Origin of the sequence: Aeromonas simiae, from assembly GCF_000820125.1 — a bacterium.
GTDB lineage: Bacteria > Pseudomonadota > Gammaproteobacteria > Enterobacterales > Aeromonadaceae > Aeromonas > Aeromonas simiae.
Genome location: NZ_CDBY01000033.1, coordinates 1 through 57671 on the forward strand (window position 1 = coordinate 1; position 57671 = coordinate 57671).

Here is a 57671-nt window from a genome sequence, read left to right on the forward strand (position 1 = left end):
GGTTGGGGGGCCTCGCGGCACTGGGTCCAGGGGCCCAGATGTTTGGGCATCAAGCCTCGCAGGCGACCGGCCACATTGGTTGCGGCGTGATAGAGGCGCGGGTGGGTGGCCGCGAAAGCAAAGCCTTGCATGGCCAGCGTCTCGAGCCGGCTCTTGGCCGCCCCCTGCCCCGCCAGCGGCTCGTGGCCGGGCTGTGCGTCGTGTTTGGCCTCCCGGCGCAGGCGCTGCAACATATCGGGAATGGGGATGCGCACCGGGCACACCTCGCCGCAGGCGCCGCACAGGCTCGATGCGGTCACCAAGTCCTGGGTGCTTTCGAGCCCCAATAGATGGGGGGAGATGATTTTGCCGATGGGGCCCGGGTAGATGGTGCCGTAGGCGTGGCCACCGATGCGGGTGTAGACCGGACAGTGGTTCATGCAGGCGCCGCAGCGGATGCACTGCAAGGTCTTTCGCAGCTCCTCGTCCCGGTAAGCCTGGCTGCGGCCGTTGTCGAGCAGCACCAGGTGCACCTCGTCCGGGCCATCCAGCTCCCCTGCCCGGCGCGGGCCGCTGATGACGTTGAAGTAGGTGGTGATGGCCTGGCCGGTGGCCGAGCGGGTCAAGGCGCTGTAAAGGGGCGGCACGTCGGATAAAAACTCCACCACCTTCTCGATGCCGGTGATGGCCACGTGTACTTTCGGCACCGTCGTACACATGCGCCCGTTGCCCTCGTTCTCGACCAGACACAGGCTGCCGGTCTCGGCCACCGCAAAGTTGACGCCAGAGAGCCCCATGCCGGCGCGGCGAAACTCTTCACGCAGGGCCCGCCGCCCGGTCTGGATCAGGGCGTCCACGTCCGTGGTGGGGGTGAAACCTTCTAGGTGATGGGCGAAAGTGTCGCTCACCTCCTGCTTGTTCTTGTGGATGGCGGGCATGATGATGTGGGACGGGGTATCGCCATCGAGCTGGACGATGAACTCCCCCATGTCGCTCTCAAGGCAGCGGATGCCGTGGCGCGCCATCTCGTGGTTGAACCCCACCTCCTCACTCACCATGGACTTGCCCTTGACGATGCTGCTCACCCCGTGTTGCTGGGCGATGCCAAGGATGATGGCGTTGGCCTCGGCCGGCGTCTGGGCCCAGTGCACCTTGATGCCGTTGCGCTCACAGTTGGCTTCGAGCTGCGCCAAAAGATCCGGCAGGCGCGAGAGGCAGCGCTGGCGGATCTGCTCCGCCGCATCGCGCACCAATTCTTCTTCGGCGGGATCGGCGAAGGCATCGCGGCGCTTGGCGCGCAGGTAATCCATGGCGCCACGAAAATTCTGGCGCAGCACGGGGTCGGCCAGGGCCGCCTCGGCCTGGGGATGGAAGCGGCGCGGCGAATACTTGGCGTGCTCACTCATGATGGGCCCCCTGTTTTTGCGCTGGTAAGCCCTGCGCCACCGGCTCGCTGTGGGCGAGCAGGAAGCTCGCCAGGTGCATGGCGGGCAGTGTCTTGCCCTGATAGGCCAGGGAGCCCTTGATGTTCAAGAGGCACCCCCAGTCGGCGCTCACCAGGGTGTCGGCGCCGGTCGCCAGCAGGTGGCGGGTCTTGTCTTCGACCATGGCCTGGCTGATGTGGGGGTGGCGCACCGAGAAGGTACCGCCAAAGCCGCAGCACTCGCTCTCGTAGGCCTGCTCGTGCAAGGTGACGCCACCCAGCTGCCCTAACAGGGCGCGGGCCGTGGTGTGTACCTGCATCTCGCGCCGGGCCGAGCAGGAGGTGTGCATGACGATGCTCGCCTCCCCCACTGCGCGCCAGCGTACCCGGCAGATCTGGGCCAGAAATTCGGTTAGCTCGAACACCCGCTCGCAAAATGCCGCCACCTCGGGGCTACCCGGAAAGAGGCGGCCATAGTGATGGTGCATCATGCCGCCGCAAGAGCCCGACAGCACCACCACCGGCCAGGGCTCGGGGAAGAGCGCCATCTGGCTTTTGGCCACCTGGCGCGCCTCCTCTTCATGGCCCGAGGTGTAGGCCGGCTGCCCGCAGCAGGTCTGTTTCTCGACAAAGTGCACCCTTATCCCTTCCCGCTCGATCAGGGCGATGGCATCGAGCCCCGCCACCGGGTCGAACAAGTCCACCAGACAGGTGGCGTAGAGATAGACATCGGCCGGCTTGGCCGGATAGACCCGCATTACCTTCATCACTTGCTCTCCTTACTTCAATTGCAGCAGGGCGTCCGAGATGTGGAAGCTGTAGATGATCGCCAACCCGATCAGGCCGGTAGCCAGCAGGTAGTAGAGGGTCGGCAGCGCGGTCTTGCGCAGGGTCGCCCCCTCGCGGCCCAAGAGCCCCACGGTGGCCGAGGCCGCCACCACGTTGTGAATGGCGATCATGTTGCCAGCGGCCGCGCCCACGGCTTGCAAGGCCAGCATGGCGGCGGTGGAGACCCCCAGGGTCTGGGCCACCTCGAACTGGAACTGGCTGAACATCATGTTCGACACCGTGTTGGAGCCGGCGATAAAGGCCCCCAGGGCGCCGATAGTGGCGCTCAGCGCCGGGAAGAACTCCCCGACCAGCCCGGCGGCGAAATTGGCGGTGGTCACCGGCATGCTGGCAAGCTCCGCCCCGTTGACGCCGGAGTTGATGAAGATGCGCACCATGGGCACGGTGAAAATCAGCACGAAACCGGCACCGATCAAGGTGCGGCCTGACTCTCCCATGGCCTTGCCAAAGGGGGCGAGCGAGCGGGACTGGATCAGGGTCGCCAGCAGGGCGCACAGCACCAAGAGGCCCCCCGGCAAATAGAGCGGCTCAATCGACGCGCTCACCCCCTTCTCACCCATAAGGTCGGTGAAGGCGAGGCTCACCGACAGGAGGCTCGCCTTGAACTCCGGGCTCACCCGGCTCGCCACCAGCAAGAGGGCCAACGCCACATAAGGGAGCCAGGCCAGCATGAGCGACATGGGGCGGGCGGCAGAGTCTTTGAGATCGAGCTTGATGGAGCCGAGCCACTCGGCCGGCCACTCTTTTTCGGGGGCAAAGTCCCACTGCGTCTTGGGCACCAAAAAGCCGTGGCGCGCCGCCGTCACCACCAGAGCCAGCCCCACCAGACCGCCGATGAGGGACGGGAACTCGGGGCCGAGCAGCATGCCGGTCAGGGCATAGGGCACGGTGAACGCGAGCCCGGCGAATATCGCGAACGGCAAGATGGCCAGCCCCTCGGTCCAGCTGCGGTTACGGCCGAAAAAGCGGGTCAGCATCATCACCATCAATACCGGCATCAGGGTGCCGACGGTGGCGTGAATGAGGGCCACGTTGGTGGTCACCTGCTGCAAATAGATATCCCAACTGCTGCCACCTGCGCTCAACGTCTGGCCGATGGCCTGGCTATCGAGCCCCTTGTTGATGCCAACGAGGATGGGGGTGCCCACCGCACCGAACGACACCGGGGTGGACTGGATCATCATGCCGAGCAGCACGGCGGCGAGCGCCGGAAAGCCGATGGCCACCAGCAAGGGGGCGGCGATGGCGGCCGGGGTGCCAAAGCCCGAGGCCCCTTCGATAAAGGCGCCGAAGCACCAGGCGATGATGATGGCCTGGATGCGCCGATCCGGCGAGATGTTGGTAAAGCCGCTGCGAATCGCCGTGATGGCGCCGGTGTGCTTGAGGGTGTTGAGCATCAGGATGGCCCCGAACACGATCCAGAGCACGGTGACCGTGATGATGAGCCCTTGCAGGGTGGAGGCAAAGACTCGAGTTGGGCTCATCTGCCAGCCCCACAGGGCGATGAACACGGTGAGCAGGAAGGCGATGGGCATGGCGCGCTTAGCGGGCCAGTTGAGGCCAACCAGTAGCACGGCGGCCACCAGGATCGGCGAGAAGGCCACCAGGGCCAGCAGGGTGTCGGTCATCATTGCGTCCTTGTCCAGAGGGGGTGCAGGAGGCACCTTGTTGTTGTTTTGTTAAGCGGACGTGACCTTACCCTGTTCCTTTTTCGCGATATATGGAAATAATGAACAACATTCATTCCAAAAGTTGATCAATATGGCCCGCACCGACGACCTCATCCTCTTCGCTCAGGTGGTAGAGGCCGGCTCCTTTAGCAAGGTGGCTGAACAAAATTCCCTGACAAATTCAGTGGTTAGCAAGCGGATAGGACGTCTTGAGGAAGAACTCGGGGTGCAGCTACTCTATCGCACCACCCGTCGGCTCACCTTGAGCGAGGCAGGAAAGGAGCTTTATCAAGGTGCCAAAAATGTGAAGGCTGCCGCATTGGATGCCTTCGATGCGGTGGCGGGATTTGGCGAAAAAGTGAGCGGGCATGTGCGCATGTCGGTGCCCACCATCTCCGGGGAGCTGCTGCTGGCCGATGCGGTCGCCGATTTTTGCCAGCAGCACCCTGGGCTCACGGTGGAGATGTCGCTCGACAATCGCTTCGTCAATCTGGTGGAAGAGGGGTTTGATCTGGTCATTCGCACCGGGTATCTGGATGACTCGAGCCTGATTGCCCGCCACATCCTCGACTCCCAGTGGGTGATCTGCGCCGCCCCCGCCTATGTGCGCCACTTCGGGGCGCCGCGCGAGCCATCAGACCTGCTCACCCACAACTGCCTGCGCTACGCCTACCAGAGCACGGGGGCCTCGGAGTGGGCCTTCAAGGGGGAAGAGGGCAACTATCTGGTGTCGGTATCGGGGAGCTTTTCAACCGACAACGCCGGGGCCCTGCGCAAGGCGGCGCTCGGCGGGCGCGGCATCGTCTATGTGCCGCGCTGTCTCGTTTATCACGATCTGATGCAGGGGGATCTGGTCGACCTCTTCCCCGATAGGGTCGGTAAAAAGCTCGGCATCTACGCCGTCTATCCCTTCACCCGCCAGCCGCCGCGCAAGATAAGGCTGCTCATCGAGCACATTCGCCAGCGCTATCTCGACATCGCCCACTACTTTGTCTGAGTCGCCCCGTCGCGTTGGATCGAGAGAAAGGCCAACGACTGGCGGTTGAAGAGCTCGGGGTGTTCGACGTTGCAGACGTGACCGCAACCGTCGATGACCGCCAGAGTGCTGTGCGGATCACGCGCCACCTGCTCGCGCACCGGCGAGAGGAACAGGTAGTCCTCCTCCCCCATGATGTAGAGAGTGGGGATCCCGACCGGGCGCTCGCGAAAATAGCGCATCAGGGGATTGACCTCGGTGGCGAGGCGAAACCAGCGTTTGAACTCTTTTTGGCACAATTTGCGCGCCTCACGCACAAACAGGAGACGCGACTCCTGGTGGCGCTTGCGCGGCATGATGATGAAGGCAAACAGGCGATAGAGCCACATATAGGGCAGGAAGTGCTGGCCGAGGCGCCCGAGCTGCACCAGCACCCGCGAGCGGATATCGAGCCGCAAAATGGCACCGCCAAGCACCATGCTGCACACCCGCTCGGGGCAGAGCTCGGCCAGGTGGCGGATGAGGATGGTGCCAAGGGACATGCCGACAAAATGGGCACGGCGGATCCCCAGATGATCGAGCAGCCGGACTATATCCTCGGTCACATCACGAAAGCTGTACTTCCCCTGCACCACCTGCTGCAACCGGTGCGACTGGCCGTGTCCGCGCAAGTCGAGCAGCAGCACGTTGAAGTGCTCACGGTAGGCCTTGAGCTGACGAAACCAGAGGCTGGAGCTGCCCCCTGCTCCGTGGACAAACACCACCCACGGCCACTCGGGGCCCAGTTCATAGGTCTTGTGATAAAGCATGGTGCTCCTTTTCATCATCCCATCGCCCAGGGGTATACTGGGCGGCACATTCTAGCAGAACCCGAAAAGGGAACCTTGATGAAGCTCACCCCCTTGCGCGAACGCTTGCTGAGCCTGCCCGGCGCCAGCGAAGACACGCCGTTTGGCCCGGAAATCCTGGTCTATCGTATCGCCGACAAGATGTTTGCCCTGCTGAGCTGGCAGGAAGAGCCGATGCGCCTCAACCTCAAGTGCGAGCCCGAGCTGGCCCTGCTGCTGCGTGAACTGCACCCCGAGGTCACCCCGGGCTGGCACATGAACAAACAGCATTGGAACACCATCACCCTGACCGACACGCTGGACGAGCATCTCTGGTATGGCTGGGTACGCCACTCTTACGAGCGGGTCTGTGCCGGCCTGCCCAAACGCCTGCGCCCCGAGGCCCCATGCTGACCCCCACCATGCTGCGCCCCATGGAGCCGGCCGACTACGCAGAGCTGGCCACGCTGTTCGCCGGTACGATTCGCCATCACGGCCCCGAGCACTACACGCCGGCCCAGGTCGAAGCATGGGCCGCCGGCGCCCACCACAGCCACTTCGTGCAGGAGCTCGCCTTCAGCCATGGCTGGGTCGCCTGGCATGGCGAGCAACGCGTCGGTTTCGTGACACTCGATGACAGCGGCCACCTGGGCCTGCTCTACGTAGCGGCCACAAAGGTGCGTGGCGGGATCGGTCAGGCACTGCTGGAGCGGGCCATGCTCCAGGCCCGTGAACTCGGCATGTCGCGCCTCGAGGTGGAGGCCAGCGCCTTCAGTCTCGGCCTCTTTCTCAAGCTTGGATTTACCCTGATCGGCGTTGAGCGAGTCGAGCGCGGTGGTGTGGCCTTTGAGCGCCATCGCCTTGAGCGCCTCTTGTGATCCCGCTATCTCCCACTAAAATAGGCGCGGTCTCCACATTCACGGGCAGCACTCTATGGTGGTCAACAGCGAAGGGTATCAGGCGCTTATCGAGTATCTGGTGGAAAGCCTCGGGCTGTTCGAGCAAAAGGATGGCCCCACCTGCGATGAGACCATCGAGGATCTGGTCAGCGACCGGGTCGCCACCAGTCTGATGGCCATCTGCGAGCAAAATCCCCATATCGACGCCGAGCTGCGCTTCGTCATCATGCAGGAGGCCGACGCCGTGGTGGCCGATCTGCAAGAGGTGCTCTCCGCCGTCTGGCAGCGCCCGGCCACCACAGCCCAGCGCGATTTTCTCATCGAGTTCGTGGATCTCATCAAAAACCTGTTCGACAGCCTGCTGCGCTGAGCCGCACAGACCTAAGCCCGCACCAAAAGAAACAGGCCGCCTCGCATCAATGCGGGAGCGGCCTGGCTTGCTGTCATCTATCACTAGTGGCAAGAAGTGTCTGGTCTAGGTCTCGTCCTTGAGTACCTATCTGGTTGGGCTACCCCATACACAGAAAGTTCCCTGTTTTGTCATATTTTTGATCCTGCGTCACTTTTTGCGCCCATGTCACTCAGCGTGGTGGCGGCAGGCAGACCCCGATCCCCCCCAAGCCGCAATACCCTTGCGGATTCTTGGCCAGGTATTGCTGGTGATACTCCTCGGCATAATAGAAAGGGGCCAGCGGCTCGATGACGGTCGTGATGCGGCGCTGGTCTCCGCTCTCGTTCATCGCCCTTTGGTAAGCCGTCAGGCTCTCCTCGGCCTCAGCCTGCTGCTGCGCGTCGGCATAGAAGATCACCGAGCGGTATTGAGTGCCGATATCTCCTCCCTGGCGCATGCCTTGCGCCGGATCGTGCTGCTCCCAGAACAGGCGCAGCAGATCGCCATAAGAGATAATGGCGGGATCAAATACCACCTGCACCGTCTCCGCGTGACCGGTGCGGCCAGAGCACACCTCCTGATAGGTGGGATTGGGCGTCAGCCCCCCCTGATAACCGGCTGCCGTGCTCCACACACCCTTCTGTTGCCAGAACAAGCGCTCAACGCCCCAGAAACAGCCCATGCCAAACCAGGCCACCGCCATCCCGGCCGGCCAGGGGGCCACGGTGGCGTGACCATTGACAAAATGCACCGGGTTGACGGGCATCGGCTCGCTGCGGCCCGGCAGCGCATCGGCGGCGGTCACCAGCTGGGTTTTCTCCATGACATACTCCTGACATTCCACGGATCATCGACAATAAGGGAGTCATCACTGCCAATCAACCATGCGCCTTGCATGGCCATGTCATCGCGCCGTCACCGCCCGCTCTCATCCTCGGCAACGCAGGAGAAAGGCCACGCCGGGAGGTGATTAATCCACAAATGGATTTTTAGTCTTGATTTATGAATTTATTCTCATATATTGACCCTTATATTGACTTTATATTTTGTAAGGACCTGCTGTGCGTGAACGGGATCCAGCGCTGGTCGACGCGTTTCGTCAATCCACCCCCTATGTGAATTTCCACCGGGGCGGCACCTTCGTGCTGATGCTCGGGGGTGAGGCGGTCAGTCACCCCAATTTTACCAATATCATCAACGACATCGCCCTGTTACAGACGCTGGGGATCCGCCTCGTGCTGGTATTCGGCGCCCGTCCGCAGATCGATGACGCCCTGGCGCGTCACGGCATCACCCCTGTCTATCACAAGAAGACCCGGGTCACCGATGAAGAGAGCCTCGGCATCATCAAGCAGGTGTGCGGTGGTATGCAATTTGAAATCACCTCGCGCCTGTCGATGGGGCTCACCAATACCCCCATGGCAGGGGCCCGCATCAGCGTGGTGAGCGGCAACTTCGTCACCGCCCAGCCGCTGGGGGTCGACGAGGGGGTCGACTACTGCCTGAGCGGTCGCATTCGCCGCATCGATGTGGAGGGGGTTCGCCGTCAGCTGGATCAGAACCATCTGGTGCTGATCTCCCCCATCGGCTGCTCGGTCACCGGCGAGAGCTTCAACCTCAACTCCGAAGACGTGGCCCAGCGCATCGCCGTCGATATCAAGGCCGACAAGCTGATCTGCTTCAGTGCCCATCAAGGGGTGCTCGATCGCGCAGGCGAAGCCATCTCAGAGCTCTTCCCGGAAGAGGCGCAAGAGATCTTAAGCCAGCTCGAGCAGGAGGGGGATCACCTCTCCAGCACGGCGCGCTATCTGCGGGCGGCCATCGCCTCCTGCCGTGGCGGCGTGCCGCGCTCTCATCTGGTGAGCTTCATGAACGACGGCGCCATGTTGCAAGAGCTGTTCACCCGTGAGGGGCTCGGCACCCAGATCGTGCGTGAAAGCGCCGAGCGGGCGCGCGCCGCCACCATCGAAGATATCGGCGGCATTCTCGAGCTGATCCGTCCGATGGAGGAAGAGGGGATCTTGGTGCGCCGCTCGCGCGAGCAACTGGAGATGGAGATCGATCACTTCACCGTGATCGCCCGTGACGGCCTCATCATCGGCTGCGCCGCGCTCTATCGCTTCCCCGATGAGGCGATGGCCGAGATGGCCTGCGTTGCCATTCATCCGGATTACCGCAGTGGTAACCGGGGCGACATGCTGGTCAACCGGGTGACCGATCAGGCGCGTCGGCTCGGCATCGAACATCTGTTCGTGCTGACCACCCGCTCCGTTCACTGGTTCCAAGAGCGCGGCTTCTCACCGGTTGAGGTGGAAGCCCTGCCGGTGGCCAAACAGCGCCTCTACAACTGGCAGCGCCGCTCCAAGATCCTGATGAAACGGATTTCATAACTATCTGATTTTAAAAAAACATCCGCATGAAGTTGTCTTTTTAATCATATTGATTGACAGGCTCATGTCGTGCGGGGTATTTGTTAAGTCAAGCCACCATCCCAAGGTGGTACCAGAAGAGGAGCGCTGCCCAGGCAGCCCGAGCGAGGAGACCGGTCTCCGTAGAACTCGGGCGAGGGGGAGCAGCGCCGAGATGTGCCAGACCACCCGGTGGTCGGCATGTCGGCTGCGGGGGCTGAATCCCCCGGGCTGTCATCGGTGGGGGACATCTCTCCCTAGGTGGAGCGCTTCTGGCCGGGATGTTCACCTATTCCTGCCATTTTCCCGCTTCCCCTGTCTTATGCCCGATGGACCGGCTTTGTATTAATAGACAGGAGTTTTTGCATGACCGCTCTCAACGTTGCCAAGTTCGGCGGCACCAGCGTGGCCGACGCCACCGCGATGAACAACTGTGCCGACATTGTGCTCGGCAATCCCGCCACCCGCCTGGTGGTGCTCAGCGCCAGTGCCGGCGTCACCAACCTGCTGGTCGCCCTCGCTCAGGGAGAACTGAATGACGAGGAGCGGGCCGAACAGCTGGCCCGCCTGCAGCAGATCCAGTTTGCCATCCTCGACGCCCTCGGCAATCCGCCGGCAGTGCAGGAAGCAATCCTGGCCCAGCTGGCCGAGATCGAGGCCATGTCCCGCCAGGCCTGCCTGCACACCGATGCCGAGCTGGCCGATCGCCTGATCGCCTGCGGCGAGATGATGTCGACCCGCCTCTTCACCGAGCTGCTGACCCAGCGCGGTGCCCGCGCCACCTGGATTGACGTGCGCCAACTGATGCGTACCGACAGCCGCTTTGGCAAGGCGAGCGTGGAGCTTGATGCCACCCGAGCCCAGTGCCAGCAACAGGTTGGCCCGCTGCTCGGCGACAGCATCGTCGTAACCCAAGGCTTCATCGGTGCCGATGCGCAAGGACGCACCACCACCCTGGGTCGCGGCGGCTCTGACTACAGCGCAGCCCTGATAGGTGAAGCGCTCGGTGCCACCAGCATCGAGATCTGGACCGATGTCCCCGGCATCTACACCACCGATCCCCGTCTGGTGGTGCATGCCCGCCCCATCCCGGAGATCAGCTTCGCCGAGGCCGCTGAGATGGCGACGTTTGGCGCCAAGGTACTGCACCCCTCCACCTTGCAACCGGCGGTGCGCAGCGATATTCCGGTGTTCGTCGGCTCGAGCAAGGACCCGGCTGCCGGCGGCACCTGGATCCGCGCCAAGACCGACGCCACCCCGCTGTTTCGCGCCGTGGCACTGCGCCGCAATCAGGTGCTGGTCACCCTGCACAGCCCCAACATGTTCCACGCTTACGGCTTCCTGGCCGAGGTGTTCGGCATTCTGGCGCGTCACCGCATCTCGGTCGATCTCATCACCACCTCCGAAGTCAGCGTCTCGCTGACCCTGGATCACACCGGTAGCCAGAGCAATGGCGAGGCCACCCTGAGTGACAAGGTGCTGGCCGAGCTCGGCGAGCTGTGCAAGGTGAAGGTGGAAAGCGGCCTGACCCTGGTCGCCCTCATCGGCAACCGCATGAGCGAGATGAGCGGAGTCGGCAGCCAGGTGTTTGCCACCCTGGAAGATCACAACATCCGCATGATCTGCTATGGCGCCAGTGCCCATAACCTCTGCTTCTTAGTCGGCGAGAGCGAAGCCACCGCCGTACTCAACAAGTTGCACCAGGCCCTCATCGGCTAACACCCTCAGGCCCGCCTCAGGCGGGCCTTTTTATTCTTTCGCACAAACTGTTAAGCATCTCTTCATTTAACGGTCATTAAATTGACAACATCAGCGGGTTGACCGCACCATCGGCGCTCTTGCTCAAGGATTGGGCCGTCATGAGACTTGCCGGATTTGCACTCCCTGCGTCGCCAGCCTGGCGCCGCCTCTTGCTCCACTGTCTGTGGGGTCTGCTCTTCTTTACCCTATTGCTGCCTTGGCTGCGCCTCGATCAGTGGCTGAGCCGTTTCGAGCCCATCACCTTCCACAGTGGCGCGCTGCAAGTGGCCCGCCTCGAGCAGGTCTCCCCCCTCTACAAGAGCGATGCCCGCGGCATGTACGTGGTGTTGCAACACAGCTGGCGCCTGGCCGAGCCGCTTACCGCCGACGATCGCCTGCTCTTCATCCTGCGCCGCGACGATGGCGGCGAGGCCGGGCGCCTCTCCCTCGACGGCAGCAAGCGCCAGCGCTGTGGCCAGCAGGGGTGCCGCGTCAGCTTCAACAGCGCCATGCGGGTGCCGGACGAGGCGGCCGGCAACGAGTACTCCCTGTGGGTCAAACCCGAGCTCAAGGGGGCGCCGGTGGGCCTGCAATTTCTGCGGATGCTACCAAGCCGCGACATCGGCCTGCCCCACCTGCTGCTGGTGCTGGGGCTCATCGTGGCGCTCAACGCCCTGCTGCTGCGGGCCCTGCTGCCCCTGTTCCGTCGCCGGCTGCGCTCGCGGGTGGCCGCCAGCCTGCTACTGGGTAATCTCACCTTCCTGCTGCTCTACGGGGTCGCCTTCTTTCGCGTTGGCGAGTTCAGTCTCTGGTCCGGTTTTCGCGCCGAGCTCTACTACCTCTCCTGGGGCGCCATGGTGCTCGGCTGGGGGGCGTGTGCACTGGCCGGCTTTCACCTCTACATGGGGCTCGCCTTCACCTTGCTGATGGGGGTTGGGCTGCTGGCCAACTTCACCAAGATCGCCATCTACGGCGTGCCCCTTGGCGGCAATGATCTGGGCAACCTGCTCGGTCTGTTGCAGATCCTGCGCGAGGAGCACCCCTGGGCCCCCTGGGCACTGGCCGCCCTGCTGGCCGTCGGCTGCTGGCGCTTTGCCCTGTCGCGTTGGCTGCTGCGCAGCGCCGCCGCCACCCTCGCCTTCTTCGCCCTGTGCGTCTTTGCCACCCAGGCCGGCAACCGGCTGCTGGGGCCCAACGTGCGCTACTTTCAAGACAGCGTCACCTACCACCGGGATCTCATCCGCTCCGGCCCCGGCCTCTACCTGTTCAATCTGGTCGATGACATGGTGAGCCGCGGCTCCATCTTCCGTTACCCGCTCAACAAGAGCGCCCTTTCACCCAGCCGCGAGCCGACCCTGGCACCCGTCGCGCCGCTGTGGGATCAGGTGATCGTGCTGCAATACGAGTCGCTCTGGCTCGACTGGCGGGGAAAGATCTGCGCCAAGGCGCCCACCCTCACCCTGCCAGCCGGGGTGCGCGAGTGGCGCAAGACCATCCACTCCCCCACCACGGGCGGGATGACGGTGCTGGCGGAGTTCGAGATGAACACGGGGCTGCCGGTCGGGCTGCTCAAACAGGGCATAGTGCCCTACTACTATTTGCAGCAGGCGGTGCCTGGGCTGGCCCACACGGCCCGCGCCAACGGCTACCAGACCCTGTTCGTGCACCCCTACTCGGAGAAGTTCTGGGGCCGCGATCAGGCCGTTCCGGCCCTTGGCTATCAGACCCGCTGGTTCGATACCCACTTCAACGCCATGGCGCACAAGGGGCTCTATGTCTCAGACGACGCGCTGATAAGCCAACTAGTCAGCACGGTTCAAGCGGAGCAGCCGCGCTTTGCCTACGCGGTCTCGATGCAGGGGCACGGGCCGTTCGACGCGCCGCGCTATCAGGGCGCCGAGCGCGAGGGGGCCTGCCCCGGCCTGCCAGAGAGGGAGCGGCAAACCCTCAACACCTACTACACCGGGGTGGTCGATGCCATGGCCTCCTTGCAGCGACTGCTCGAGCGCCTCGATGCCAGCGGCTCACGCTATCTGGTGCTGGCGTTTGGCGATCACCAGCCGTTTTTGATGTCGGCAGGCGACGGCATTCTCGGCGACAAACCGAGCCGGGCGGCGCGCTACGAGATCCCCATGATGGTCTTTACCCGCCAGGATGACTCGCTCGATGCGCAGCAGCAGTTTGGTGACGTGCGCCAGCTCTATCAGATGGGGCAGGCGCTGCGCCGGCTGCTGGCTGGCAACCTCGCCCAACCGGTCGCACAACCCTTGCTGCACCCCGTGCTGGGGGAAGAGGCCGGCTTTGACCCCACCCCCTTGCTGCCGCAGCTGCGCGCGACCTTCCGCCCCGATGTGCTGCCCTAAGGCTGCGCGCGTGCTGCTGAGCCAATAAAAAAAGAGGGCCGAGGCCCTCTTTTTTACTGTATCGCGTTTACGGCAACGAGGCTCAGGCGCGCTCGAGCAGGATATTGAGCATGCGGCGCAGCGGCTCGGCGGCGCCCCACAGCAGTTGGTCGCCCACGGTGAAGGCCGAGAGGTACTCAGGCCCCATGTTGAGCTTGCGCAGACGGCCGACCGGGATGGTCAGGGTGCCGGTGACGGCAGCCGGGGTCAGCTCGCGGGCGCTGATGTCGCGCTCGTTCGGGATCACCTTGACCCAGTCGTTGTGGGCCGCCAGCAGCGCCTCGATCTCGGCAAGGGGCAGATCCTTTTTCAGCTTGATGGTGAACGCCTGGCTGTGGCAGCGCAGGGCGCCGATACGCACGCACAGGCCATCGACCGGCACCGGTGCGTTCTCGATGCCGAGGATCTTGTTGGTCTCGGCCTGCCCCTTCCACTCCTCGCGGCTCTGGCCATTGGGCAGGGCGGTATCGATCCAGGGGATCAGGCTGCCCGCCAGCGGCACGCCGAAGTTGTCGACCGGCAGGGTGCCGGAGCGGGTCTTCTCAGTGATCTTGCGCTCGATGTCGAGAATGGCAGAGGCCGGATCGGCCAGCTCCACCGCCACTTCGTCACGCAGCAAGCCCATCTGGGTCACCAGCTCGCGCATGTGGCGCGCGCCGCCGCCGGACGCAGCCTGATAAGTCGCCACGCTCACCCACTCGACCAGGTCGGCGTCGAACAGACCGCCCAGAGCCAGCAGCATCAGGCTGACGGTGCAGTTACCGCCAACAAACGTCTTCACCCCGTTGTCGAGCGCCTGCTCAATCACCCCACCGTTGACCGGATCGAGGATGATGACGGCGTCTTTCTCCATACGCAGGGTGGAGGCAGCATCAATCCAGTAGCCCTGCCAGCCGCTGGCCAGCAGACGCGGATAGACATCCTTGGTGTAGTCGCCACCCTGACAGGTGATGATGATCTCCTGGCTGGCCAGCGCCTCGATATCAAAGGCATCTTTCAGGGTACCGGCATCCACGCCGAAGTTGGGGGCCGCCTCGCCGGCTTGCGAGGTGGTGAAGAAGGTGGGCTGGATGCGGGCAAAATCCTTCTCTTCCTGCATACGGCTCATCAAGACCGAGCCCACCATACCGCGCCAACCGACTAAACCGACTTTTTTCATGATTACTCCTACCCTGGATAGCTGATAAATCTGAATGCACCCGCAGCAGTGCCTCGGCGGCAACATGCCGATAACATGCGGGGTGCGGCAAAAAATGTGTTACTCCACATTACGGATTGTGCGCCGTCGTGCAAGTCGATTTCTGCAATATTTCCCTGCATCTGCTGCAACGGGGCGCGATCTGGCCACCCACTCCCCCTGCCGCTATGATGGTCACTCGTGGCAATCACTGCCCCGCCAGGGACGACCCCGGCGGCCCTTCTGTTCGCCGGGACGACCCGGCCCCATGGCGTTATGTATCATGTCCTGGACGCTACTGCTGCTGGCTGGCCTGTTCGAGGTCGCTTGGGCCATTGGCCTCAAATATACCCAGGGGTTTACCCGCCCCCTCCCCACCCTGTTGACGCTGGCCGCCATGGCGGTGAGCGTGCTGTTGCTTGCCCAGGCGGTGCGCCACCTCCCCCTTGGCACCGCCTATGCGGTGTGGACCGGCATCGGCGCCGTCGGCACCGTGCTACTGGGGATAGTGCTGTTCAACGAGCCGGCCAGTGCCACGCGGCTGCTCTGCGTTGGGCTCATCATCGCCGGCATCATGGGGCTCAAGCTCATGACATAAGGGGAAAGCCCCCATTTTCGCCAATTTTCCTGCCAAGGTTCTGTCAAAGGGGCAGTCGCCTGCTATCATCTGCGCCCGAAACATGAGCCAACACCATCAGGAACCATAGAGATGACCGACCACACCTTTATTCCCGGCAAGGACGCGGCGCTGGAAGACTCCATCGAGCGTTTCCAAAGCAAGCTCCAGGCCCTGGGCTATGACATCGAGGAGGCCTCCTGGCTCAACCCGGTGCCCAACGTCTGGTCCGTGCACATCCGCGACAAGGAGTGCCCGCTCTGCTTTACCAATGGTAAGGGTGCCAGCAAGAAGGCCGCGCTGGCCTCGGCTCTCGGCGAATACTTCGAGCGTCTCTCCACTAACTACTTCTTCGCTGACTTCTATCTGGGCGAGGAGATCGCCAACGGCGATTTCGTCCACTATCCGAACGAGAAGTGGTTCCCCATCACGGGAGACAAGCTGCCGGCCGATCTGCTCGATGAGTTCACCCGCAAGTTCTATAACCCGGAAGGGGAAGTGACCGCCGACATGCTGGTGGACTTGCAATCGAACAACGAGGAGCGCGGCATCGTAGCCCTCCCCTTCGAGCGCCAGTCGGATCATCGGACCGTGTATATCCCGATGAACATCATCGGCAACCTTTATGTCTCCAACGGCATGAGCGCCGGCAACACCAAGACCGAAGCCCGCACCCAGGGGCTCTCCGAGGTGTTCGAGCGCCACGTCAAAAACAAGATCATCGCCGAGGCCATCAGCCTGCCGGAGATCCCAGCCGAGGTGATTGCCCGCTACCCCGGCATCAAGGCGGCCATCGATGCCCTCGAGGCCGAAGGCTTCCCCATTCTGAGCTATGACGCCTCGCTGGGTGGCCGCTACCCGGTCATCTGCGTGGTGCTGCTCAACCCGAGCAACGGCACCTGCTTTGCCTCCTTCGGCGCCCATCCGCGCTTCGAAGTGGCCTTCGAGCGTACCGTGACCGAGCTGCTGCAAGGGCGCGGCCTCAAGGATCTCGACGTCTTCATGCCCCCCTCGTTCGACAACGAGGAGGTGGCGGATCACCACAACCTCGAGACCCACTTCATCGACTCGTCGGGTCTCATCAGCTGGGATCTGTTCAAGCAAGAGGCTGACTTCGAGTTCGCCGACTGGAACTTCGCCGGCACCACTCAGGAGGAGTTCGATCACCTCATCGGCATCTTCCACGAGCTGGAGCAGCCGGTCTACATCGCCGACTACGAGCACCTCGGCGTCTATGCCTGCCGCATCCTGGTGCCCGGTATGTCCGACATCTACCCGGCCGAAGATCTGCTGCTGGCCAACAACAACATGGGCGCCCACCTGCGCGAGGTGATCCTGGCCCTGCCCTCGCTGGAGTGGGACGCCGAGCAGTACATGGCCCTTTACGACCAGCTCGAAGAAGAGGGGCACGACGAGCGCACCCGGGTGCGCGAGCTGCTCGGCATCGCCGCCAGCAAGGGCACCGCCCTGCACACCCTGCGGGTGGGCGAGCTCAAGGCCATGCTGGCCCTGGCCGCCGGCGAGCTGGAGACCGCGCTGGAGTGGATCGACTGGACCATGGAGTTCAACCAGTCGGTCTTCACCCAGGCGCGCGCCAACTATTATCGCGCCCTCAAAAGCGCGGTGGAGCTGCTGCTCGATGAAGAGCGCGACCCGGCGCAATACGTCGCCGTGTTCGCCCGCATGTACGGTGAAGCCGCCTTCCAGGAGGCGTGGCAACACGCCACCGGAGAGGCCAGCTTCCACGGCCTTGAGAGCGGTACGCTGTCGCTGGCCCAGTTCCCGCTGCACCAACAGCTGCTGGCCGCCTACGAGAAGCTGCAACGGGCCAAGCGGGCCTTTAACTGGGCATGATCGAGCCACATTGACAAAGGGGAGCGTGAGCTCCCCTTCTGCTTGTTGAGGGCCCCCATATGCGGAGTAGTCAGGCTGGGATGAGTGTGGCAGTCATCACAGATTGAAGATTAAAAACAAAAACCACTTATAAAGGGATAGATAAAACAACCTTGTTAACTCATTGATGTAACAAGCAAAACATACTCCACTTTATCATCACTTAATAAAATAATCGTTTTATATCAAAATATTGCGTTGACCTTCTTATTGATTTCATATGTAACTCTAGCTAAAAATAGAGACCCATTAAGGTCTCAATGTTGTAGTAAAATTACATTAAGGATTGGTCAAGGTTGATCATGGTCAAATTTGGGGTTGCCCCCCTTTGCTATTATCCTTCCAGGCTAAATTCTCAGGTGAAACCGAATTGAAAGCAGAATCCCCTTTTGATTGTCTGAAGCCGGAAGCCATCGCCGCACTGGCCGAAGACATTACGCATGGAAAGGCCACTAAACCCGCCTATAAGGCCTTCCCCTTGGCCATCACGGCCGGCGCTTTTATCGCCATTGCCTTCATCTTCTACATCACCGTCACCACAGGTGCCGGCTCCATGGCGTGGGGCATGACCAAGCTGGTCGGCGGTCTCTGTTTCTCCCTCGGCCTTATCCTCTGCGTCCTGCTCGGCGGTGAGCTGTTCACCTCCACCACCCTGACTCTGGTCGCCAAGGCCGCAAATCGCATCACCTGGGGCCAACTGCTGCGCAACTGGGGGGTGGTCTACTTCGGTAACCTGATTGGTGGCCTCATCATGGTGGCCCTGATCATTCTGTCGTCCCAATACATGGCCGCCGATGGCCAGTGGGGACTCAACGCCATGAAGGTGGCGCAACACAAGATCCACCATACTTTCGTCGAGGCTGTGGCTCTGGGCACCCTGTGCAACCTGATGGTGTGCCTGGCCGCCTGGATGGCCTTCGGCGCCCGCAGCGCGACCGATAAAGTCGTGGTTATGCTGCTCCCGGTTGCCATGTTCGTCGCCTCGGGCTTCGAGCACAGCATCGCCAACATGTTCATGATCCCGGTCGGTATCGCTATCCACAGCGTCGCCGGTCCGGAATTCTGGCAGGCTATCGGCCAGGATCCGGCTCAGTTCGCCGACCTGACCGTATCCCATTTTGTCCTGAACAACCTGATCCCTGTCACCATCGGTAATATTATTGGTGGCGGAGTCATGGTAGGACTGACTTACTGGTTTATCTTCCGTCGTCATCATTAAGGATGAAGGCGGACTACATCAATACCGTGAGAGGTAATGAAAATGGCAGAACTTAACGAACAGTTCCAAAAAGCATGGGAAGGCTTCGCGGCCGGTGAATGGCAGTCCTCTGTCAACACCCGTGACTTCATCCAGAAGAACTACACCCCGTATGAAGGTGACGAGTCCTTCCTGGCTGGCGCGACCGAAGCCACTACCAAGCTGTGGGACAAGGTCATGGAAGGCATCAAGATCGAGAACCGCACTCACGCGCCGGTCGATTTTGATACCGACCTGCCCTCCACCATTACCGCTCACGATGCCGGCTATATCGACCAGGGTCTGGAAAAGATCGTGGGTCTGCAAACTGACAAGCCGCTCAAGCGTGCCATCATCGCCAACGGCGGTATCAAGATGGTCAAGACCTCTTGCGAAGTGTACGGTCGCAAGCTGGATCCGATGGTAGAGAAGATCTTCACCGAATACCGCAAGACCCACAACCAGGGCGTGTTCGACGTCTACACCAAGGACATCCTGGCTTGCCGTAAGTCCGGCGTCATCACCGGTCTGCCGGATGCCTACGGCCGTGGCCGTATCATCGGTGACTACCGTCGTGTTGCCCTGTACGGTATCGACTTCCTGATGGCTGACAAGCTGGCCCAGTTCAAGTCTTTGCAAGACGATCTGGAAAACGGTGTCAACCTGGAAGCCACCATTCGCCTGCGCGAAGAGATCGCTGACCAGCACCGTGCCCTGGGTCAAATCAAGGAAATGGCTGCCAAATATGGCTGCGACATCTCCGCTCCGGCCAGCAACGCCCGTGAAGCCGTCCAGTGGACCTACTTCGCCTACCTGGCAGCTGTGAAGTCCCAGAACGGTGCCGCCATGTCCTTCGGCCGTACCTCCAGCTTCCTCGACATCTACATCGAGCGTGACCTGAAGAAGGGCCTCATCACCGAGCAAGAAGCCCAGGAGCTGATGGACCACATGGTCATGAAGCTGCGTATGGTTCGCTTCCTGCGTACCCCGGAATACGATTCACTGTTCTCCGGCGACCCGATGTGGGCCACCGAGACCCTGGCCGGTATGGGCGTTGATGGCCGTACTCTGGTCACCAAGAACAGCTTCCGTATGCTGAACACCCTGTACACCATGGGCCCGTCCCCGGAGCCGAACCTGACCATCCTGTGGTCCGAGAAGCTGCCGACCGCGTTCAAGAAGTACTGTGCCAAGGTTTCCATCGAGACCTCTTCCGTGCAGTACGAGAACGACGACCTGATGCGTCCGGACTTCAACAACGACGACTACGCGATCGCCTGCTGCGTATCCCCGATGGTGGTAGGTAAGCAGATGCAGTTCTTCGGCGCCCGTGCCAACCTGGCCAAGACCATGCTGTACGCCATCAACGGCGGTGTGGACGAGAAGTTGAAGATGCAGGTCGGTCCGAAGACCGCGCCGATCACCTCCGAGTACCTCGAGTACAACGAAGTGATGGACAAGCTGGACCACTTCATGGACTGGCTGGCCAAGCAGTACGTTGCTGCCCTGAACATCATCCACTACATGCACGACAAGTACAGCTACGAAGCCTCCCTGATGGCGCTGCACGATCGTGACGTGTACCGTACCATGGCTTGTGGTATCGCCGGTCTCTCCGTGGCCGCCGACTCCCTGTCCGCCATCAAGTACGCCAAGGTTAAGCCGGTACGTGACGAAGACGGCATCTCTGTCGACTTCGAAATCGAAGGCGAATACCCGCAGTTCGGTAACAACGACGAGCGCGTCGATGCCATCGCCTGCGACCTGGTTGAGCGCTTCATGAAGAAGATCCAGAAGCTCAAGACCTACCGTGGTGCCGTTCCGACCCAGTCTGTGCTGACCATCACCTCCAACGTGGTGTACGGCAAGAAGACCGGTAACACCCCGGATGGCCGTCGCGCTGGTGCACCGTTCGGCCCGGGTGCCAACCCGATGCACGGTCGTGACCAGAAGGGTGCGGTTGCCTCGCTGACTTCCGTTGCCAAGCTGCCGTTCGCCTACGCGAAGGATGGTATCTCCTACACCTTCTCCATCGTGCCGAACGCACTGGGTAAGGACATGGACTCCCAGAAGGCTAACCTGGCTGGTCTGATGGACGGTTACTTCCATCACGAAGAGAACCTGGAAGGTGGTCAACACCTGAACGTCAACGTGATGAACCGCGAGATGCTGCTCGACGCCATGGAAAACCCCGAGAAGTACCCGCAGCTGACCATCCGCGTATCCGGTTATGCCGTTCGCTTCAACTCCTTGACCAAGGAGCAGCAGCAGGACGTGATCACCCGTACCTTCACCGCTTCCATGTAAGCTGTTGAACGGATGCAAAAACCGGCGCCATGTGCGCCGGTTTTTTTGTCTTTACCACAGAGGAAAGCCAGGAAGATAAAGGAAATGTGCCCTATTCGAAGCTGGTATCGGCACCAGGGCGCAGCAGCGTCATCAGCAAACTGCCATCACGCAGCGCCTTGTGCACCTGTACCGAGGTCGGCTTGGTGGGATCTTCGTAGAAACGGGTCGATTCGATTTGCAACCGCACCAGATACTCCCCCGGCAACTGGCTCGCCAGGGATTGGTGCAACATGGGAAACAGCAGACTGTCGGCGCGGGTCAACTCACCACCGAGCAGTAACTTGCCCGGATTGAGCAGACAGATGAGGTTCGCCAGCACCTTGGCCAGCCGGCCGGCGGCCTGATGCAAGATCTGCTGACACAGGGGGTTGCCCTCGAGCGCCAGCTCGCACAGCTCGCGGATGGTGACCTGCTCAGGCAATTCACTCAGCCCCATGCGTTCACGCAGGTCTCGATACTGGGCCTCCAGCGCCTGATTGGTCACCAAGGTGCAGGCGCAGCCAAAGCCACCGCAGTAGCAGCGCTGACCATAGGGCTCGAGCTGCAAATGGCTGAGATCACCGAGCAGGGCGTGCTCGCTCTCGATCAACTGGCCATTGACCACCATCCCCACCCCGATGTCGTTATGCACGAACACCAATACCGCGTCAGAGCAATCCTTGGCCGCCCCCCACTCACGCTCGGCCTGGATCCAGGTGCGCACGTCGCCGCTGACCAGCACAGGTACACCGAAGGTGGTTTCCAGGGTCGGACCAAGCGGCCAATCGCGCAGATCGTAATAGGGGAAGTGGCGCACCATGCCACTGTGGCGCTCCACCTGACCCGGCAGACACAGCGCCACACAGGCCAGCCGCACGCCCCGCTCGGGCAAAAAGCGGCGGATCGCCTCGATCAGGCTATCGAGCAGCGTGGTGCGCTCCTCCTGGCTGAACTGGTGGCGGTGGCGGGAAAGCGAGCGCCCCGCCAGATCGAACAGCGCCATATCGACATAACCGCGGCCAAGACGCATGGAGAGAAACTGGTAGCGACGCTCGTTGATGCGCAGCAGGGTCTGGCGGCGGCCACGCCCCACGCTGCTCTCACCACAGGGAACCACCAGCTCGTTGTCGAGCAGCTCGCGGGTGATCTTGGTGATGCTGGCCGGTGACAGGCCGGTGAGACGGGACAGATCAGTCCGAGACAGCTCCTGATGCTCCTCCAGGCTGGCGTAGACCAGACCATAGTTGAGCTGCCGGATGAGATCGATGCTGCCTTTGACCAACTCGTTCATGAAGTAGTGATGCTAAGAAAGGGAGGATAATGGAGCAGATTGTCCCACACTCTGCCCCATTACCCAACTCATTCGCCTTAGTAACGGAACTGGCCTACCAGCGTCTTGAGCTCTTCACCGCTGCGCGCCAGATCCTGCGACGTGCCGTGGGTATCCTGCGACACTTCGCTCAGCTCACCCACTATGTGCTGGATGGCCACCAGGTTACGGTTGATCTCCTCGGAGACCGCATTTTGCTCCTCGGCGGCGGTGGCAATTTGCAAGTTCATGTCGTTGATGGTGGCCACCGCGCTCACCATGGTATCGAGGGAGCTGGCGATGCGTCCTGCCTCGCTGATGGTCTCCTGGCTGCACACCTCGCTCGCCGCCATCGCCTCCACCGCCTGACGCACCCCGCCTTGCAGGCGCTGGAGCATCTCGTTGATCTCCTTGGTGCTCTGCTGGGTGCGTCCGGCCAGTGAGCGAACCTCGTCGGCCACCACGGCAAAACCACGCCCCTGCTCACCGGCCCGGGCCGCCTCGATGGCCGCGTTGAGGGCCAGCAAGTTGGTCTGCTCGGCGATACCGCGGATGACCTCGACCACCGATTCTATCTTGCCGGTCTCGTGGGCCAGCTGCTCGATGACACCAGAGGCCGCGTGCACCTCGTTCACCAGCCGGTTGATACTGGCGATGGCATCGTTGACCACGACGCGGGCGGCATCCGATTCACGGGCCGCCTCCGAGGTCGCGCTGGCCGCATTGGAGGCACTCGATGCCACCTCCTGTGCGGTCGAGCTCATCTCGGTCACGGCGGTCACCACCTGATCGGTCTCACGGCTGTGCCCCTGCATCTGGTGGGCACTGCGCTCGCTCAGTTGCTGCAACTTGCCGACCGCGACAAACAGCTCGCCACTGGTCTGCCCCACCTGCCCGACCACACGTTGGATCCGTTCGACAAAGCGGTTGAAGGCGCGGGCCAACTGGCCGACCTCATCATTGCCATGCACCTTGAGGCGCTGGGTGAGATCCCCCTCCCCGGCGGCGATATCGTTGAGGGCGCTCACCGCATCGACCAGCGGTCTGGCCACCCGGTTGCCCACCACCAGCGTGACCACCAGGGTCACGGCGAGGATGAGCAGGGTGATGAGGCCATTGCTGACGATTTCCGAATAGAGGGCATCCTCACGTTCGGCGCGCAGGGCGCTGAGTTCATTTTCGATGTCGTCGATATAAAAGCCGGTACCGAGCACCCATTGGTACTTGTCGAGCACCACGTTAAACGACAGCTTGGGCGCATCCCGCCCGATGGACGGTTTGTTGGTCCAGTATTCCGAGTAGCCATCCCCCTCGCGGGCCGCCTTGATGATCTCCTGGATGAGGTACTTGCCCTTGGCATCCTGATCCTGCCAGCGATTTTTCCCCTCCACCTCGGGACGGGTCGGCAGCAATACGGTGTTACCCGCGAAATCGTAGATAAAGAAGTAGCCGTCGCTGCTGTAGCGCAGCGCCCGCACCGTCTCACGCACCGCCTCGCGCGCCTGCGGCGAGTCGGGATCGGCATATGCCTTGGCGAGCGCCGTCTGCGCCAGCATCAGGTAGCTGCCGAGCTGGGCCTTACGCGCCCCGATCGCCTGCTCCCGGTTCTGGATCAGCTCATGGTCAAGATCACTTCTGGCCAGCAGATAACTGCTCACGTTCATCGCCAGCGTGACCAGCAATACAGGTACGGCTCCGAGCAACAATACCTTGTGTTTCAATATCATGTTCCTGACTCCTTATTATCGTTATCCGCACACCGAGCTAACCCCTGCCTGCGGTTTCTCGCATCGTCTCGCTGGCGTCCGGCTGGCCGTATCATTAAAATCCGGCGCTACTCCTTTATATCGACCGAGCCTTAGCAACAATGAGTCACGATTCACCCTGCCCCTGCGGGTCAGACCTCTTATATAGCGTCTGCTGCGCCCCGCTGCACCACGGCGCGAGCGCCACCACCCCAGCAGCACTGATGCGTTCGCGCTACAGTGCCTTCGTGCTGGGCCTGGGTGAATATCTGGTTGCGACCTGGCACCCCGATTTTCTTGGTGAACTGGATGCCATGACCCTCTCGAAACAAGAGACACAGTGGGATCATTTGGATATTCTGGGCAGCGGCGAGCAGGGTGACCAAGGCTGGGTTGAGTTTCGCGCCTGGTATCGTGAGGCGGGGCGGCTCGCCTGCCTGCACGAGCGCTCGCGCTTCGTGCGCGACGCGGGGCGCTGGCGCTACACGGAAGGGGACATCATCCCCCTGCGGGCCGGTCGCAACGATCCCTGCCCCTGCGGCAGTGGCAAGAAATACAAGAAGTGCTGCGGTTAACCATAGGAAGCCGGCGAGCACAGGGATTACCAACAACCGTTTAAAGGTGTCATCTTGAGCGTTTCCACTCAGGCATCTTCCATCCGACAACGCATCATGGCGAGCCCGGTGCAAGAGACGCTGGTGCAAGGATTGCCTGTTCTCGACTATCTGCTGCACGGCAGCGAGGCGATGATCGAACTCACCACCCCGATCGGCCAGAATCATGCGGTGACCACCACCCTGATAGGCTCGGATCGGCAGCGCTATCTCTATTTCGTGCTGCCGGAGCTGCCCGCCTATCAGCGCGATCGCTTCTTCGTCGAGGGCTACCGCCTCTCGGTCAGTCTCATCTCTGAGCGCGGCAACGGCGCCATGGTCGCCTTTCCAAGCCAGATAGAGCACCTGATGGTGCGCCCGCTGCCGCTGTTTACCGTCAAGCTACCCAACCAGATCACCCTCTACCCCCTGCGCGGCGAGACCCGCTACCCGGTCTGCCTGACCGGCAGCGTCATGGTGACGAAGCGCCAGATAGAGGTGCAGCTGCGCGATCTGTCGATCCACGGTTGCAGCTTCAGCACCTCGGCGCTGGCGCCGGCGTTTACCAACGAGCAACCCATCATGCTGCGCCTCGAGTCCGCCGGGCTCGGCCAGAAGTTTCTGTTAAGCGGCACGATTTGCAATCAGCGCCGCATCAGCAGCAACACCGTCTACGGAGTGCGCTTCGATCGCGAAGGGATGCGCCACAGCCAGGAGATCTTCAAGTGGCTGCGCTTTGACGGCAGCCAGATGGTGTTTCGCGAGCCGGTTCGCCAGGGCGCCTGACGCTTCGCCCCGGCCTACACAGCGGGGCCCCACCCAGCCTCTTGCGATCATCATCACAGTTCGCCCATTTGCACGCCCCACCGTGAGCGTTTGCGCTCATAATTTTGGCCCATATCAAACATTTCGCTCTCGTTTGTCGCCACACTAGGGCCAAACGAGAAGCAGTGAGATGGGCAACATGAAACGGATCACCACCCAGGTCGTCATCATTGGCGGCGGCGCCACGGGGGCAGGCATCATGCGTGACTGCGCCCTGCGCGGTATCGACTGCATCCTGCTCGAGCGCGACGACATCGCCTCAGGCACCACAGGCCGCAACCACGGCCTGCTCCACTCCGGCGCCCGCTATGCCGTCACCGATCAGGAGTCGGCCCGCGAATGCATCCAGGAAAACCGCATCCTCAAGCGCATCGCCAGCCACTGTGTCGAGGCGACCGGAGGGCTGTTTCTGACCCTGCCCGAGGATGACATCGGTTTTCAAAAGACCTTTATGGAGGCCTGCGCCCGCGCCGGCATCGAGACCCGTCAGCTCGATCCGCGCGAGGCGCTGCGCCGTGAGCCAAACGCCAACCCGGCCCTCATCGGCGCCATCGAGGTGCCGGACGGCACGGTCGATCCCTTCCGCCTGACCGCCGCCAATGTGCTCGATGCCAAGGAGCACGGGGCGCGCATCTTCACCCACAGCAAGGTGCTCGGGCTCTTGCGCAGCCAGACCCGGGTCTATGGGGTCAAGGCCATCAATACCCGCACCGGCCAGGCGTTCGAGATCGAGGCGCAGGAGGTGATCAACGCCGCCGGGATCTGGGGCCAGCAGATCTGCGAGTACGCCGATCTCGGCATCCGCATGTTTCCGGCCAAGGGCTCCCTGCTCATCATGGACTACCGCATCAACCAGCTGGTGCTCAACCGCTGCCGCAAGCCGGCCGACGCCGACATTCTGGTGCCGGGCGACACCATCTCCCTCATCGGCACCACCTCGAGCAAGGTCGACTACCACAGCATCGACAACCTCAAGGTCACCCCGGAAGAGGTGGAGGTGCTGCTGCGCGAGGGGATAAAGCTCGCCCCCATCATGGCGCGTACCCGCTTGCTGCGCGCCTACGCCGGGGTACGCCCGCTGGTGGCGGTGGACGGCGACGAGTCGGGGCGCAACATCAGCCGCGGCATCGTGCTGCTCGATCACAGCGAGCGCGACGGCTTGCAGGGGTTCAACACCATCACCGGCGGCAAGCTGATGACCTACCGCCTGATGGCCGAGTGGGCCACCGATCTGGTGGCCAAGAAGATAGGTAACAGCGCCCCATGCCGCACCGCCGAGTTGCCGCTGCCCGGCTCACGCGAGCCGGAGAAGGTTTCGGCCCCCGGCCTCAGCGCCCCGGCCGAAGGATCGGCCCAGTATCGCCACGGCGAGCGAGTGATCGCCTTCTTTCGCGACAACCCCAGGGCCAACGCCCTCATCTGCGAGTGTGAGATGGTGACCGCCGGCGAGATTGAATATGCCCTGCGCGAGCTGGACGTGGACAACCTCATCGACTTGCGCCGCCGCACCCGAGTCGGCATGGGCCCCTGCCAGGGGGAGCTGTGCGCCTACCGCGCCGCCGGCCTGATGCACGAGTACGGCAAGGCCGACGGCCGTCAGGCCTGCGTCATGTTGCGCCAGTTCATCGAGGAGCGTTTCAAGGGCACCCGCCCCGTGCTATGGGGCGACGCCCTGCGCGAGGCTGAATTTACCTACTGGATCTATGAAGGGCTGTTTGGGCTTGGCAGCTGGACCGGCGAGCCAGACTCGCAGCAAGGAGCCGCATCATGACCTTCGATTGCATCATCATTGGCGGCGGCGTGGCTGGGCTCTCTGCCGGCCTGCGCCTGGCCGAGGCCGGCCGCAAGACCCTCATCATGGCCTCGGGCCAGAGTGCGCTGCACTTCTCCTCGGGCTCGGTCGATCTGCTCGACGTGCCGGGCGATCCGCGCGCGGCACTGCCGGCCTTCATCGACGCCCACCCGGATCACCCCTACGCCAGGGTCGGCGCAGACCACATCATTGCCAGCCTGCAAGCGCTACAAGCCCACTGCGCCGCCGAGGGGCTGATCCTGCAACACGGCGAGCGCAACCACCAGCGCATCACCCCCATCGGCACCCTCAAGGCGACCTGGCTCTCCCCCGACAACTGCGCCATCGCCGGCGAGGCCGTGCAGCCGGATACCCTGCTGCTGGCCACCCCGGAGGGGTTTCGCGACTTCCACCCGGCGCTGGCCGCCGCCAACCTGGCGCGCCAGCCCGGTTTTGCGCACTGCCGCATCCTCACCGGTGAGCTACGCCTGCCCCAGCTGGCCGAGTTCAGCCGCAACCCCCACGAGTTTCGCTCCGCCGACATCGCCCGCCTGTGCGATCGCCACGATCTGCTGGCGGATCTGGCGGCCGAGATCTCGCGCCTGACCCACCAGGCGCAGGGGCCGTGCCGCCATGTGATCCTGCCAGCCTGCCTCACCCTGGGGCGGGTCGACGAGCGCCTGCACGAGCTGGAGAAACGCACCGGTTGCACCATCCGCGAGGTGGCCACCATGCCGCCGTCGCTACTCGGCATGCGCATGCAAGAGGCGCTGCGCCGCCGCTTCGTTGCCCTCGGCGGCACCTTCCTCACCAGCGAGCGGGTGCTGGGCGCCCGCTGCATCGGTGACCGGGTGCAGGGGCTCTACAGCCAAAATGGCGAGGATCTCTTGTTCGAGGCCGAGCACTTCATCCTGGCCAGTGGCAGCTTCTTCAGCCGCGGGCTGGAGTCGCGCCTGCGCGGTATTCGCGAGCCCATCTTCGGCGCCGACGTGCACGGATCGTCAGAGCGCGACCGCTGGGCCGATCAGCGCCTGTTTGGCCGCCACCCCTTCCTCGGCTTCGGGGTCAAGACCGACGAGCGGCTGCGGGTGCTGCGCGAGGGGCAACCGCTCGCCAACCTCTACGGCGCCGGCAGCGTGCTGGCCCACTATGACCCGGTGCAAGAGGGCTCCGGCTCCGGCGTGGCCATCGCCACCGGCTGGCAGGCCGCCGGCCACATTCTGAGCGAGGCCCTATGACCCCGCTCCCCCATATCCTGCGCCTTCATCTCTGCCAGGAGGAGAACTGACATGCTGCTCGATCATGCCAACCAGACGTTCGATCAGTGCATCAAGTGCACCGTCTGCACCGCCTACTGCCCGGTGGCCAAGGCCAACCCGGCCTACCCCGGCCCCAAGCAGGCCGGCCCGGACGGGGAGCGGCTGCGCATCAAGAGCCCCACTCTCTACGACGAGGCCCTCAAGTTCTGCACCAACTGCAAGCGCTGCGAGGTGGCCTGTCCGAGCGGGGTGCGCATCGGCGACATCATCGCCAAGGCCAAGCACAACTACGGCGACATCAAACCGGGCGTGCGCGAGTTTGTCCTCTCCCATACCGATCTGATGGGCAGCATGTCGACCCTGATGGCGCCGGTGGTCAACTTCTCGACCGGCCTCAAACCGGTCAAGGCGGTGCTCGACAAGGCGCTCGGGGTCTCCTCCCACCGCGACTTGCCCAAGTACTCCCAGGGCACCTTTCGCGGCTGGTACAAAAAACAACAGGCGGTGCAGGCGAGTTATGCCCGTCAGGTGGCCTACTTCCACGGCTGCTACGTCAACTACAACCACCCGCAGCTCGGCAAGGAGCTGGTACAGGTGCTCAACGCCATGAACATCGGCGTGCAGTTACTGGCGCGCGAGAAGTGCTGCGGCGTGCCGCTCATCGCCAACGGCTTCATGGAAAAAGCCAAGGCGAACGCGGCCTTCAACATCAGGCAGATGGAAAATGCGCTGATCGGCAACGAGATCCCACTGCTCACCACCTCGTCGACCTGCGGCTTCACCCTGCGCGATGAGTACCCGCACCTGCTCGAGCAGGACAACCACAGGGTGCGCGGGCGCATCTCCCTCATCACCCGTTTTTTGTGGCAGGAGTTCCAAAAGGGCAATCGGCCGCACATGCGGCCACTCGATCTGCACATCGCCTACCACACCCCCTGCCACCTGGAGAAGATGGGGGGGGTCATCTACACCCTCGAGATCCTGCGTGCCATTCCGGGGGTGCGCCTCACCGTGCTCGACTCCCAGTGCTGCGGCATCGCCGGCACCTACGGCTTCAAGTCGGAGAACTACGCCACCAGCCAGAACATCGGCCAAGGATTGTTCGAGCAGATAGGCCGGCTCAAGCCCGATCTGGTGGTCACCGACTGCGAAACCTGCAAGTGGCAGATAGAGATGAGCACCCCCTACCGCTGCGAACACCCCGTCCACCTGCTGGCCCAGGCGCTGGCCTGATCCTCGCGAGCCGGCGCCCCGCCGGCTCCTCTTTCTCGAGCGCTTCACCAGGCCAATCCGTGCTGGCGGCATGCGCCACGAGCGACGCACTCGGCCGGCGCCTTTCCCAAATCACGCCCCAACCACAACGCCGAGGGCCACCATAGGGTGGCCCTCGCTGGGGATGCGGTGATCGGCCATCCCTATCCGAAGCGGCATCGCTACCGGGTGATCGCCAGCGGGAGGAGCACGCCGGGCAGCCTGCGCCGCAAGTGAGCGGCCGCCCCCGCAGACAAGCGAGGGGCGCGCAAAGTGCGGCTAGCGACTGGCGTTAAAGCGCATCGCCTCGTCAAAGAGCTGCTTGGCGTGCTCCGGCGCAATATGCTCGACCAATTCAGGATGAGGGCAGAGCAGCTCCCGGCTACGCAGCCGGCTGATATCTTCGTCGACGAAGGCCGTCTTATTGGTGACAAAGAGGGCGTAGATGTTCTGGTAGACCGTCGCCTTGTTTTGGGTGGCCAGTGCAGTGGCAACGCTCCACAGGGTCATGCCCCCGGTGTCAATCATGCAGCGATCCTGACGGGAGAAGATGCGCATCTGCGGCTCGGGAGGCGGCGGCGGGGGCGGCGGAGCACACTGCTGGGGCGGGATCGTGGCCGACAGCAGCATCTTGCCAGAGACGGCCCAATAGAGGGTGCGCTCCTGCGCCAGCCAGGCACAGGGTACCGGTACCCGCAGGGTGAACAGGTTCTCCAGCGCCGCGCCCTCCAGGGTTTCCAACTTGCCATCACGGCGCAGCAGGACATCGCCCTGGATGCTGGGACTGACCAGCGTCATACGCAGCATACCCTGACGGTAGCTTTGAAAGGTGAAGGACTCTTGCGCTTCCGATGGCAAACTGCCGCAGAGCAGGAGGGGAAGCAGGATGAGTGGTAAGAGACGAAGAGACATAGGCGTAATCACTGTTCAATAGGCCCTATGCTAGCACTGCTCACTCCGGGCCAGCGGAAGCCCTCGGAGAAATGCAAAGCAAAAACGTTCGCCACAGGAGTGGTGGCGACATCGCCGGACGTCACTGTCTATTTTTTACACAGAAGACAGATAAAAAGAACCGGCCATCATGGCCGGTCAAACAGTTCAGGCTTGTCAGGTGACAACGCAACCCAATAGAGGTGATGCTCCGTTTCAGGCTCCTTCCCGATTCGATTCATCGTGGGTGCAGGGTCAGAATAACGCCAAGTTACTGAATTAGGACTGAATCAGCCGATCAAATGGCCAAGGCTCTGGCGCAGGTAGGCGCCAGCCCCGAGCAAACCCGGCCCCTCATGGGTGATGAGGAACACCGGGATCGGGTGCAGATAGGACTTAAAGCGCCCCTTATCTTCAAACGCCACCCGAAAGCCGGAGGCCAGGAAGAACTCCTGGAAGCGCGGCACAATACCGCCAGCGATATAGATGCCGCCAAAGGTGCCCATGTTGAGCGCCAGGTTACCGGCAAAACGGCCCATCAGCACACAAAAGAGGCTCAAGGTGCGTCGGCAATCGAGGCAGGAGCCTTCCAGCGCGCGCTCGGTGATGTCCTTGGGGGCCAGTGTCTCGGGCTCGCGGCCATCGGATTTCACCAGACCACGGTAGAGGTTGACCAACCCAGGGCCAGAGAGGAAACGCTCGGCCGAGACGTGGCCCAGCTCGCCGCGCATCACTTGCAGCACCGCGTCCTCTTCCTCGGTGTTGGCGGCAAAATCCACGTGCCCCCCTTCACCCGGCAGGCTGATCCACTGCCCCTGGGCCTGCAACAGGTGGGCCACACCGAGCCCGGTGCCCGCACCATAGATGGCGATCGGCTTGCCGGACAGCGGAGCCTCACCACCAATCTGGATGCGATCGCCCTCCCCCAGCATCGGAATGGCCATGGAGACGGCGGTAAAGTCATTGATCACATGCAGCTGCTCAAGCCCCAGATTCTGGCGAGTCTCTTCAATGGAGAACTCCCAGCTGTGGTTGGTCATGGCCACCCAATCCCCCTGGATCGGACAGGCAATCGCGATACAGGCCTGGCGCACCGGCTCACTCACCTCGTCAAGGTAGTGACGGATCACCACTTCCAGGCTGGGATGCTCGGCACCGGCAAAGGTCTTGGCGTGGCTGATGGCACCGGTGGCCAGCTCGCACAGGGCCAGACGGGCGTTCGTCCCCCCCACATCCCCCACCAGGGCATATTTCTGCTGCATGAAAAACTCCTTCGTTACGTCGTGGCGAATGGCGGTTCCCGGACCACCACCTTGTTATTGGCGGCCATTCTACTCCTGTGATGGCGGGTTACGTCAAAGTAGCCTCAGCAAACGTGCACTGGGTCACAATGTCGTTACTTTGCCACATTTGTAACCCGATAACGGGTTTCAAAGGATGCCCACGTCACCTGAAAGAAATTATTAGACATCTGTCATACTTTACAGGGTCTATATTGGTGAGCATAACTGCTTGTCAGGTATCATCTTGATGCCTAACGGCCCCGTGCATGAGCAATAAAATCAGTGCGACGACACTGAAGCTAAATTACAAACCCCTGGTGGTGATGATGAATACGCTAGAAAAAATTACCAAAAACTTGGAAAGTTTCAGTAAGTCGGAACGCAAGGTCGCGGAAGTGATCCTGGCCGCGCCTCAGACGGCGATCCACTCCAGCATTGCGGCACTGGCCAAGATGGCCGATGTGAGTGAACCCACCGTCAACCGCTTCTGCCGTCGTCTCGACACCAAGGGGTTCCCCGATTTCAAACTGCACCTGGCCCAAAGCCTGGCCAACGGCACCCCCTACGTGAACCGCCACGTCGAGGCTGAAGATGGCCCCGATGCTTACACCGCCAAGATTTTCGAATCCACCATGGCCTGCCTCGATGCCGCCAAAAACAGCCTCGATACCTCCATCATCAATCGCTGTGTCGACATCCTGACCCAATCCAAGAAGATCAGCTTCTTTGGCCTGGGCGCCTCCTCTGCCGTCGCCCGCGATGCCCAGAACAAGTTCTTCCGCTTCAACATCCCCGTGGTCTGCTTCGATGACATCGTCATGATGCGCATGAGCTGCATCAACAGCAGCGAGGGGGATGTCGTGGTGCTCATCTCCCATACCGGCCGCACCAAGGCGCTGGTCGAGATCGCCGCCCTGGCCCGTGAGAATGACGCCACCGTCATCGGCATGACCTCCAAGGACTCCCCGCTGGCCCGTGAGTGCAATCTGGTGCTCTCCATGGATGTCCCGGAAGACACCGACGTCTACATGCCGATGGCCTCGCGCATCGCCCAGCTGGCACTGATCGACGTGCTGGCCACCGGCTTTACCCTGCGCCGTGGCATGAAATTTCGGGAGAACCTGAAGAAGGTCAAGGAGGGGCTCCGCGAGTCCCGTTTTGACAACTCCACCGCCGGTTAAACAGGCAGGGGCAAATGCCCCTGCTCTTTTTTGTGGCGGCCACGGCTCTGGTGTATGGTAAGGGCATTTCGCATCGGCACTCGTCCGCTTTCATCATTGCAATGGAGTCTTTTCATGCCAAGACGCACTAAAATCGTGACCACGCTCGGCCCGGCCACCGACCGCGAGGGGATCCTCGAGGGGATTATCCTGGCCGGCGCTGACATGGTACGGATGAACTTCTCTCACGGCACCGCCGACGATCATATCGTTCGCGCCGATCAGGTACGTGCGCTGGCCGCCAAGCATGGCCGCCATGTCGCCATCCTCGGCGATCTGCAAGGCCCCAAGATCCGCGTCTCCACCTTCAAAGATGGCAAGGTCTACCTCGCCATCGGCGACCAGTTCGTGCTCGATGCCGCCCTTGGCAAGGGAGAAGGCACTCAAGAGCAGGTCGGCATCGACTACAAGGAGCTGCCGAACGACGTCGAGCCGGGCGATATCCTGCTGCTCGACGATGGCCGTGTGCAGCTGAAAGTCGAGCGTGTCGAGAGCAGCCGCATCCATACCACCGTCACCGTGGCCGGCCCCCTCTCCAACAACAAGGGGATCAACAAAAAGGGCGGTGGCCTCTCCGCGCCGGCCCTGACCGACAAGGATAAGGAAGACATCAAGACCGCGGCCCGCATCGGCGTCGACTACCTGGCGGTCTCCTTCCCGCGCAGCGGCGATGACCTTCGCTATGCCCGCGAACTGGCCCGTGAAGCCGGCTGCGATGCCAAGATAGTGGCCAAGGTCGAGCGGGCCGAGACCGTTGCCACTGACGAGGCGATGGAAGACATCATCCTCGGTGCCGACGCCGTCATGGTGGCCCGTGGCGATCTCGGGGTGGAAATCGGCGATCCTGAGCTGGTCGGCGTGCAAAAGAAGTTGATCCGTTTCTCCCGCCGCCTCAACCGCGTGGTCATCACCGCCACCCAGATGATGGAGTCGATGATCAACGCCCCGCTGCCGACCCGCGCCGAGGTAATGGACGTGGCCAACGCCGTGCTGGACGGCACCGATGCCGTGATGCTCTCGGCCGAGACCGCCGCCGGCAACTTCCCCATCGAGACCGTCACCGCCATGGCCGGTGTCTGCGTCGGTGCCGAGAAGCACCCGAGCATCAATGTCTCCAACCACCGCATGAACTACACCTTCACCTCGGTGGAAGAGACGGTTGCCATGTCGACCATGTACGCCGCCAACCACCTGCAAGGGGTCAAGGCGATCGTGGCACTGACCGAATCCGGCACCACCCCGCTGCTGATGTCCCGCATCAGCTCGGGCCTGCCGATCTTTGCCCTCTCCCCCCACGCCCGCACCCTGGCTTGGACCAACCTCTACCGTGGCGTCACCCCAGTGATGTTTGACGGTGAAGAGAGCAAACCGGTCTACGAGGTGTGCCGCGACGCCCTGGCCGTGCTCAAGGCCAAGGGGCTGCTGCAAAGTGGCGACATGGTGCTGCTCACCCACGGTGACAAGATGGAAACCGTCGGCAGCACCAACACCTGCAAGGTGATGACGGTCGAGTAACCCCAGCCCAGACGAAAAGAGCGCCACGATGGCGCTCTTTTTTTGCCTGAGGGGGAAGGCAAATAAAAAAGGGCGCCCGATGGGCGCCCTCCTTGCTTTAGCGTGACCGGGATCAGGCCGCGTCGCTCATGCCGTTGCCGGGCTGAATGTTCTCCAGCACGCCCGGCTCGAAGTGATCGACCTGGATCGCCTCGTAGCGCAGGGCATCGGCAGCGCGCAGCTGATCAGCCTCGTCCTGGCTCAGCACCCCCTTCTCGAGGGCCGCCGCCAACAACTCGGCAAACGGCAGCTTACGCGGCAGGCGCCCTTCCTTCTGGGCCTGGTAGATCTTCTTCTCATAGGGCTGCACCGCCACCATGGCCAGGAAGGCGCGCTCCATGAGGCCAACCGGATCCTGATCATCCTTGCCGACATAGCACAGGGCGGTGAGGCGTTCGCGCTGCTCGCCCGGCTTCATCATGGCGCTGCAGATGGCGTGGCAGCGATCGTCGCCCGGCATGCGGTAGCCGATACCAAACGGGAACACCACCCGCTTGAGCAGCATGCCCACCGCCTTGCTTGGGAAGTTCTGGAAGAAGCCGTCAAACGCCTTGCCAATCAGGTAGAGGTTGCGCTCCACCGCGTACTGGACGAACGGCAGATCGGCTACCACCCGCCCCTGATCCTCGTAGTGCTTGAGGGTGGCAGAAGCCAGATAGAGGTGGCTCAGCACGTCGCCAAGACGGGCAGAGATCATCTCCTTGCGCTTGAGCTCGCCGCCCAGCATCAGCATGGAGATATCGGCGCACAGGGCCAGCCCCTTACTCATGCGGCCCAGCTGCTTGTAGTAGCGGGCAGTGGCGCCGCTAACCGGGGCCGAGTTGAACTGACCCAGGGTCAGCCCCTGGAACAGGGCGCCGAAGAAGTTGCCGGTACCAAAAGCGATGTGCTTCATCAGCAGGCCGTCAAACTTCTCGAGACCGCGCTCGAAGTCAGGATCGGCGGCCGCTTCCATCTCACCGAAGACATACGGGTGGCAGCGGGTCGCCCCTTGCCCGAAGATCATCAGGTTACGGGTCAGGATGTTGGCCCCTTCTACCGTGATGGCGACCGGCACGCCCATATAGGCATACCCCGTGTAGTTCTTGGGCCCGAGCTGGATAGCACGACCGGCGTGGATATCCATCGAGTCATCCATCACCTGACGGGCCATCTCGGTCATGTGGTACTTGGAGATCGCGGTGACAATGGCCGGCGCCTGACCAAGATCCAGTGAGCCGGCGGTCATGCGACGAGCTCCTTCCAGCTGGTAGGTCAAACCACCGATACGGGCCAGCGCCTCCTGAATGCCCTCGAACTTGCCGATGGACATGCCGAACTGCTTGCGCACATAGGCGTAAGCACTGGCGGTGCGGCTGGTCATGTGGCCACAGGCGGTGCCGAGCGCCGGCAACGAGATGCCGCGACCGGCGGAGAGGCACTCGACCAGCATGCGCCAGCCACGGCCGGCGTAGTCGGGGCCACCGATGATCCAGTCGAGCGGGATGAACACATCCTTGCCGAAGGTCGGGCCGTTGAGGAAGGCCAGCCCCATCGGGAAGTGGCGATCGCCGACACGCACGCCGGGGTGGCTGGTCGGGATCAAGGCGCAGGTGATGCCGAGCTCCTCCTTGTCACCCAGCAACTTCTCCGGATCATACAGCTTGAAAGCCAGACCCAGCACGGTGGCGCGCGGCGCCAGCGTGATGTAGCGCTTGTTCCAGTTCAGGCGGATGCCAAGCACCTCCTTGCCCTGGTATTCGCCCATGCAGACGACGCCCTTGTCGGGAATAGAGCCGGCATCGGAGCCCGCCTCGGGGCCGGTCAGGGCGAAGCAGGGGATCTCCTTGCCGTTGGCCAGACCCGGCAGCCAGTAATCCTTCTGGGCCTGGGTGCCGTAGTGCATCAGCAGCTCGCCCGGGCCAAGGGAGTTCGGCACCATCACGGTCACGGCAACGCTCAGGCTCTTGGTGGCGATGCGGGTGACGATGGTGGAGTTGGCAATCGCCGAGAACTCGCGGCCACCATAGCTCTTGGGAATGATCAGGGAGAAGAACCCCTCTTGCTTGAGGTAATCCCACACCGCTTCCGGCAGCTCCTTGGCTTCGTTGACGATCTTGAAGTCGTCGACCATAGAGAGCAGGGTTTCGACCTGATTGTCGAGGAAGGCCTGCTCCTCGGCGCTCAGCTCAGCCTTGCCGTAGCCGTGCAGCTTCTTCCAGTCCGGTTTGCCGCGGAACAGTTCGCCGTCCCACCAGACCGAGCCAGCCTCCATGGCCTCCCGCTCGGTGGCCGAGAGGGGCGGCAGTATCTTCTTGAAGATGCCAAAGACAGGGCGGGTCACCAGCTTCTTGCGCACCGGGGCAACCCCCAGCACGACCGCGATGGCAAGGACCAGCAGGATAAGCAGTGTGGTCATAGGTCAGTTCCTTTTACGTTCACAGTTCCGTTGATGCTTGTTGTGGTTGTTAGCCGGCCAGCGAAAGCCGGGTCGGATTGACTGGCGCACCGACACCGGACGCCAGGTAGGGGATCACGTTACGCACCAGCCCCTCGACATCGAGCTGCTGGCCAAAATCGGCCTGCGCGATATCGCGCAGGGCATCGGCCGACGCCATGGTGAACACGACGGTGCCGAGGGTGAAGTGCAAGCGCCAGAAGAGATCGGCCGGAGAGAGGGCCGGATTGGCCCGGGAGATGGCCTGGGTGATGTGACCGAGCACCTCACCATACTCGCTGGTGATAAAGCGGCGCAGGTGGCCCTGGCTATCGATATAGCCGCGACCCAACAGTTGCATGAACAGGGCCGGGCCGTTGCTGCGCACCTCAGTCAGGGACATCAGCGGCTCGACAAACGACTCAAATACCGCGAGCAGGGTGATCTCCTCTTGCTGCTGCAGGGCATCAAGCTGGGCATCCAGGCGCGGCATGAAGAGGCTGAGATAGCGATCCAGTACCGCCTGGATCAGCTCCTTTTTCGAGCCAAAGTGGTAGTTGACCGACGCCAGATTGACATCGGCCTCACCCGTGATGAGGCGCAGGGAGGTATCGGCGAAACCGCGCTCGGCGAAGAGCACTTCGGCGGCATCCAGAATACGGTTCTTGGTGTCGGTCTTGGTCACGAAAACGCCCTCTTAAACGAATGTTTAAAAAGTACGTTTCACCCCCAGCAATGTCAATAGCATGTTAATGAGATTACAAAACTGTTTTCAGGGTTTGTGATGTATGAAGTGAAATGTTTTTTTGAACTTTCGCCGCAGGGGGCAGTCTATATCTATGCCACTGCAATTAAGCATTAGTCTTTGCCCAACATTCCCTGTGTAAGTTGGGCATTTTTTTGTCTGCAATTTGCCCTTCACCCCCTCTGCTCAAGCAGAAAGTCGCGCAGCGCCCGGTTGGCCCGCGACAGAGGATCTTCCCGCCGCCATGCCACACAGAGATCCAGATGAATGGGCGGTGAAAAGGGCACCGCATAGAGATCGGCATCCTCCTCTATCGCCATGCGCAGCAAGGTCGTCACCGCAAACCCCTGGCGCACCACCGCCTTGTGCAGCGGAATAAGGTTGCTCTCAAAGGCGATGCGTGGGGTGATACCGGCCTCGGCGGCCAACTGCTCCATGTACTCCCTGTGATAAAAACCGTGACGAAACAGGGCCAGCTCCTCGGCGAAGAACTCCGGCAAGCTGATGGTGCTGCGTCCGCGCCAGGGGTGATCCTCGCCCACCACGGCCACCATCTCCTCGCGCACCAGCCGCTCCCCCACCAGCTCGGCCGGCAGATCAGAGGCAATGAGAATGGCCAGATCGAGCTCCCCTTGCGCCATCCTGGCCAGCAGGGCCCGAGTCCCCGCCTCTTCCACCTGGATCCGCAGTCCCGGATAGCGATGCTTGAACGCCATCAAAATGGGGGGAAAAAAATAGGAGCCCAGCATAAAGGGAATGCCGATGCGCACCTCGCCGCTGACTAAAGAGCGCAGCTCCGCCATCTCCTGCTCGGCCCGCTCGGCCTGCAACAACAGCCGCCGGGCATGGCCGAGCAGCACCTCACCTTCCGCCGTGATACGTACCCGCCGCTCCTGGCGCTCGAACAACTTGAGCTCGAGTCGCTGCTCAAGCCTGGCAATCGCCATGCTGACCGCCGACTGGGCCACATGATGACGCCGGGCCGCGGCAGTAAAGGAGCCGGTCTCGGCCACGGCAACCAAATAAGCGAGCTGGCGCAGATCCATCTATCACCTCAAGTGATGCATTTGATAATTTAAATATATTATCTTTATGTATGGCCGCTCCACTACTCTCTCCCCATCACATGGGAGTGCCGTCATGCTCGAACTCGGAAGTCGCCCCTGGTGGCGCGCCACCCTGGCCCTCGGCCTCGGCTCGTTTCTGGTCTTTCTCAATCTCTATCAGGCCCATCCCCTGCTGCCTTTGCTCACCGATCAGTTCGGCGTCTCGGCCTTGCTGGCCGGCGGCGCCCTCTCGGCCTGCACTGCCGGGTTGGCCGTTGGGCTAATACCGGCCGCGCGGCTGGCCGATCGCCTGGGGCGGCGCCACGTCATGCTCGGCGGCCTGCTTGGCGCCATCCTTTTTTCTCCCCTTGTCGCCCTGTGCAGTCACTTCGAGGCGCTGCTACTGCTGCGCTTTATGCAGGGGTTGCTGCTGGCAGGCCTGCCGGCCACGGCGATCGCCTATATGGGGGAGGAGTTCAGTAAGCGGGGATTGATGAGCGCGGTCGGCATCTACATCGCCGCCAACTCACTCGGCGGTATTGCAGGAAGGGTGGTCGCCGGTCTGTTTGCCGGCTGGCAAGGAAACTGGCAGGCAGCATTCTGGGGGATCGGACTGCTCAGCCTGCTGCTACTGCCGCTGGTCATGTGGCTGCTGCCAAGGCAGCAGGGATTTGTCCCCAGTCAGCCTCGGCGCGGCGAGCTAGTCAGTGCGCTGCGGCTGCACCTTGGCTCCCCGCTGCTGGTCGGCGCCTATCTTATCGGTGGGATCAACTTCATGGTGTTCCTGAACCAGTTCAGTTACCTCACCTTCTTGTTGAGCCATGCCCCCTTCTCACTGCCGGCCCAGTGGCTAGGGTTGCTGTTTCTCACCTACCTGCCGGGCACCCTCGCCTCTTCCTTAAGCGGACGGTTGGGACAACGGCTGGGCACGGCCCACGCCATGACCCTCGGCATCCTCATCATGATAGGCGGCGCCCTGCTGCTGCTCGGTGGTACGCTGATGATGATCCTGAGCGGGCTGATGGTCGCGAGTTTTGGGTTTTTCCTGACCCACGCCAGCGCCAGCAGCTGGGTCGGCCAGCATGTGCAGAGCCACAGAGCGATCGCCTCGTCCCTTTACCTCATCGCCTACTATCTGGGCGCCAGCGTCGGCGGCGTCTACCTGCACCCCTTCTGGGAGGCAGGAAAAGTCATGGGGATGGTGATGGGCGTCTTGCTTGGGTTGCTCACCACCATGGCCATCAGCCTCTGGCTGGGCCGGAGTGAGCGCGCGAGGCGAGCCGGCCCAAGATGTTGTCAGCGCTGAGGTTCATGCCAGAGGTCGGCAGGCACGGGGATCACCGCCCCTGTCGCTTTTTCCTCGGCGATCACCGCCTCCAGAGGGCGCAAATGAAACTTCACCTGCCCGCCGGCAAGCGGTAGCGCCACGTCGGGGTTGCGGCCATCAAGCTGGTTGTCAGTGCGAAATGCCAGCTGAGGATGCGCCGCGACCAAGGTGCTCAGCGAAGGCACCACCAACTCGATATGCTCAAGCCCCGCCTGATGGCTGCGGCCCGGTTTGGGAGCGGCCAACTCGATGCAGGGCACCGCATGTCGTGCCAGCTGCACCGGCTGATGATAGCGAAAGGTGGCGATCGGCCTTCCTCCTATCATCCCCTCGACCAGCAGCTCGCCAGCCTGCGCCAGCGCAGTGCGTAAGCGCAGATACTCCTCCCGGCTGGCGGCGCGGTAGCAGAGGTGGTCGACAGGATGGGAGATATCGATCCCCAGTTCAGCCAACTGACCAAGCAGCGAAGAAACAAAAGGGGCCTGCGGCCCCAGTAGTGTGTCCAACGGATGAACCATGAGTTACCACTTTTTCTTGGGTTGAAACAACATATCCAGCTCGTCGGCTTCCTTGTCCTTAATATTTTGCAGCTCTTTCTGGCTCTCACTTTGCAGCCGATGATCGAGTTCAGCCAGCCCCTGGCGCAGATCCTCTTCGCGGGCGATAAGGTAGGCATCCTTGTCGCTCACGTTGCCAAGCACCGCCAGCCCCTTGGCGAGCAGCTGCCGGCAAGAGCCAAACTGATTGCTGTTCATCGCCTCGCGAGCCCGTTGCAACAGGTTGGCAATATTGACTTTGAGCAGCATCAACTCGAGGCGGCGATCCTCGTGGGCAAAGCCCTGCGGATCGATCTTTCCCTTGTTGTGTTCCACCCGCAACACGGCCCGCATCTTCTTGATGGTCTGCAACATCTGGATCGCCTGGCGATCCGACTCGGGGGGACGGAAACTGCCGTCATCGGGTGAGCGGTAATTCTCCTGAACGCTGGCGATCTGCGCCTGGGCATCCTGGATTCGCTGCTTGATCTGGACATGCCCTGGCGAGGCCTGGGCGATGGCACGATAGGCATCGAGGATGCGGTGTTGCAGTATCAGTACCAGTGACTTGGAAAAAGGCAGCAGATTGACATTGAGCAGCACTGCCTCAGCCTCGTCGGCAATCGACTTGTAGCGGGCCACGGTGGCGCGCCGATCAGATGCCACTTTTTGCTTGTACTGCTGCATCACGTTATAGGCGATCACTAAAAACAGCAGCGCGCCTATCGACAGCAGCACCAAGGTCAAAATCATGGCATCCCTCGCTCAATTCAAGCCCAGTCGTGTGATCCTACATCAAGCAGCAGCCTTGTGACAGCCTGCCTGTTGCTATGCATCGGCATCAATAGAGGCTTTCTGAAGCTACTTGAGTAAAAAACCCTGCCGCTGCAATGCCGCCAGCATGAAGGGCCGGGCCTCTTTGCCGAGGATGGCGCGGATTTGGCCACTCCAGGTCACGCTCTTCTGATTGCTGCTGCGCCCTTGATAGTAGGTGTGCATGGTGTCGTCATAGGCCGCCAGCAACGCACTGTCCACCTCTGCCGGATAGTGGTTCTCATGCACCACCAGCGCGCGCGGCAGGCGTGGCTTGCGCTCCGGGATCTGGGCCGGGTGGCCAAGGCACAGCCCAAACAGCGGAAAGACCCCGACAGGCAGGGAGAGCGCCTCCACCACCTTATCGGGGTGGTTGCGCAATCCGCCTATGTATACACCGCCCAGCCCCATCGATTCGGCCGCCAACAGGGCGTTTTGCGCCATCAGCGCCCCATCGATGGCCCCGATCAGCAGTTGTTCGGTAAAGCCGGTCATGGCATCGGGGGCCACCGCCAGATGGCGGCGATAATCGGCGCAAAAGACCAAGAATTCGGCCGCTTCGGCCACATAGGCCTGCTGGCCCGCATACTCGGCTAACCGCTCGCGCAGCCCGGGCTCCGTAACGCGGATGATGCTGTTGGCCTGCAAAAAACTGGAGCTGGAGGCCGCTTGGGCACTGGCCAAAATGGCGTCAAGCTGCTTCGCCGTGATGGGCTCAGATGTGAAGCTACGAATGGAGCGATGGTTCAAAATCAGATCGACAACGGAATTCATTGATCCCTCCTTGCGTGAAGGGCTCACTCTAAACCAAAAGCCGGGGGAGGCACAGCCTTCCCCTTGCGCATCAGGGCGCCGGATAGGTTGGCGGCGCCCGCAACCCGAGCGGCAACCTCAAGGCCCCCAAGCGCGGTAGGGGCGGACCAGAAAAGTGGGCGAAGAGGGCAAAAAGCAACTTAATAAAGCGCGAAGTACCAATACCGGTGCGCTTCACATGGCCCAGTCAGTCAAGCACCAGAGGAAAAACGCGGCTCGGGCAGCTTGCATCTCCCTCTATTCGGAAAGGGGCCAGAAGTATTAAACCTGGGTTGATAGCACATCCCCCACACGGCGAGATCTGCTATCCACATCCCACCATCAGGGCAACATCGGCAGACATCATGAGCGCTTAGCCAGCGTAAAGCTTCCTATGCTGCTGTCGATGACAAAACCACTCAGCTCGAGATCCGCTGCCGCCATCGGCCGGCTGGTCAGATAGCCTTGAATGCGGTGACAGCCTTGCTGACGCAGCGCCGTCAGCTCTTCTTCGGTTTCCACCCCTTCGGCGATGAGATCGATCCCCAGGCTCGATGCCATGGCGACGGTGGCGCGGATCACCGGCAGGTTGAACCCGACCACGAAGGAGCGGTCGAGTTTGATCTCGTTAATCGGCAGCCGGTTGAGGTAAGCCAGCGACGAATAGCCGGTACCAAAATCATCGATGGAGATGCGGATCCCCAGCTGGCCCAACGCCTCAAGCACCTGGCTCGAGCCGCGAACATCCAGCATCAGCACCGTCTCGGTCAGCTCCAAGGTGAGCAGATGGGGGGCGATGGCATGGGCCGCCAACTGCTGCGCCACCCAGGCCGGCAGCTCGGCGGTGATCTGCATGCCCGACAAGTTCACGGCCAGCGGCACCTCAATACCGAGGCGCTCGCGCCACCTTGCCTGCTGGAAGAGCGCGCTGCACAGCACCCAGGCGCCAATGTCACGGATCAGCCCCATCTCCTCGGCCAGCGGGATAAACTCGGCCGGCGACACCTGGCCGAGTACCGGATTGTGCCAACGCAGCAGCACCTCACAGCTGTCGATGATGCCCCGCGCCAGATCCACCTTGGGCTGATAGACCAGCGACAGCTCACCGCGCCCGATGGCCTTGGCCAGAAACTGCTTGAGAGTCAGCTTGCGGTGCAGCTCCTGCTGCATGCTGGGGGTAAAACGCTGCCACAGGAAACGCCCCATGTGCTTGGCCTGATACATGGCCATGTCGGCCCGGGTGATGAGGTTGTCGCCATCATCGGCGTCGTCGGGATAGATGGCGATACCAATGCTGCCACCAATGCTCACCTCGGGCAGGCCACTGAGCACGAATGGCTTGACCATCTGGGACAGCATCTGGTCGGCAAATTGCTCGGCCCGCTCGCTGCCCTGCTGCAAGGGCACCAGGGCAGTAAACTCATCGCCGCCGAGGCGAAACAGCTCCACATCGCGCGGGCAAATCTCTTTGAGGCGGCTGGCCACCCGCTCTAGCAGGCGATCCCCGGCGCGGTGGCCAAAGTTGTCATTGATGAGCTTGAAGTTGTCGAGATCCATAAACAGCATGGCAAAGCGGGAGCCCATGCTGCAGTTGACCTCGAGGGATTTCATCAGGCCGTAGCGATTGAGCAGGCCGGTCATCGAGTCGTGGCGGGCCAGGTGGCGGTGTTCGAGCTCCTCGAGCTTGCGATCCGTAATGTCACGCAGGGTCAACAGGATCTGGCCCTGCTGGGGCACATGACGAAACTGGTACTGGAACCAGCGCCTCCCCTTGAGGGTATTGCCCTCCCCCTCGCAGACCACCTCCTCCTGAGCGCGCAGCCGCTGATAGAAGGGCTCATCGGCCCCCTCAAACAGCTGCGCCAACTGGGTGATCTGCGCGCCAAAACAGTGATGGAAATAGCTATTGCCGCTGACCAGCCGCCCCGCGCCGTCAAACAGGCAGGCTATCGTGTCTCCCCGCACCATGGCGGCCCCATGATAGAAGCTGTCGGCATCGAGCATCGCCTCACAGATCATCATCATCCTGCCGCTGGTCTCGATACCGGAGAGGCGCAGATAAACCTGCTTTTTGATGCCGCGTGGCGAGAGGCTCCACCACTCGCTGAAGCTGCGGCCGGCCCGGAACTCGTCGAGATAGCGCTGCAACAACAGATCCACCGCGGGGGCCATCTCTTGCGCAAAATCGCGCTGGCGTAGCTCCTCGAGCGAATGGGCCTCCCACAGAGAGAAGGAGGCATGATTGGCCCAGAAGATACGGTGCTGCTGAATGTCATAAATCCAGACGGGGGTGTGCAGCAGATTGAGCGAGGCGAGGCCCCTTTCCTGTAGCGGCATTGGGTGGATCACACGAAACGGTGTCATATGACACATTATGGGTCAGGCCGACATCCCAGGCTCACGCCCTCCGCTGCCGACGGTGGTCACACTCTAGTCTGTCCGATAAAACCAGGAAAAAGACCCGTAAGAGGCCACAAGCTACCCAGTTCCACCGGTAAAGAGAACGCTATCCCTTTGATGTTAATCGGATCAGTAATTAGTAGTATCATGATTTTTATACTTTTTTTATTTTCACTACAACCATCATGACCACGCACAAGTGAGGGAGCGGTCACCGCTGAGCCGCGCCAATCCAGACACGAGTGAGCCTAAGCGAGGGCTCACTCGTGTCGCCACTGCTTATCCTGTCACCACCACCATGGGGCCAGGGAGGTGAAAACGCGCCAAGATCCCGTGCTCTGGGCCACAAGGGATGCACGCAGGTCTTGAACACTCCTTCGCCGATCTCTAGGCATTTGCCCACCCGGCAACGACAGTTTTCTTCGTTAGCGCCTGTGTCACGCTATCTTGACTCAGCCAATGGCACCTTATTTCCGCCCCTCTGCCCCAGCACGGCCGCCAAGAGCCAAGGCAGATCAATTAAAACTCGCTTAATAGTTGCCAAGCCCGGAGCATCCCCCTAGATTCGACCCTTTGGTGCATTTGATTGCGGTTGCCCATGAAACACCTCGAAGAGTTCTATCTGTTTGTCAAAGTCATCCAGGAAGGGGGCTTTTCGCACGCGGCGGCGGCACTGGACATGCCCACCGCCACCATCAGCCGACGCATCACCCAGCTCGAGGAGCACCTCGGCTATCCCCTACTGCAACGCACAACCCGCAAACTGCGCCTGACCGACGAAGGGCTGCGTTACTACCAACGCATGTGCAGGCCACTGCAGGAGCTGGAGCAGGCCACCGGCGAAATCCGAGGAGAGGGACAGGATCTCTGCGGCCTCATCAAGATTGCCTCCCCCATCTCGGTCTCCAATACCCTGCTCATCGAGCTGCTGGCCGATTTTAGCCGGGCCTATCCGCGCATCCGCTTCGAGCTGGAGCAGACCAACGACCATCACCGCCTGTTTGACGCCGAGTGGGATCTGGTGCTGTTCAACGGCGACCTGCCCAAGCAGGTGCCACACGCCCAGTTGTTGGGCCAGATTGACTATGCCCTGTATGCCTCCCCGCTCTACCTCCAGCAATTTGGTACCCCCAACCACCCCGGCCAGCTCGCTGAGCATGCCCTTATCTACTGCTGGCCCTACTCCAGCTGGCAACTGCGCAAACGCGATGGGGAGCACGCCGAAGTCGTCCAGCCTGGCCGCTTATCGGTGAATCAGTCACCCGCCGCAGTACTGGCAGCCTGTAATCATCTCGGCATCGTCAATGTGCCGCGCCACTCGGCCATGCCCCAACTGCGCAGCGGCCAGCTGGTGCCGGTACTGCCCGACTGGCAGGCCGGCCAGCGTGACTTCCAGTTGCTGGTCAATAACCCGGCCTTCATCCCGCTGCGGGTCACCCTGCTGGTCGATTTCATCAAGCGCCACCTGCGGCAATACAGCACAACCCAGTGAGCCGAGGTTGCAGCGACCCCGCCACTGGCCACACTATAGGAACATGTCAGGCTGCCAGGGATAACCATGAACGTATTGATCTGTGACGATTCTGCCTTTGCCCGTAAGCAGCTGGCCCGCGCCCTGCCAGCCGGCTGGCCGGTGACCCTGCACCAGGCGACCAATGGCCTGGAGGGGGTGGAGCAGGTGCTGATGGGCCACGGGGATCTGCTGTTTCTCGATCTCACCATGCCCGAACTCGATGGTTACGGCGTCCTTGAGACCCTCAAGCGCGAGGGGATCCGCAGCAAGGTGATCGTGGTCTCGGGTGACATCCAGCCCGAGGCCTACCAGAAGGTGATGAACCTCGGCGCCATCGACTTCATCAAAAAACCCGCCAGCGGCGAACAGATCGTCGCCCTGCTCGAGCGCCACGGCCTGTGGCGCACCGATGAGGCCAGCACTGACCTGGCCCCCGCCATGACGCTGACGGTCGAGGCGCGCGATGTCTATCAGGAGCTGGCCAACGTGGCCATGGGGCAGGCGGCGGATCTGCTGGCCCGCCTGCTCGACGCCTTTGTCGTGCTGCCCATCCCCAACGTCAACGTGCTTGAGGTTTCCGAGCTGCACATGGCCCTCAACGCCGCCGCCAAGCAAGAGACCCTGTCGGCGGTGTGCCAGGGCTTCATCGGCGCCGGCATCGCCGGGGAGGCGCTGCTGCTGTTCCACGACTCGAGCTTTGCCGATCTAGCCCGGCTGATGAAGTTTGAAGGGGAGCTCGACCGACGTGCCGAGCTCGAACTGCTGATGGACACCGCCAACGTGCTGATCGGCGCCTTTTTGCGCGGTTATGCCAACCAGCTCGACACCCCCTTCAGCCAGGGGCATCCGGTGGTGCTCGGCCAGCACAGGCCCATCGAGGCGTTGATCCAGACCAACCAGAGCCGCTGGCGGCGCACCCTGGCCATCGAGATCAACTACCGGGTGGAGGGGTATGCGGTGCAGTGTGACCTGCTGCTGCTGTTTACCGAAGATTCGATTGCCACCATGAACAACAAGATCATGCACATGCTGTAGGAGTTCTCATGGAGATCCGCGAGTTTCACTGGTTGATGAACATAATCCAGAACCTGGACGTCGGGCTGGTGATCCTCGACACCGACTACCGCATCCGGGTATGGAATGGCTTCATGGAGAGCCACAGCGGTCGCCTCACCCATGAGGTACAGGGGGGCTCGCTCTTTGAGTTGTTCCCCGAGGTCGACCGCAAGTGGTTCGAGCGCAAGGCCAACATGGTGTTCAAGCTCAACAACCGCGCCTTCAGCACCTGGGAGCAAAAACCCTATCTGCTGCGTTTTTCCAATTACCGCCCCATCACAGGCGCGGCGCCGCACATGTACCAAAATCTCACCCTGGTGCCGCTCGCCGACTTCGACGGCGAGGTGACCCATATCGCCATCATGATCTACGACGTCACCGACGAAGCCATGCTGGCCTGCGGCAAACAGTAAGGGCGCCTTCGGCGCCCTCTTCGTTTCTGCACGTTGCAGCCGGCTGGCTCAACGCTCCAGCATCAGCTCGGTGAAGGCGTCGATCACCTCCTCCACGTCGTCATCGCTCACCTGCAAATGGGTAACCAGGCGCAGCATTCCGTAACCGGAGCAGAGGATGCCGCGCTCTTTCATGAACTGGGCGACCTCAGCCAGATCGCGCCCCGCTATGGTCAGAAACAGCATATTGGTCTCGGCGCTGGCCACCTCGATGCCGGGCAGGGCCCCCAGCCCTTCGGCCAGGCGGGCGGCACGGCGGTGATCGTCTGCCAACCGCTCCACATGATGCTCGAGGGCAAACTGACCGGCCGCCGCCAGCACGCCAGCCTGGCGCATGCCCCCTCCGAGCATCTTGCGCAGGCGCCGGGCGCGCGCAATCAGGGCGCGGGAGCCCACCAGCAGCGATCCCACCGGCGCCCCCAACCCCTTGGAGAGACAGACTGAGATGCTGTCAAAATGGGCCGCGATGTCGCGAGCCGGGACGCCACTTGCCACGGCGGCGTTGAACAAGCGGGCCCCGTCGAGGTGCATGGCCAATCCAGCCCCGCGCGCCCACCGCGATACCTCGGCCAGGTAGTCAAGCGGCAGCACCCGGCCGTTGTGGCTGTTCTCAAGGCAGACCAGACGGGCCTGCGCAAAATGGACATCGTCGGGCGCCACCGCCGCCTGCAACGCCGGCAGCGGCAAGATGCCGTCGGCCTGCATCGGGATGGCATTGAGCACCACTGAGCCCAGCACGGCGCTACCGCCTGCCTCATAGCGATAAATGTGGGCGTGATCCCCCACCAGCGCCGCCTCCCCGCGCTGGCAGTGACTCATCACCCCCAACAAGTTGGACATGGTGCCGCTTGGCACAAACAGGGCGGCCTCCTTGCCGAGCAGATCGGCGATAAACGCCTCAAGCCGGTTGACGCACGGATCCTCCCCGTACACATCGTCGCCCACCTGGGCATGCAGCATCACCTGACGCATGTCATCGCTGGGCTGGGTCACCGTATCACTTCGCAGATCAATAAAACGCATAGATCCCTCCTTGCTGATCCGACGTTACAAAGCCCTCGCCGGGCAGGCAAGTCATGGTTGACGGGAATGTGAGATAAGTGGCGAGGCGGCGGCCCCGCCGGGGGTTACGAGGCGTCGCTCTGGCGCTCTGGCGCCGCGTCGGCGAAGGCCTGCAACGCCATGCAGCGATCATGGATGCGACACAGGGTGGGGTAGTCAGACAAGTCCATGTTATAGCGGCGGGCGTTGTAGACCTGGGGCACCAGCATGCAGTCGGCCAGGGTCACCTCGTTGCCGACACAGTAGACACCGGAGCTGGAAGCCAGCAGCTGCTCAAGGGCCCAGAAGGTCTCGCGGATCCAGTGGTGATACCAGCTTTCCCGCTGCGCCTCGCGCACCCCGAACTCGCTCTCTAAGTAGTTCAACACCCGCAGGTTGTTGAGGGGGTGCACGTCGCAGGCGATCATGTCGACAATCTGGCGCACTCTGGCCCGCTCCTGAGGGGATGAAGGAAGCAGCGGATAGGCAGGATAGGTCTCGTCGAGGTACTCCATGATGGCGACCGACTGACCGATCCCCCACTCGCCATCGACCAGAAATGGCACCAGTCCCTGCGGATTGAGCCGGCGATAGGCCTTCTCTTTTTGTTCACCGCCGCGCAGATTGACCGCGACCTGCTCGTAGGCAATCCCCTTGAGACCCAGCACAATACGCACCCGAAAGGTGGCCGACGACCGCCAATATCCATACAGCTTCAGCATAGTGTTCCCCACAGTGGTACTCCCTAACGCGGCGGACAGGCCATGACCTCCTGCTCGATACGGCCAAAGATCGGCTGGCCGGCCCGATCGCGCATCATGATGGTCACTCTATCACCAAAGCGCAAAAAGGGAGTAGAAGCTGCGCCGCAATCCATGATCTCAAGCATCCTTCGCTCCGCCAGGCAGGATGAGCCGGCGCTGCGATCATAGTTAGAGACGGTGCCGGAGCCGATAATGGTGCCCGCCCCGAGTGGCCGGGTACGGGCGGCATGGGCAATCAGGGTGGGGAAAGTGAAGGTCATGTCGCAGCCTGCATCGGGGGCGCCAAACAGGGCGTCATTGAGCCAGGTTTCGAGCTTCAGATGCACCTTGCCCCCCTGCCAGGCATCCCCCAGCTCATCCGGGGTAACCGCCAGCGGTGAGAAGGCGCTCGATGGCTTGGACTGGAAAAAACCAAACCCCTTGGCCAGCTCCCCCGGGATCAGGTTTCTCAGGCTCACGTCGTTGACCAGCATCAGCAGCTTGATGTGATCCAGCGCCGCCGCCTCGCTCACCCCCATGGGCACGTCGTCGGTGATGACCGCCACCTCGGACTCAAAATCGATGCCCCACCCCTCGTCCGCCATCCGGATCGGATCGCGCGGGGCGATGAAGCTGTCACTCCCCCCTTGATAAATGAGCGGCTCGTGCCAGAAATGCGCGGGCATCTCGGCGCCGCGCGCCTTGCGCACCAGCTCGACGTGGTTGACGTAGGCGCTGCCATCCGCCCACTGGTAGGCGCGCGGCAGGGGCGAGAGGCAGGCAGCCTCATCAAACGGGAAGGCCTCGGCCTGCACGCCGTCGCACAAATCGCGATAGACCTGTGCCAAGCGTGGGGCCAGGCTCGCCCACTCGTCGAGCGCCGCCTGCAAGGTCGACGCGAGGTGGCCCACCCGGCAGGCGCGGGTCAGATCCCGGCTCACCACCACCAGCTCGCCGTCGCGGCGGCCATTTCTCAATGTGGCCAGTTTCATTTACTTCTCCTTACTCTGGCGCTGCCAGCTGTTGACATATTCCCGCACCTCGACCGCCTCGCACACCGGCCCCAGGGTGAGTGCGTCGCGACAATCGAGCATCACCGCCACCTCGTCGGTGAAGGTCTTGGCGTGGGCCTGCCCGGCGGCAAACGCCTTGGGGTGCGGCCCGTGGGTAAAGCCGGCCGGGTGGAGGGTGAGCATGCCACGCGCTATGTTGTCGCGGCTGAAAAACGCCCCGGCGTGGTAGAACAGCACCTCGTCGTAGTCGTCGTTGTTGTGGTAGAAGGGCACCCTGAGGGCCCCCGGATCGCTCTCGATGGGGCGCGGCACGAAGGTGCAGACCACAAAACGGCTCGCCACGAAGGTGGTGTGGGCCGAAGGGGGCAGGTGATAGCGGTGGCTCATCAGGGGGCGGATGTCGCGCCAGTTGAGCCTGACCACACACAGATCCCCGTGCCAGCCGATGGCATCGAGGGGGTTGAACGGCCAGGTGACGACCGACACCTGGTTGTGGCGCTTTATCTGCAATGACCAGGGCGCCTCATCCTGCTGGGCAAGGAAGCGCTCGTCGATGGCCGGCACCTCGAGCACGGCCGGATCGAAGATGGCGTGGTTGCCCACCAGCCCCCGCTCCGGCAACTGAAAGCTGTCGTTGGTCGCCTCGATCAGCAGCACGAACAGGGGCGCGCTCGGCTCGATCCGCCACATGGTGCCGCGCGGGATGAGCAGGTAATCCCCCTGGCTGAAGCTAAGATGGCCGTAGTCGCAAAACAGCTCCCCAGCCCCTTCGTGGATGAACAGCAGCTCGTCCCCGTCGGCATTGCGCACCAGAAACGGCATGGGCCCGGGCAGGCGCCAGATGCGGTAACTGCAGTGGGCGTTAAAGAGCAGATCGGGCACCACCCAGGGGGAGAGGCTGCTCACCGCTTCACCGAGCGCGTTGAGGTTGAGCAGATGGGGGCGCAATGGCCCCTCCCAGCCAATCCAGTCGGTCGGAGGATGGCGGTGATGAAGATGGGAGGCGGGGCCGAAAAAGCCGGCTCGCCCCAGCTCCCGCTCGTAGATGGCCCCTTCCGGAAGATCGGCGTGAGCCTGCCGTGAACTGATCCCCTCACGGTGGGGGAAGCTTATCCATTTACGCATGACCCAGTACCCCGCGGCGGATCTGATCTTGTTCAATCGATTCGAACAGGGCCTGGAAGTTGCCCTCCCCAAACCCCTCGTTGCCCTTGCGCTGGATGATCTCGAAAAAGACCGGGCCGATGACGGTGTCGGTGAAGATTTGCAGCAATATCCCCTCCTTGGCGGGGGCCCCGTCGATGAGGATGCGCAGCTCGCGCAGCGCATCGAGCGGCTCCCCATGGCCGGGCACCCGCTCGTCCACCTTCTCGTAGTAGGTATCAGGGGTCGCCATGAAGCCGGTCCCCCGGCTGCGCAGGGTGCGAACCGTGTGGTAGATGTCGCAGGTGGCGAGGGCGATGTGCTGGATCCCCTCCCCCTTGTACTGGCGCAGGTACTCCTCAATTTGTGACTGGTCGTCCGCCGACTCGTTGATGGGGATGCGGATCTTGCCGCACGGGGCGGTCATGGCGCGCGAGTGCAGGCCGGTCAGCTTGCCCTCGATGTCGAAGTAGCGGATCTCGCGAAAATTGCCGATGCGCTCGTAGAAGTGGGCCCACACGTCCATGTTGCCGCGATAGACGTTGTGGGTCAGGTGATCGATCTCGGTCAGCCCCGCGTCCACCGACCCCATGCGCGCCTGCCAGTCCGGGTAGAAGAGAAAATCCACCTCATAGATGGAGCCGCGCTCCCCGTAGCGATCGACAAAGGCCAGGGTGCTCTCGCCGATGCCATAGATGGCCGGGATGTTGAGCTCCATCGGCCCTATCTTGCCGACAAACGGCTTGGCCCCCTGGGCCAGGGCGTGCTGCTGCGCCAGGCCGGCATCGGCCACCCGAAACGCCATGCCGCACACGCTCGGGCCGTGCTGCGCGGCGAACGCCTCGGCCTGGGAGTGGGGCTCGGCGTTGATGATGAAGTTGATCGCCCCCTGGCGATAGAGCCAGCACTGCTTGTGGCGATGCTTGGCCACCTCGGCAAAGCCGAGGGAGGTAAACAGGCTCTTGAGCGCCGCGATGCCGGCTGCGGTAGGGGCCGTGAACTCGACGTATTCGAAACCGTCGGTGCCGAGGGGGTTACGGATCACCGGCTGCTGCTGGGGAGAGGCGGCATGACGCATGGGAGGCTCCTTTTCGACAAATGTTATCCATTTGTTTCATTTAGGCGCGAGGGGGCGGGAAAAGAAAGAGAGGCGCAGGGAAGCGCCGGCCCACTGTGGCCAGGCGCGGATGTAAAGATGCGGTTACTGTTGCGCCACCCCTTACCAGATCTGGCGTCGCGGGCAGCAGGGCGTCACGCCGCTGTTACAGTGACCATGTCCGGGCCGCGACGGCGGGCAGGGAGCGCCGGGCCTTCGTCAGTTGCCGGGCGCTGGGGTTGATAAGCCAAGCCTGCTCACCCAGCGCGAGCAGCGGCAGATCAGAGAGGCTATCGGAGAGGGCCAGCGCAAAGGCGTGGGGGGGCAAGGCGGCCCGCTTGGCCGCCCCGAAGCAGTAGTGGCGCGGCACGATGGCCCCATAGCGGCGCTCCATCCGGCTGCCAATGAGGCGGGCCACCGACCCTCCGACCCACTGCTGATGCAAACGCCGGCGCACCAGGGCGCGCGGCGAGGCGCTCACAATCCAGACGCGTCCCCCCTCCCGCTCAAGCAGCGCCGCCGCCTCGGCAAACAGGGGGGGCGAGCGGGCCGCCACCGCCTTGATCCAGCGCCGCCAGTCGCCCCCTCTGGCCCCCAGGGTGGCGCACCACCAGATGAGCCAGACGGCGGCGAAGCGGCAACGTGGCCAGAGCAGGGCGATCAGCGGAGCGCCGAGCAGCAGCAATAACAGGGGCCAGCGCCGGGCTCGCACTATGTGGCGCAGCAAGGCGGCATGGGCGTCGCCAGGGGTCAGGGTGCCGTCATAGTCGGCGAGGATAGCGGCGCCGGTCACGGCGTTAACGCCTCGATGGCGCGCCGGGTCTCCGGCAACAGGAAGGCCTCGCCCACCTCGGGCGGGCAGACGAAGTCAAAGGCCTCACCGCCGTGCGTAAAATTGAGCCGCCAGGCGTGCAGGTAGCCACGCTCGGCCGGCGTGCCGCCGTAACGCTCGTCACCCAGGATCGGGGCCCCCACGCTTTTCAGGGCGACCCGGATCTGGTGGGTCTTGCCGGTCTCGGGGCGAATACGAAACAGCCGCAATCCCTCGCGAACCAAGGTGGAGTCAAAGCGGCTGATGGCGGGGTTATCTTGGGAGCGCGTCAGCATCCAGCTGCCGCCGCGCCCCTTTTTCATGTCCCCCTTGATCAGCCCCTGCTTCTTGAGGGGGCGACGATCGGAGAGGGCCAGATACTGCTTTTTGATGCGCCGCTCGGCAAACCCCTGGCTCAAGGCCCGGTTCGCCTCCGGGTGGCGCGCCAGCAGCAGCAACCCCGAGGTCATCTTGTCGAGGCGGTGCACCGGATAAAGCGCGAGCCCGGTCGCCTCGCGCACTAAGGTGACGAGACCCGGCGCTCCGTTCTCCTCGTGCATGCCAATGCCCGGCGACTTGTCGATGAGCAGAAAATCGGGGTGGCGCAGCAGTTCGCGAAACATGAATTCTCCAACACGGGCAACGAGGCGGGAATTGTAAGGGGCAAAGGAACCCGGCACAAATCCGCGCCGGATCACGCCGGGGGGCCCCACCCCTTGGCGTGGAGCCCCCCGGCCAGTAAAGTAGGCCCCTGTTTCGGGGGAGCCATGACCAATATCGACTTTTCTTCCGGCCAGCTCAGGGAGGTGGCCGAACAGCTGATGGCGCAGGAGTCTGTGCTGATCCGCTCGCGCAACCTGCAACCGCTGGTGAGCCTGATGCTGGAGCACGCCCTGCTAGTTGGCCACGCCCCCCACCGCTATGGCCTCACCGACGCGGGGCGGCGCTACCTCACCCGCGCCCTGACGCTCGGCGAGCTGCGCCAGGCCCCCACCGACCCCGAGCAGTGGCTGCATGAACAGGGGCTCCCGCTGCCCACCCCGGTCAACCTGCGTCTGCTGGCCGCCCTCTATCGTCGCCACGGCGGCAACGGCCGCCCCCTCTTCTCTCCCGACGAAGAGGTGCGTTTTGCCGAGCAAGGGGTCGAGCTGTGCCGGGATCGCCTGCTGCGCCTGCGCACTTCGCTGCCCCTGAGCCTGTTTTTCCAAGGGGGAAGACTGGTCGACGGCGCCCCGCTGCTTGAGGCCCTCGGCGAGATCAGCCTGCCCGAACGCGCCCTGCCCGGTCTTGGCAAGATCATCAGCAACGGCGAGCCGCTCACGCGCCTCATCACCACCGATCGCACCGGGGTCTTCACCGCCCTGCCGCTGCCCCCCGATACCCTGCTGGCCTGGCTGCCGCCCGGTGGTCATGAGCTGATCGCCCCCCTGTTCGCCGCCCTCCCCGCGACCGTCAGCTGGAGCCACCTGACCGATCTCGAGCCGGCCGGGCTGGAGCGTACCCGCACGCTGGCCGAGCGGATCGGTCGCCCCCTCAGCTGCTGGCTGCCGACCGATCTATCGCCGCACCTGCGCCACTATGCTCGCCCGCTGGAGCACGCCACCTGGGAGCCAAGCCGCCTGCCGCGCCCCCTGCTGGCCCGCCTCACCCCCCTCATCGAGCAGGGGTTAGGGCTGCCGGCCGAGCTGCTGGCACTGGCCCATCATTGGGATGCGGTCGGCTAAACGGAGCGGGCAGCCGGCCTCGTTTATGCCACCGACCCCACGCTTTTTCCCTTCGCTATTTTCCCCCTCTCCTTGCAGTGGTATAAAGAAACAACAGAGGCGCCCCTGCGCAGCAGTCGGGCGCTTCTGTTTGCCCCCAGGGATTGCCACCATCAAAAACAACGGAATACAGGGATCATCATGTTTGAAAAGGTTGTAGCCGCCCCCGCAGACCCCATCCTCGGCCTGACTGAAGCATTTCGCAGCGACCCGCGCCAGGACAAGATCAATCTGGGCGTCGGCATCTACAAGGACGAATCGGGCGCCACCCCCATCCTCAAGTGCGTCAAGCTGGCCGAACAGAAGCTGCTGACCGACGAAAAGACCAAGAACTACCTCGGCATCGAAGGTAACCAGGAGTACGCCCGCATCGTGCAGGGCCTGCTGTTTGGCAAGGGAGCCGAGCTCATCAATGCCGGCCGTGCCAAGACCGCACAGGCACCGGGTGGTACCGGCGCCCTGCGTATCGCCGCCGAGTTCATCGCCCGCAACCAGCTCTCCAAGACCGTCTGGATCTCCGATCCGACCTGGGCCAACCACGTCAGCGTGTTCCAGGCCGCCGGTCTCGAGGTGAAGTGGTACAAGTACTACGACGCCACCAGCAAGGATCTCGACTTCGCCGCCATGCAAGCCTCCCTGAGCGAGGCCCAGCGTGGTGACGTGGTGCTCTTCCACGGCTGCTGCCACAACCCGACCGGGATCGATCCGACCGCCGCCCAGTGGGAAGCGCTGGCCAAGCAGAGCGCCGCCGCCGGCTGGCTGCCCCTGTTCGACTTCGCCTACCAGGGCTTTGCCCGTGGCATCGAAGAGGACGCCGAGGGGCTGCGCATCTTCGCCCGCTCCCACCGCGAACTGCTGGTCGCCAGCTCCTTCTCCAAGAACTTCGGCCTCTATAACGAGCGGGTCGGCGCCTTCACCCTGGTTGCCGACAGCAAGGAGGTCGCCGACACCGCCTTCACCCAGGTCAAGACCGTCATTCGCGCCAACTACTCCAACCCCCCCTCCCACGGCGCTGCCGTGGTGACCGCCGTGGTCAATGATCCGGCCCTCTTTGAGCTGTGGGTGAGCGAAGTGGCCGAGATGCGCGTGCGCATCCGTGAGATGCGCGAGCTGCTGGTGGCCAAGCTGGCCGAGCGTGGCGTAAACCAGGACTTCTCCTTCATCGCCCGCCAGAACGGCATGTTCTCCTTCTCCGGTCTCTCCAAGGAGCAGGTAGCCCGCCTCAAGGACGAGTTCGCCATCTACATCGTCGGCTCCGGCCGGATCAGCGTGGCCGGGATCACCCGCGCCAACATCGATCCCCTGTGTGACGCCATCGCCAAGGTGCTGTAAGCGCCACCTGATCCGCACGATCGAAAAAGGCCCGCAGATGCGGGCCTTTCTTATGGATGCGCGTCAGCGCTCAAGGGGTCAGATCCCGGTCGACCCAGTATTTCGAGCCGGTGATGCTGGCATCGAGCAGCAGCCCCTTGTCATCTTGCTGATAGATGGCCATGCCGCCATTGTACTGGGCGGTCAGCGCGCTGCGCTTCTGGCCGGCCACGGCCCCCACCTCAGAGCTGGCCTCCCACCCCTTGCTGACAAAGCGCTCGAAGGTCTCGCGATTTTCAAACAGGATCACCTGCTGGTAGAACTTGCCGCCCAGCCCGGCCCCCATCCCTGCCCCGAACATCTTCATGTAGGTGCGGGCCCCATCATGGCGGCTGACCGCCACCCCGGCGCCCTGACTGGTGTTGAGCATGAGGGCGAACTTGCGCGAATCGAACACGGCATAACCGTAGGCTTGGTCAAACAGCAGCTTGGCCGAGGGGCGCTCGTTGAAAAGGCGCACCAGCGCGGTGTCGGCCATGGTGTCGAGTGCGCTGCGCGCCTGCTCCGCCGTCTTGGGCTCGGTCATCTCGTCGAGCTTCTGGTCGGCCACCACCAGCCATGCCTTGCTCTTGGCCACGCTCTGCTCAGTCCATTCACCGGCCTGGTTGTAGGTGCTGGCGGCCCAGCTCGAGACGGAGGCCCAGGTCGCCTTGGAAAAATCGGTGACGTTCTGCCACGCCTCCTTGCCCGCCTCGCCGACGGCGTCCCCCAGTTGGCTGGCCGCCGACTTGATCTTCTCCCAGTCCGCGTGACTCGGCATGGCCACCAGGGCCGCCAGTAGCAAGGTGAGGGTGCGTATTTTCATAAATCCTCCATCATGGATGACCGGGCAACCTGCGATCGCCTGGGGAGTACTTAGCATATCTCCCCCGCCCGCCTTAGCCCAACTGCTACCCCGCCGGGCGCAGCAGCGCCGATTGCCCACCGCGCCGGTGGTGACGAGCGTTTTGGCCCAAGAGAAAGGTGCGGCGGCTGGCGCCCACTGCGACACCCCGCTTCGCCATGGCCGCGCCCCAGC

At 62.6% G+C, this 57671-nt stretch carries 49 protein-coding genes and 1 riboswitch; of the genes, 24 read left to right on the forward strand and 25 right to left on the reverse strand.

Going from position 1 to position 57671, the window contains the following annotated elements; translation table 11 throughout:
• The 3 genes from BN1134_RS04875 to BN1134_RS04885 form a co-directional block, all read right to left on the reverse strand.
• Nucleotides 1-1385 (reverse strand): LutB/LldF family L-lactate oxidation iron-sulfur protein (locus BN1134_RS04875; protein ID WP_042045594.1); only part of this gene is annotated, 1385 nt, incomplete at its 3' end.
• A complete protein-coding gene (locus BN1134_RS04880; RefSeq protein ID WP_084214713.1) occupies nucleotides 1378-2169 on the reverse strand; it encodes a (Fe-S)-binding protein in 792 nt (263 codons plus the stop codon). The genes BN1134_RS04875 and BN1134_RS04880, both read right to left, overlap by 8 nt.
• Nucleotides 2170-2181: 12 nt before the next feature.
• The gene (locus tag BN1134_RS04885) at nucleotides 2182-3879 is read right to left on the reverse strand and encodes an L-lactate permease (protein WP_042045595.1); all 1698 of its coding nucleotides are present in this window, start codon (nucleotides 3877-3879) and stop codon (nucleotides 2182-2184) included.
• 61 nt (nucleotides 3880-3940) lie between these two features.
• On the opposite strand from BN1134_RS04885, the gene BN1134_RS04890 reads away from it, so the two are divergent.
• Entirely contained in the window at nucleotides 3941-4918 is a 978-nt protein-coding gene (locus BN1134_RS04890) for a LysR family transcriptional regulator (RefSeq protein WP_156991669.1), read from the forward strand.
• Here BN1134_RS04890 and BN1134_RS04895 read toward each other — a convergent pair.
• Nucleotides 4906-5706 carry an alpha/beta fold hydrolase gene (locus BN1134_RS04895; RefSeq protein WP_042045599.1) on the reverse strand — a complete coding sequence of 267 codons (801 nt, stop codon included), beginning with the start codon at nucleotides 5704-5706 and terminating at the stop codon, nucleotides 4906-4908. The two genes, BN1134_RS04890 and BN1134_RS04895, sit on opposite strands and share 13 nt — an antisense overlap.
• Before the next feature lie 78 nt (nucleotides 5707-5784).
• Between BN1134_RS04895 and BN1134_RS04900 the strand changes: the two genes are divergently transcribed.
• The 3 genes from BN1134_RS04900 to BN1134_RS04910 are packed head-to-tail and all read left to right on the forward strand — an operon-like array spanning nucleotide 5785 to nucleotide 6993.
• Nucleotides 5785-6138 carry an MmcQ/YjbR family DNA-binding protein gene (locus BN1134_RS04900; RefSeq protein WP_042045602.1) on the forward strand — a complete coding sequence of 118 codons (354 nt, stop codon included), beginning with the start codon at nucleotides 5785-5787 and terminating at the stop codon, nucleotides 6136-6138.
• On the forward strand, nucleotides 6132-6602 hold the full coding sequence (locus BN1134_RS04905; protein ID WP_042045603.1) for a GNAT family N-acetyltransferase: 471 nt from the start codon (nucleotides 6132-6134) through the stop codon (nucleotides 6600-6602). Before BN1134_RS04900 ends, BN1134_RS04905 begins: the two co-directional genes overlap by 7 nt.
• A 55-nt stretch (nucleotides 6603-6657) precedes the next feature.
• Nucleotides 6658-6993, forward strand: coding sequence for a DUF3802 family protein (locus tag BN1134_RS04910; protein ID WP_042045605.1), 336 nt, complete (start codon nucleotides 6658-6660; stop codon nucleotides 6991-6993).
• 211 nt (nucleotides 6994-7204) lie between these two features.
• On the opposite strand, the gene msrA is transcribed toward BN1134_RS04910, so the two are convergent.
• Nucleotides 7205-7837, reverse strand: coding sequence for a peptide-methionine (S)-S-oxide reductase MsrA (gene msrA, locus BN1134_RS04915; RefSeq protein WP_042045607.1), 633 nt, complete (start codon nucleotides 7835-7837; stop codon nucleotides 7205-7207).
• Nucleotides 7838-8075: 238 nt separating this feature from the next.
• Here msrA and argA point away from each other — a divergent pair, with 238 nt between their 5' ends.
• The 3 genes from argA (at nucleotide 8076) to BN1134_RS04930 (ending at nucleotide 13525) form a co-directional block, all read left to right on the forward strand.
• Entirely contained in the window at nucleotides 8076-9404 is a 1329-nt protein-coding gene (gene argA / locus BN1134_RS04920) for an amino-acid N-acetyltransferase (protein ID WP_042045608.1), read from the forward strand.
• A 108-nt stretch (nucleotides 9405-9512) separates the two neighbouring features.
• Nucleotides 9513-9702: riboswitch (Lysine riboswitch) on the forward strand.
• A gap of 86 nt (nucleotides 9703-9788) precedes the next feature.
• Entirely contained in the window at nucleotides 9789-11141 is a 1353-nt protein-coding gene (gene lysC, locus BN1134_RS04925) for a lysine-sensitive aspartokinase 3 (RefSeq protein WP_042045609.1), read from the forward strand.
• 140 nt (nucleotides 11142-11281) lie between these two features.
• A complete protein-coding gene (locus BN1134_RS04930; protein WP_042045611.1) occupies nucleotides 11282-13525 on the forward strand; it encodes an LTA synthase family protein in 2244 nt (747 codons plus the stop codon).
• Between the two features lie 82 nt (nucleotides 13526-13607).
• Here BN1134_RS04930 and asd read toward each other — a convergent pair whose 3' ends face one another.
• The gene (asd, locus tag BN1134_RS04935) at nucleotides 13608-14723 is read right to left on the reverse strand and encodes an aspartate-semialdehyde dehydrogenase (RefSeq protein ID WP_042045613.1); all 1116 of its coding nucleotides are present in this window, start codon (nucleotides 14721-14723) and stop codon (nucleotides 13608-13610) included.
• Between the two features lie 301 nt (nucleotides 14724-15024).
• On the opposite strand from asd, the gene sugE reads away from it, so the two are divergent.
• The 4 genes from sugE to pflB all read left to right on the forward strand — a co-directional run bounded on the left by sugE (nucleotide 15025) and on the right by pflB (nucleotide 20794).
• The gene (gene sugE / locus BN1134_RS04940) at nucleotides 15025-15339 is read left to right on the forward strand and encodes a quaternary ammonium compound efflux SMR transporter SugE (RefSeq protein WP_042045614.1); all 315 of its coding nucleotides are present in this window, start codon (nucleotides 15025-15027) and stop codon (nucleotides 15337-15339) included.
• A gap of 111 nt (nucleotides 15340-15450) precedes the next feature.
• Entirely contained in the window at nucleotides 15451-17211 is a 1761-nt protein-coding gene (ycaO, locus tag BN1134_RS04945) for a 30S ribosomal protein S12 methylthiotransferase accessory factor YcaO (RefSeq protein WP_042045616.1), read from the forward strand.
• A gap of 409 nt (nucleotides 17212-17620) precedes the next feature.
• Nucleotides 17621-18469, forward strand: coding sequence for a formate transporter FocA (focA, locus tag BN1134_RS04950; RefSeq protein WP_042045617.1), 849 nt, complete (start codon nucleotides 17621-17623; stop codon nucleotides 18467-18469).
• A 42-nt stretch (nucleotides 18470-18511) separates the two neighbouring features.
• Nucleotides 18512-20794, forward strand: a complete 2283-nt coding sequence (pflB, locus tag BN1134_RS04955) for a formate C-acetyltransferase (protein ID WP_042045673.1) — start codon at nucleotides 18512-18514, stop codon at nucleotides 20792-20794.
• A 91-nt stretch (nucleotides 20795-20885) separates the two neighbouring features.
• On the opposite strand, the gene BN1134_RS04960 is transcribed toward pflB, so the two are convergent.
• Together BN1134_RS04960 and BN1134_RS04965 are read right to left on the reverse strand one after the other, a co-directional pair.
• Nucleotides 20886-22106 carry an ROK family protein gene (locus BN1134_RS04960; RefSeq protein WP_042045618.1) on the reverse strand — a complete coding sequence of 407 codons (1221 nt, stop codon included), beginning with the start codon at nucleotides 22104-22106 and terminating at the stop codon, nucleotides 20886-20888.
• A gap of 77 nt (nucleotides 22107-22183) precedes the next feature.
• Nucleotides 22184-23851, reverse strand: coding sequence for a methyl-accepting chemotaxis protein (locus BN1134_RS04965; protein WP_042045620.1), 1668 nt, complete (start codon nucleotides 23849-23851; stop codon nucleotides 22184-22186).
• A 140-nt stretch (nucleotides 23852-23991) separates the two neighbouring features.
• On the opposite strand from BN1134_RS04965, the gene BN1134_RS04970 reads away from it, so the two are divergent.
• The 5 genes from BN1134_RS04970 to glpC all read left to right on the forward strand — a co-directional run bounded on the left by BN1134_RS04970 (nucleotide 23992) and on the right by glpC (nucleotide 29571).
• Complete coding sequence (locus BN1134_RS04970; protein ID WP_084214714.1) at nucleotides 23992-24444, forward strand: YchJ family protein; 453 nt, start codon at nucleotides 23992-23994, stop codon at nucleotides 24442-24444.
• A gap of 54 nt (nucleotides 24445-24498) precedes the next feature.
• Nucleotides 24499-25248 (forward strand): PilZ domain-containing protein, encoded by a 750-nt coding sequence (locus BN1134_RS04975; RefSeq protein ID WP_156991671.1) that lies wholly within the window; start codon nucleotides 24499-24501, stop codon nucleotides 25246-25248.
• Between the two features lie 178 nt (nucleotides 25249-25426).
• Nucleotides 25427-27058, forward strand: coding sequence for an anaerobic glycerol-3-phosphate dehydrogenase subunit A (glpA, locus tag BN1134_RS04980; RefSeq protein ID WP_042045674.1), 1632 nt, complete (start codon nucleotides 25427-25429; stop codon nucleotides 27056-27058).
• Nucleotides 27055-28317 (forward strand): glycerol-3-phosphate dehydrogenase subunit GlpB, encoded by a 1263-nt coding sequence (gene glpB / locus BN1134_RS04985; protein WP_042045625.1) that lies wholly within the window; start codon nucleotides 27055-27057, stop codon nucleotides 28315-28317. Before glpA ends, glpB begins: the two co-directional genes overlap by 4 nt.
• A gap of 51 nt (nucleotides 28318-28368) precedes the next feature.
• Nucleotides 28369-29571 carry an anaerobic glycerol-3-phosphate dehydrogenase subunit GlpC gene (gene glpC, locus BN1134_RS04990; RefSeq protein ID WP_042045626.1) on the forward strand — a complete coding sequence of 401 codons (1203 nt, stop codon included), beginning with the start codon at nucleotides 28369-28371 and terminating at the stop codon, nucleotides 29569-29571.
• A 297-nt stretch (nucleotides 29572-29868) separates the two neighbouring features.
• Here the strand turns inward: glpC and BN1134_RS04995 are convergent, their stop codons facing one another.
• Nucleotides 29869-30501: a LysM peptidoglycan-binding domain-containing protein gene (locus BN1134_RS04995; RefSeq protein ID WP_042045628.1), complete on the reverse strand. Its 633-nt coding sequence runs from the start codon at nucleotides 30499-30501 to the stop codon at nucleotides 29869-29871.
• 308 nt (nucleotides 30502-30809) lie between these two features.
• Nucleotides 30810-31781, reverse strand: coding sequence for a glucokinase (glk, locus tag BN1134_RS05000; protein ID WP_042045630.1), 972 nt, complete (start codon nucleotides 31779-31781; stop codon nucleotides 30810-30812).
• 347 nt (nucleotides 31782-32128) lie between these two features.
• On the opposite strand from glk, the gene BN1134_RS05005 reads away from it, so the two are divergent.
• Together BN1134_RS05005 and pyk are read left to right on the forward strand one after the other, a co-directional pair.
• Complete coding sequence (locus tag BN1134_RS05005) at nucleotides 32129-32983, forward strand: MurR/RpiR family transcriptional regulator (protein WP_193004469.1); 855 nt, start codon at nucleotides 32129-32131, stop codon at nucleotides 32981-32983.
• A gap of 114 nt (nucleotides 32984-33097) precedes the next feature.
• A complete protein-coding gene (gene pyk / locus BN1134_RS05010; protein WP_042045631.1) occupies nucleotides 33098-34537 on the forward strand; it encodes a pyruvate kinase in 1440 nt (479 codons plus the stop codon).
• A gap of 112 nt (nucleotides 34538-34649) precedes the next feature.
• Here the strand turns inward: pyk and BN1134_RS05015 are convergent, their stop codons facing one another.
• From BN1134_RS05015 to BN1134_RS05025, 3 genes are all read right to left on the reverse strand, one after another.
• The gene (locus BN1134_RS05015) at nucleotides 34650-36974 is read right to left on the reverse strand and encodes an acyl-CoA dehydrogenase (RefSeq protein ID WP_042045632.1); all 2325 of its coding nucleotides are present in this window, start codon (nucleotides 36972-36974) and stop codon (nucleotides 34650-34652) included.
• 49 nt (nucleotides 36975-37023) lie between these two features.
• Nucleotides 37024-37677, reverse strand: coding sequence for a TetR family transcriptional repressor PsrA (gene psrA / locus BN1134_RS05020; protein ID WP_042045633.1), 654 nt, complete (start codon nucleotides 37675-37677; stop codon nucleotides 37024-37026).
• Between the two features lie 233 nt (nucleotides 37678-37910).
• A complete protein-coding gene (locus tag BN1134_RS05025; protein ID WP_042045635.1) occupies nucleotides 37911-38783 on the reverse strand; it encodes a LysR family transcriptional regulator in 873 nt (290 codons plus the stop codon).
• A 94-nt stretch (nucleotides 38784-38877) separates the two neighbouring features.
• Between BN1134_RS05025 and BN1134_RS05030 the strand changes: the two genes are divergently transcribed.
• On the forward strand, nucleotides 38878-40089 hold the full coding sequence (locus BN1134_RS05030) for an MFS transporter (protein ID WP_042045636.1): 1212 nt from the start codon (nucleotides 38878-38880) through the stop codon (nucleotides 40087-40089).
• On the opposite strand, the gene BN1134_RS05035 is transcribed toward BN1134_RS05030, so the two are convergent.
• The 4 genes from BN1134_RS05035 to BN1134_RS05050 form a co-directional block, all read right to left on the reverse strand.
• Nucleotides 40080-40628, reverse strand: a complete 549-nt coding sequence (locus tag BN1134_RS05035) for a VOC family protein (protein WP_042045637.1) — start codon at nucleotides 40626-40628, stop codon at nucleotides 40080-40082. The genes BN1134_RS05030 and BN1134_RS05035 overlap by 10 nt on opposite strands.
• A gap of 3 nt (nucleotides 40629-40631) precedes the next feature.
• On the reverse strand, nucleotides 40632-41399 hold the full coding sequence (locus BN1134_RS05040; protein WP_042045639.1) for a hypothetical protein: 768 nt from the start codon (nucleotides 41397-41399) through the stop codon (nucleotides 40632-40634).
• A 108-nt stretch (nucleotides 41400-41507) separates the two neighbouring features.
• Nucleotides 41508-42233 carry an oxygen-insensitive NADPH nitroreductase gene (nfsA, locus tag BN1134_RS05045; protein ID WP_042045640.1) on the reverse strand — a complete coding sequence of 242 codons (726 nt, stop codon included), beginning with the start codon at nucleotides 42231-42233 and terminating at the stop codon, nucleotides 41508-41510.
• A gap of 381 nt (nucleotides 42234-42614) precedes the next feature.
• The gene (locus tag BN1134_RS05050; protein ID WP_232300592.1) at nucleotides 42615-44615 is read right to left on the reverse strand and encodes a putative bifunctional diguanylate cyclase/phosphodiesterase; all 2001 of its coding nucleotides are present in this window, start codon (nucleotides 44613-44615) and stop codon (nucleotides 42615-42617) included.
• Between the two features lie 634 nt (nucleotides 44616-45249).
• On the opposite strand from BN1134_RS05050, the gene BN1134_RS05055 reads away from it, so the two are divergent.
• The 3 genes from BN1134_RS05055 (at nucleotide 45250) to BN1134_RS05065 (ending at nucleotide 47633) form a co-directional block, all read left to right on the forward strand.
• Nucleotides 45250-46143: a LysR family transcriptional regulator gene (locus BN1134_RS05055; protein WP_042045642.1), complete on the forward strand. Its 894-nt coding sequence runs from the start codon at nucleotides 45250-45252 to the stop codon at nucleotides 46141-46143.
• 66 nt (nucleotides 46144-46209) lie between these two features.
• Entirely contained in the window at nucleotides 46210-47199 is a 990-nt protein-coding gene (locus BN1134_RS05060; RefSeq protein WP_084214716.1) for a response regulator, read from the forward strand.
• Between the two features lie 8 nt (nucleotides 47200-47207).
• Nucleotides 47208-47633, forward strand: a complete 426-nt coding sequence (locus BN1134_RS05065; RefSeq protein ID WP_042045644.1) for a PAS domain-containing protein — start codon at nucleotides 47208-47210, stop codon at nucleotides 47631-47633.
• A 48-nt stretch (nucleotides 47634-47681) separates the two neighbouring features.
• Here BN1134_RS05065 and ltaE read toward each other — a convergent pair whose 3' ends face one another.
• The 7 genes from ltaE to BN1134_RS05100 all read right to left on the reverse strand — a co-directional run bounded on the left by ltaE (nucleotide 47682) and on the right by BN1134_RS05100 (nucleotide 54142).
• Complete coding sequence (gene ltaE / locus BN1134_RS05070) at nucleotides 47682-48695, reverse strand: low-specificity L-threonine aldolase (RefSeq protein WP_042045645.1); 1014 nt, start codon at nucleotides 48693-48695, stop codon at nucleotides 47682-47684.
• 104 nt (nucleotides 48696-48799) lie between these two features.
• On the reverse strand, nucleotides 48800-49435 hold the full coding sequence (gene maiA / locus BN1134_RS05075; protein WP_084214717.1) for a maleylacetoacetate isomerase: 636 nt from the start codon (nucleotides 49433-49435) through the stop codon (nucleotides 48800-48802).
• Between the two features lie 23 nt (nucleotides 49436-49458).
• The gene (locus tag BN1134_RS05080) at nucleotides 49459-50448 is read right to left on the reverse strand and encodes a fumarylacetoacetate hydrolase family protein (protein WP_042045646.1); all 990 of its coding nucleotides are present in this window, start codon (nucleotides 50446-50448) and stop codon (nucleotides 49459-49461) included.
• Complete coding sequence (locus BN1134_RS05085; protein WP_042045647.1) at nucleotides 50449-51594, reverse strand: homogentisate 1,2-dioxygenase; 1146 nt, start codon at nucleotides 51592-51594, stop codon at nucleotides 50449-50451.
• A complete protein-coding gene (gene hppD / locus BN1134_RS05090) occupies nucleotides 51587-52690 on the reverse strand; it encodes a 4-hydroxyphenylpyruvate dioxygenase (protein ID WP_042045649.1) in 1104 nt (367 codons plus the stop codon). Before hppD ends, BN1134_RS05085 begins: the two co-directional genes overlap by 8 nt.
• Before the next feature lie 184 nt (nucleotides 52691-52874).
• Complete coding sequence (locus tag BN1134_RS05095; RefSeq protein ID WP_042045650.1) at nucleotides 52875-53501, reverse strand: haloacid dehalogenase-like hydrolase; 627 nt, start codon at nucleotides 53499-53501, stop codon at nucleotides 52875-52877.
• A complete protein-coding gene (locus BN1134_RS05100) occupies nucleotides 53498-54142 on the reverse strand; it encodes a TIGR01621 family pseudouridine synthase (RefSeq protein WP_042045651.1) in 645 nt (214 codons plus the stop codon). The genes BN1134_RS05095 and BN1134_RS05100 overlap by 4 nt, the downstream gene beginning before the upstream one ends.
• Before the next feature lie 144 nt (nucleotides 54143-54286).
• Between BN1134_RS05100 and BN1134_RS05105 the strand changes: the two genes are divergently transcribed.
• Nucleotides 54287-55243: a hypothetical protein gene (locus BN1134_RS05105; RefSeq protein WP_042045652.1), complete on the forward strand. Its 957-nt coding sequence runs from the start codon at nucleotides 54287-54289 to the stop codon at nucleotides 55241-55243.
• A 180-nt stretch (nucleotides 55244-55423) separates the two neighbouring features.
• Nucleotides 55424-56614, forward strand: coding sequence for an amino acid aminotransferase (locus BN1134_RS05110; RefSeq protein WP_042045653.1), 1191 nt, complete (start codon nucleotides 55424-55426; stop codon nucleotides 56612-56614).
• Nucleotides 56615-56684: 70 nt separating this feature from the next.
• Here BN1134_RS05110 and BN1134_RS05115 read toward each other — a convergent pair whose 3' ends face one another.
• Nucleotides 56685-57458, reverse strand: a complete 774-nt coding sequence (locus tag BN1134_RS05115; protein ID WP_042045655.1) for a YSC84-related protein — start codon at nucleotides 57456-57458, stop codon at nucleotides 56685-56687.
• Between the last annotated feature and the right edge of the window lie 213 nt (nucleotides 57459-57671).

Bases quoted from the DNA above. Each gene is read 5' to 3' on its own strand.
- BN1134_RS04965 (WP_042045620.1), bottom strand. From the start codon at position 23,851: ATGATATTGAAACACAAGGTATTGTTGCTCGGAGCCGTACCTGTATTG.
- BN1134_RS04930 (WP_042045611.1), top strand. From the start codon at position 11,282: ATGAGACTTGCCGGATTTGCACTCCCTGCGTCGCCAGCCTGGCGCCGC.
- nfsA (WP_042045640.1), bottom strand. From the start codon at position 42,233: ATGAATTCCGTTGTCGATCTGATTTTGAACCATCGCTCCATTCGTAGC.
- glpC (WP_042045626.1), top strand. From the start codon at position 28,369: ATGCTGCTCGATCATGCCAACCAGACGTTCGATCAGTGCATCAAGTGC.
- BN1134_RS05055 (WP_042045642.1), top strand. From the start codon at position 45,250: ATGAAACACCTCGAAGAGTTCTATCTGTTTGTCAAAGTCATCCAGGAA.
- glpB (WP_042045625.1), top strand. From the start codon at position 27,055: ATGACCTTCGATTGCATCATCATTGGCGGCGGCGTGGCTGGGCTCTCT.
- BN1134_RS05115 (WP_042045655.1), bottom strand. From the start codon at position 57,458: ATGAAAATACGCACCCTCACCTTGCTACTGGCGGCCCTGGTGGCCATG.
- BN1134_RS05040 (WP_042045639.1), bottom strand. From the start codon at position 41,399: ATGATTTTGACCTTGGTGCTGCTGTCGATAGGCGCGCTGCTGTTTTTA.
- pyk (WP_042045631.1), top strand. From the start codon at position 33,098: ATGCCAAGACGCACTAAAATCGTGACCACGCTCGGCCCGGCCACCGAC.
- BN1134_RS05100 (WP_042045651.1), bottom strand. From the start codon at position 54,142: ATGTTTCGCGAACTGCTGCGCCACCCCGATTTTCTGCTCATCGACAAG.
- asd (WP_042045613.1), bottom strand. From the start codon at position 14,723: ATGAAAAAAGTCGGTTTAGTCGGTTGGCGCGGTATGGTGGGCTCGGTC.
- BN1134_RS04995 (WP_042045628.1), bottom strand. From the start codon at position 30,501: ATGTCTCTTCGTCTCTTACCACTCATCCTGCTTCCCCTCCTGCTCTGC.
- BN1134_RS04910 (WP_042045605.1), top strand. From the start codon at position 6,658: ATGGTGGTCAACAGCGAAGGGTATCAGGCGCTTATCGAGTATCTGGTG.
- glpA (WP_042045674.1), top strand. From the start codon at position 25,427: ATGAAACGGATCACCACCCAGGTCGTCATCATTGGCGGCGGCGCCACG.
- BN1134_RS05050 (WP_232300592.1), bottom strand. From the start codon at position 44,615: ATGACACCGTTTCGTGTGATCCACCCAATGCCGCTACAGGAAAGGGGC.
- BN1134_RS04900 (WP_042045602.1), top strand. From the start codon at position 5,785: ATGAAGCTCACCCCCTTGCGCGAACGCTTGCTGAGCCTGCCCGGCGCC.
- BN1134_RS05085 (WP_042045647.1), bottom strand. From the start codon at position 51,594: ATGCGTAAATGGATAAGCTTCCCCCACCGTGAGGGGATCAGTTCACGG.
- sugE (WP_042045614.1), top strand. From the start codon at position 15,025: ATGTCCTGGACGCTACTGCTGCTGGCTGGCCTGTTCGAGGTCGCTTGG.
- BN1134_RS05080 (WP_042045646.1), bottom strand. From the start codon at position 50,448: ATGAAACTGGCCACATTGAGAAATGGCCGCCGCGACGGCGAGCTGGTG.
- BN1134_RS04895 (WP_042045599.1), bottom strand. From the start codon at position 5,706: ATGCTTTATCACAAGACCTATGAACTGGGCCCCGAGTGGCCGTGGGTG.
- maiA (WP_084214717.1), bottom strand. From the start codon at position 49,435: ATGCTGAAGCTGTATGGATATTGGCGGTCGTCGGCCACCTTTCGGGTG.
- BN1134_RS04905 (WP_042045603.1), top strand. From the start codon at position 6,132: ATGCTGACCCCCACCATGCTGCGCCCCATGGAGCCGGCCGACTACGCA.
- BN1134_RS04970 (WP_084214714.1), top strand. From the start codon at position 23,992: ATGAGTCACGATTCACCCTGCCCCTGCGGGTCAGACCTCTTATATAGC.
- BN1134_RS05110 (WP_042045653.1), top strand. From the start codon at position 55,424: ATGTTTGAAAAGGTTGTAGCCGCCCCCGCAGACCCCATCCTCGGCCTG.
- BN1134_RS05065 (WP_042045644.1), top strand. From the start codon at position 47,208: ATGGAGATCCGCGAGTTTCACTGGTTGATGAACATAATCCAGAACCTG.
- pflB (WP_042045673.1), top strand. From the start codon at position 18,512: ATGGCAGAACTTAACGAACAGTTCCAAAAAGCATGGGAAGGCTTCGCG.
- BN1134_RS05005 (WP_193004469.1), top strand. From the start codon at position 32,129: ATGAATACGCTAGAAAAAATTACCAAAAACTTGGAAAGTTTCAGTAAG.
- hppD (WP_042045649.1), bottom strand. From the start codon at position 52,690: ATGCGTCATGCCGCCTCTCCCCAGCAGCAGCCGGTGATCCGTAACCCC.
- BN1134_RS05030 (WP_042045636.1), top strand. From the start codon at position 38,878: ATGCTCGAACTCGGAAGTCGCCCCTGGTGGCGCGCCACCCTGGCCCTC.
- lysC (WP_042045609.1), top strand. From the start codon at position 9,789: ATGACCGCTCTCAACGTTGCCAAGTTCGGCGGCACCAGCGTGGCCGAC.
- glk (WP_042045630.1), bottom strand. From the start codon at position 31,781: ATGCAGCAGAAATATGCCCTGGTGGGGGATGTGGGGGGGACGAACGCC.
- BN1134_RS05060 (WP_084214716.1), top strand. From the start codon at position 46,210: ATGAACGTATTGATCTGTGACGATTCTGCCTTTGCCCGTAAGCAGCTG.
- ltaE (WP_042045645.1), bottom strand. From the start codon at position 48,695: ATGCGTTTTATTGATCTGCGAAGTGATACGGTGACCCAGCCCAGCGAT.
- BN1134_RS05035 (WP_042045637.1), bottom strand. From the start codon at position 40,628: ATGGTTCATCCGTTGGACACACTACTGGGGCCGCAGGCCCCTTTTGTT.
- BN1134_RS05015 (WP_042045632.1), bottom strand. From the start codon at position 36,974: ATGACCACACTGCTTATCCTGCTGGTCCTTGCCATCGCGGTCGTGCTG.
- BN1134_RS04960 (WP_042045618.1), bottom strand. From the start codon at position 22,106: ATGAACGAGTTGGTCAAAGGCAGCATCGATCTCATCCGGCAGCTCAAC.
- BN1134_RS05025 (WP_042045635.1), bottom strand. From the start codon at position 38,783: ATGGATCTGCGCCAGCTCGCTTATTTGGTTGCCGTGGCCGAGACCGGC.
- BN1134_RS04880 (WP_084214713.1), bottom strand. From the start codon at position 2,169: ATGAAGGTAATGCGGGTCTATCCGGCCAAGCCGGCCGATGTCTATCTC.
- BN1134_RS04885 (WP_042045595.1), bottom strand. From the start codon at position 3,879: ATGACCGACACCCTGCTGGCCCTGGTGGCCTTCTCGCCGATCCTGGTG.
- msrA (WP_042045607.1), bottom strand. From the start codon at position 7,837: ATGGAGAAAACCCAGCTGGTGACCGCCGCCGATGCGCTGCCGGGCCGC.
- BN1134_RS05105 (WP_042045652.1), top strand. From the start codon at position 54,287: ATGACCAATATCGACTTTTCTTCCGGCCAGCTCAGGGAGGTGGCCGAA.
- ycaO (WP_042045616.1), top strand. From the start codon at position 15,451: ATGACCGACCACACCTTTATTCCCGGCAAGGACGCGGCGCTGGAAGAC.